At 32.9% G+C, this 57,671-nt stretch carries 53 protein-coding genes and 1 tRNA gene (1 of these 54 running past the window's edge); 21 read left to right on the forward strand and 33 right to left on the reverse strand.

Translation table 11 applies throughout. The annotated features are described in order from the left end of the window. Nucleotides 1–78: 78 nt before the first annotated feature. Together V7P59_RS02295 and proS are read right to left on the reverse strand one after the other, a co-directional pair. Nucleotides 79–150: transfer RNA gene (locus V7P59_RS02295), tRNA-Glu, on the reverse strand. Between the two features lie 117 nt (nucleotides 151–267). Continuing rightward, complete coding sequence (proS, locus tag V7P59_RS02300; RefSeq protein ID WP_333808280.1) at nucleotides 268–1,746, reverse strand: proline--tRNA ligase; 1,479 nt, start codon at nucleotides 1,744–1,746, stop codon at nucleotides 268–270. A gap of 101 nt (nucleotides 1,747–1,847) precedes the next feature. On the opposite strand from proS, the gene V7P59_RS02305 reads away from it, so the two are divergent. From V7P59_RS02305 to V7P59_RS02320, 4 genes are all read left to right on the forward strand, one after another. Further along, a complete protein-coding gene (locus tag V7P59_RS02305; protein WP_333808282.1) occupies nucleotides 1,848–2,786 on the forward strand; it encodes a hypothetical protein in 939 nt (312 codons plus the stop codon). Nucleotides 2,787–2,814: 28 nt separating this feature from the next. After that, nucleotides 2,815–4,362, forward strand: coding sequence for an OmpP1/FadL family transporter (locus V7P59_RS02310; protein WP_333808284.1), 1,548 nt, complete (start codon nucleotides 2,815–2,817; stop codon nucleotides 4,360–4,362). Nucleotides 4,363–4,576: 214 nt separating this feature from the next. After that, a complete protein-coding gene (gene rimO, locus V7P59_RS02315) occupies nucleotides 4,577–5,878 on the forward strand; it encodes a 30S ribosomal protein S12 methylthiotransferase RimO (RefSeq protein ID WP_333808286.1) in 1,302 nt (433 codons plus the stop codon). 137 nt (nucleotides 5,879–6,015) lie between these two features. Beyond that, nucleotides 6,016–6,252 carry a DUF465 domain-containing protein gene (locus V7P59_RS02320; RefSeq protein WP_333808288.1) on the forward strand — a complete coding sequence of 79 codons (237 nt, stop codon included), beginning with the start codon at nucleotides 6,016–6,018 and terminating at the stop codon, nucleotides 6,250–6,252. Nucleotides 6,253–6,299: 47 nt separating this feature from the next. On the opposite strand, the gene V7P59_RS02325 is transcribed toward V7P59_RS02320, so the two are convergent. The 6 genes from V7P59_RS02325 to V7P59_RS02350 all read right to left on the reverse strand — a co-directional run bounded on the left by V7P59_RS02325 (nucleotide 6,300) and on the right by V7P59_RS02350 (nucleotide 14,861). Next, a complete protein-coding gene (locus tag V7P59_RS02325) occupies nucleotides 6,300–7,718 on the reverse strand; it encodes an MBL fold metallo-hydrolase (protein ID WP_333808290.1) in 1,419 nt (472 codons plus the stop codon). A gap of 73 nt (nucleotides 7,719–7,791) precedes the next feature. Continuing rightward, nucleotides 7,792–8,934, reverse strand: a complete 1,143-nt coding sequence (locus V7P59_RS02330; protein WP_333808292.1) for a LysM peptidoglycan-binding domain-containing protein — start codon at nucleotides 8,932–8,934, stop codon at nucleotides 7,792–7,794. Nucleotides 8,935–9,025: 91 nt separating this feature from the next. Further along, nucleotides 9,026–10,567 carry an acyl-CoA carboxylase subunit beta gene (locus V7P59_RS02335; RefSeq protein ID WP_333808294.1) on the reverse strand — a complete coding sequence of 514 codons (1,542 nt, stop codon included), beginning with the start codon at nucleotides 10,565–10,567 and terminating at the stop codon, nucleotides 9,026–9,028. Between the two features lie 74 nt (nucleotides 10,568–10,641). Next, nucleotides 10,642–12,081, reverse strand: coding sequence for an acetyl-CoA carboxylase biotin carboxylase subunit (locus tag V7P59_RS02340; protein WP_333808823.1), 1,440 nt, complete (start codon nucleotides 12,079–12,081; stop codon nucleotides 10,642–10,644). A 10-nt stretch (nucleotides 12,082–12,091) separates the two neighbouring features. Continuing rightward, a complete protein-coding gene (locus tag V7P59_RS02345; protein WP_333808296.1) occupies nucleotides 12,092–12,577 on the reverse strand; it encodes a biotin/lipoyl-containing protein in 486 nt (161 codons plus the stop codon). 91 nt (nucleotides 12,578–12,668) lie between these two features. Further along, nucleotides 12,669–14,861 (reverse strand): B12-binding domain-containing radical SAM protein, encoded by a 2,193-nt coding sequence (locus V7P59_RS02350; protein ID WP_333808297.1) that lies wholly within the window; start codon nucleotides 14,859–14,861, stop codon nucleotides 12,669–12,671. A gap of 108 nt (nucleotides 14,862–14,969) precedes the next feature. Here V7P59_RS02350 and V7P59_RS02355 point away from each other — a divergent pair, with 108 nt between their 5' ends. The 4 genes from V7P59_RS02355 to V7P59_RS02370 all read left to right on the forward strand — a co-directional run bounded on the left by V7P59_RS02355 (nucleotide 14,970) and on the right by V7P59_RS02370 (nucleotide 21,737). Continuing rightward, the gene (locus V7P59_RS02355; protein WP_333808299.1) at nucleotides 14,970–18,608 is read left to right on the forward strand and encodes a T9SS type B sorting domain-containing protein; all 3,639 of its coding nucleotides are present in this window, start codon (nucleotides 14,970–14,972) and stop codon (nucleotides 18,606–18,608) included. A 75-nt stretch (nucleotides 18,609–18,683) separates the two neighbouring features. Then, nucleotides 18,684–20,279, forward strand: a complete 1,596-nt coding sequence (bshC, locus tag V7P59_RS02360) for a bacillithiol biosynthesis cysteine-adding enzyme BshC (RefSeq protein WP_333808301.1) — start codon at nucleotides 18,684–18,686, stop codon at nucleotides 20,277–20,279. A 153-nt stretch (nucleotides 20,280–20,432) separates the two neighbouring features. Further along, a complete protein-coding gene (locus V7P59_RS02365; protein WP_333808304.1) occupies nucleotides 20,433–21,260 on the forward strand; it encodes a formylglycine-generating enzyme family protein in 828 nt (275 codons plus the stop codon). A gap of 57 nt (nucleotides 21,261–21,317) precedes the next feature. Next, on the forward strand, nucleotides 21,318–21,737 hold the full coding sequence (locus tag V7P59_RS02370; protein WP_333808306.1) for a nucleoside-diphosphate kinase: 420 nt from the start codon (nucleotides 21,318–21,320) through the stop codon (nucleotides 21,735–21,737). Nucleotides 21,738–21,818: 81 nt separating this feature from the next. Here the strand turns inward: V7P59_RS02370 and V7P59_RS02375 are convergent, their stop codons facing one another. Beyond that, a complete protein-coding gene (locus V7P59_RS02375; RefSeq protein ID WP_333808308.1) occupies nucleotides 21,819–22,115 on the reverse strand; it encodes a DUF721 domain-containing protein in 297 nt (98 codons plus the stop codon). 1 nt (nucleotide 22,116) lies between these two features. Then, nucleotides 22,117–22,533, reverse strand: coding sequence for a lipocalin family protein (locus tag V7P59_RS02380; protein WP_333808310.1), 417 nt, complete (start codon nucleotides 22,531–22,533; stop codon nucleotides 22,117–22,119). A 200-nt stretch (nucleotides 22,534–22,733) separates the two neighbouring features. On the opposite strand from V7P59_RS02380, the gene V7P59_RS02385 reads away from it, so the two are divergent. Continuing rightward, entirely contained in the window at nucleotides 22,734–23,798 is a 1,065-nt protein-coding gene (locus V7P59_RS02385; protein WP_333808311.1) for a serine hydrolase domain-containing protein, read from the forward strand. A gap of 21 nt (nucleotides 23,799–23,819) precedes the next feature. On the opposite strand, the gene V7P59_RS02390 is transcribed toward V7P59_RS02385, so the two are convergent. From V7P59_RS02390 to V7P59_RS02455, 14 genes are all read right to left on the reverse strand, one after another. Further along, the gene (locus V7P59_RS02390) at nucleotides 23,820–24,002 is read right to left on the reverse strand and encodes a hypothetical protein (RefSeq protein ID WP_333808313.1); all 183 of its coding nucleotides are present in this window, start codon (nucleotides 24,000–24,002) and stop codon (nucleotides 23,820–23,822) included. Nucleotides 24,003–24,013: 11 nt separating this feature from the next. Then, entirely contained in the window at nucleotides 24,014–24,994 is a 981-nt protein-coding gene (ftsY, locus tag V7P59_RS02395) for a signal recognition particle-docking protein FtsY (protein ID WP_333808315.1), read from the reverse strand. Nucleotides 24,995–25,118: 124 nt separating this feature from the next. After that, entirely contained in the window at nucleotides 25,119–25,271 is a 153-nt protein-coding gene (locus V7P59_RS02400) for a DUF4295 domain-containing protein (protein ID WP_023574293.1), read from the reverse strand. A gap of 37 nt (nucleotides 25,272–25,308) precedes the next feature. Further along, nucleotides 25,309–25,491 (reverse strand): 50S ribosomal protein L33, encoded by a 183-nt coding sequence (gene rpmG, locus V7P59_RS02405; RefSeq protein ID WP_008253902.1) that lies wholly within the window; start codon nucleotides 25,489–25,491, stop codon nucleotides 25,309–25,311. A 20-nt stretch (nucleotides 25,492–25,511) separates the two neighbouring features. After that, the gene (gene rpmB / locus V7P59_RS02410; protein ID WP_008253904.1) at nucleotides 25,512–25,754 is read right to left on the reverse strand and encodes a 50S ribosomal protein L28; all 243 of its coding nucleotides are present in this window, start codon (nucleotides 25,752–25,754) and stop codon (nucleotides 25,512–25,514) included. A gap of 79 nt (nucleotides 25,755–25,833) precedes the next feature. Continuing rightward, nucleotides 25,834–27,081: a CinA family nicotinamide mononucleotide deamidase-related protein gene (locus V7P59_RS02415; protein WP_333808410.1), complete on the reverse strand. Its 1,248-nt coding sequence runs from the start codon at nucleotides 27,079–27,081 to the stop codon at nucleotides 25,834–25,836. Between the two features lie 37 nt (nucleotides 27,082–27,118). Next, nucleotides 27,119–27,463 (reverse strand): histidine kinase, encoded by a 345-nt coding sequence (locus V7P59_RS02420; RefSeq protein ID WP_333808412.1) that lies wholly within the window; start codon nucleotides 27,461–27,463, stop codon nucleotides 27,119–27,121. Between the two features lie 2 nt (nucleotides 27,464–27,465). Then, nucleotides 27,466–28,077, reverse strand: a complete 612-nt coding sequence (locus tag V7P59_RS02425; RefSeq protein ID WP_333808413.1) for a fumarylacetoacetate hydrolase family protein — start codon at nucleotides 28,075–28,077, stop codon at nucleotides 27,466–27,468. 40 nt (nucleotides 28,078–28,117) lie between these two features. After that, nucleotides 28,118–28,489, reverse strand: a complete 372-nt coding sequence (locus V7P59_RS02430; protein ID WP_333808415.1) for a four helix bundle protein — start codon at nucleotides 28,487–28,489, stop codon at nucleotides 28,118–28,120. 45 nt (nucleotides 28,490–28,534) lie between these two features. Continuing rightward, the gene (locus tag V7P59_RS02435; protein ID WP_333808416.1) at nucleotides 28,535–29,305 is read right to left on the reverse strand and encodes a 3'-5' exonuclease; all 771 of its coding nucleotides are present in this window, start codon (nucleotides 29,303–29,305) and stop codon (nucleotides 28,535–28,537) included. A gap of 39 nt (nucleotides 29,306–29,344) precedes the next feature. Further along, a complete protein-coding gene (locus V7P59_RS02440; RefSeq protein ID WP_333808418.1) occupies nucleotides 29,345–29,977 on the reverse strand; it encodes a DUF2306 domain-containing protein in 633 nt (210 codons plus the stop codon). Continuing rightward, nucleotides 29,977–30,927 (reverse strand): YARHG domain-containing protein, encoded by a 951-nt coding sequence (locus V7P59_RS02445; protein ID WP_333808420.1) that lies wholly within the window; start codon nucleotides 30,925–30,927, stop codon nucleotides 29,977–29,979. Before V7P59_RS02445 ends, V7P59_RS02440 begins: the two co-directional genes overlap by 1 nt. Nucleotides 30,928–31,004: 77 nt before the next feature. Then, on the reverse strand, nucleotides 31,005–32,339 hold the full coding sequence (locus V7P59_RS02450; protein ID WP_333808422.1) for a dihydrolipoamide acetyltransferase family protein: 1,335 nt from the start codon (nucleotides 32,337–32,339) through the stop codon (nucleotides 31,005–31,007). 84 nt (nucleotides 32,340–32,423) lie between these two features. Further along, nucleotides 32,424–33,542: a glycosyltransferase family 2 protein gene (locus V7P59_RS02455; RefSeq protein ID WP_333808424.1), complete on the reverse strand. Its 1,119-nt coding sequence runs from the start codon at nucleotides 33,540–33,542 to the stop codon at nucleotides 32,424–32,426. Nucleotides 33,543–33,704: 162 nt separating this feature from the next. On the opposite strand from V7P59_RS02455, the gene V7P59_RS02460 reads away from it, so the two are divergent. The 5 genes from V7P59_RS02460 to V7P59_RS02480 all read left to right on the forward strand — a co-directional run bounded on the left by V7P59_RS02460 (nucleotide 33,705) and on the right by V7P59_RS02480 (nucleotide 39,048). Then, the gene (locus V7P59_RS02460; protein ID WP_333808426.1) at nucleotides 33,705–35,564 is read left to right on the forward strand and encodes an ABC-F family ATP-binding cassette domain-containing protein; all 1,860 of its coding nucleotides are present in this window, start codon (nucleotides 33,705–33,707) and stop codon (nucleotides 35,562–35,564) included. Between the two features lie 98 nt (nucleotides 35,565–35,662). Beyond that, nucleotides 35,663–36,484 (forward strand): O-methyltransferase, encoded by an 822-nt coding sequence (locus V7P59_RS02465; protein WP_333808428.1) that lies wholly within the window; start codon nucleotides 35,663–35,665, stop codon nucleotides 36,482–36,484. A 96-nt stretch (nucleotides 36,485–36,580) separates the two neighbouring features. After that, on the forward strand, nucleotides 36,581–37,282 hold the full coding sequence (locus tag V7P59_RS02470; protein WP_333808430.1) for an ABC transporter ATP-binding protein: 702 nt from the start codon (nucleotides 36,581–36,583) through the stop codon (nucleotides 37,280–37,282). Nucleotides 37,283–37,381: 99 nt separating this feature from the next. After that, a complete protein-coding gene (locus V7P59_RS02475) occupies nucleotides 37,382–38,791 on the forward strand; it encodes an MATE family efflux transporter (RefSeq protein WP_333808432.1) in 1,410 nt (469 codons plus the stop codon). Nucleotides 38,792–38,817: 26 nt separating this feature from the next. Continuing rightward, nucleotides 38,818–39,048 (forward strand): hypothetical protein, encoded by a 231-nt coding sequence (locus tag V7P59_RS02480; RefSeq protein WP_231841985.1) that lies wholly within the window; start codon nucleotides 38,818–38,820, stop codon nucleotides 39,046–39,048. Nucleotides 39,049–39,127: 79 nt separating this feature from the next. Here V7P59_RS02480 and meaB read toward each other — a convergent pair whose 3' ends face one another. Continuing rightward, nucleotides 39,128–40,267, reverse strand: coding sequence for a methylmalonyl Co-A mutase-associated GTPase MeaB (gene meaB, locus V7P59_RS02485; RefSeq protein WP_333808437.1), 1,140 nt, complete (start codon nucleotides 40,265–40,267; stop codon nucleotides 39,128–39,130). Between the two features lie 45 nt (nucleotides 40,268–40,312). Here meaB and V7P59_RS02490 point away from each other — a divergent pair, with 45 nt between their 5' ends. Both V7P59_RS02490 and V7P59_RS02495 read left to right on the forward strand, forming a co-directional pair. After that, the gene (locus tag V7P59_RS02490; RefSeq protein WP_333808438.1) at nucleotides 40,313–41,221 is read left to right on the forward strand and encodes an AEC family transporter; all 909 of its coding nucleotides are present in this window, start codon (nucleotides 40,313–40,315) and stop codon (nucleotides 41,219–41,221) included. Nucleotides 41,222–41,455: 234 nt separating this feature from the next. After that, nucleotides 41,456–42,853: an FAD-binding oxidoreductase gene (locus tag V7P59_RS02495; RefSeq protein WP_333808440.1), complete on the forward strand. Its 1,398-nt coding sequence runs from the start codon at nucleotides 41,456–41,458 to the stop codon at nucleotides 42,851–42,853. A gap of 7 nt (nucleotides 42,854–42,860) precedes the next feature. Here V7P59_RS02495 and V7P59_RS02500 read toward each other — a convergent pair whose 3' ends face one another. The 5 genes from V7P59_RS02500 to V7P59_RS02520 all read right to left on the reverse strand — a co-directional run bounded on the left by V7P59_RS02500 (nucleotide 42,861) and on the right by V7P59_RS02520 (nucleotide 48,668). Further along, on the reverse strand, nucleotides 42,861–43,262 hold the full coding sequence (locus tag V7P59_RS02500; RefSeq protein WP_333808441.1) for a hypothetical protein: 402 nt from the start codon (nucleotides 43,260–43,262) through the stop codon (nucleotides 42,861–42,863). A gap of 113 nt (nucleotides 43,263–43,375) precedes the next feature. Then, nucleotides 43,376–46,723: a preprotein translocase subunit SecA gene (secA, locus tag V7P59_RS02505; protein WP_333808442.1), complete on the reverse strand. Its 3,348-nt coding sequence runs from the start codon at nucleotides 46,721–46,723 to the stop codon at nucleotides 43,376–43,378. A gap of 87 nt (nucleotides 46,724–46,810) precedes the next feature. Next, nucleotides 46,811–47,032 carry a DUF2795 domain-containing protein gene (locus V7P59_RS02510; protein WP_002986941.1) on the reverse strand — a complete coding sequence of 74 codons (222 nt, stop codon included), beginning with the start codon at nucleotides 47,030–47,032 and terminating at the stop codon, nucleotides 46,811–46,813. 167 nt (nucleotides 47,033–47,199) lie between these two features. After that, nucleotides 47,200–47,769 (reverse strand): cob(I)yrinic acid a,c-diamide adenosyltransferase, encoded by a 570-nt coding sequence (locus tag V7P59_RS02515; RefSeq protein WP_333808495.1) that lies wholly within the window; start codon nucleotides 47,767–47,769, stop codon nucleotides 47,200–47,202. A gap of 23 nt (nucleotides 47,770–47,792) precedes the next feature. Next, nucleotides 47,793–48,668, reverse strand: coding sequence for a PPK2 family polyphosphate kinase (locus V7P59_RS02520; RefSeq protein ID WP_333808497.1), 876 nt, complete (start codon nucleotides 48,666–48,668; stop codon nucleotides 47,793–47,795). An 82-nt stretch (nucleotides 48,669–48,750) separates the two neighbouring features. Between V7P59_RS02520 and V7P59_RS02525 the strand changes: the two genes are divergently transcribed. The 4 genes from V7P59_RS02525 to V7P59_RS02540 all read left to right on the forward strand — a co-directional run bounded on the left by V7P59_RS02525 (nucleotide 48,751) and on the right by V7P59_RS02540 (nucleotide 51,839). Beyond that, nucleotides 48,751–49,572: a DUF6929 family protein gene (locus V7P59_RS02525; RefSeq protein WP_333808499.1), complete on the forward strand. Its 822-nt coding sequence runs from the start codon at nucleotides 48,751–48,753 to the stop codon at nucleotides 49,570–49,572. 61 nt (nucleotides 49,573–49,633) lie between these two features. Beyond that, nucleotides 49,634–50,194 carry a hypothetical protein gene (locus V7P59_RS02530; protein WP_333808500.1) on the forward strand — a complete coding sequence of 187 codons (561 nt, stop codon included), beginning with the start codon at nucleotides 49,634–49,636 and terminating at the stop codon, nucleotides 50,192–50,194. A 218-nt stretch (nucleotides 50,195–50,412) separates the two neighbouring features. After that, the gene (locus V7P59_RS02535) at nucleotides 50,413–50,946 is read left to right on the forward strand and encodes an RNA polymerase sigma factor (protein WP_333808502.1); all 534 of its coding nucleotides are present in this window, start codon (nucleotides 50,413–50,415) and stop codon (nucleotides 50,944–50,946) included. A gap of 2 nt (nucleotides 50,947–50,948) precedes the next feature. After that, entirely contained in the window at nucleotides 50,949–51,839 is an 891-nt protein-coding gene (locus V7P59_RS02540; protein ID WP_333808504.1) for a hypothetical protein, read from the forward strand. Nucleotides 51,840–51,960: 121 nt separating this feature from the next. On the opposite strand, the gene V7P59_RS02545 is transcribed toward V7P59_RS02540, so the two are convergent. After that, nucleotides 51,961–53,595: an ABC-F family ATP-binding cassette domain-containing protein gene (locus V7P59_RS02545; RefSeq protein ID WP_333808506.1), complete on the reverse strand. Its 1,635-nt coding sequence runs from the start codon at nucleotides 53,593–53,595 to the stop codon at nucleotides 51,961–51,963. A 180-nt stretch (nucleotides 53,596–53,775) separates the two neighbouring features. On the opposite strand from V7P59_RS02545, the gene V7P59_RS02550 reads away from it, so the two are divergent. Next, nucleotides 53,776–55,896, forward strand: a complete 2,121-nt coding sequence (locus tag V7P59_RS02550) for a M3 family metallopeptidase (RefSeq protein WP_333808508.1) — start codon at nucleotides 53,776–53,778, stop codon at nucleotides 55,894–55,896. 33 nt (nucleotides 55,897–55,929) lie between these two features. On the opposite strand, the gene V7P59_RS02555 is transcribed toward V7P59_RS02550, so the two are convergent. Together V7P59_RS02555 and V7P59_RS02560 are read right to left on the reverse strand one after the other, a co-directional pair. Continuing rightward, on the reverse strand, nucleotides 55,930–56,550 hold the full coding sequence (locus V7P59_RS02555; RefSeq protein WP_333808510.1) for a DEAD/DEAH box helicase: 621 nt from the start codon (nucleotides 56,548–56,550) through the stop codon (nucleotides 55,930–55,932). A 108-nt stretch (nucleotides 56,551–56,658) separates the two neighbouring features. Next, a protein-coding gene (locus tag V7P59_RS02560) for a sigma-54-dependent transcriptional regulator (RefSeq protein ID WP_333808512.1) crosses the window boundary here: on the reverse strand, nucleotides 56,659–57,671 show its 3' portion. It continues 151 nt past the right edge of the window; the window shows 1,013 of its 1,164 coding nt (coding positions 152–1,164); the start codon falls outside the window, past its right edge — the gene reads right to left on this strand; its stop codon occupies nucleotides 56,659–56,661.

Consider the following 57,671-nt stretch of genomic DNA (forward strand, 5'->3'; position numbering starts at 1 on the left):
ACCCCTCTTACCAGGATGAAAACCTGGCGTCCTAACCGATAGACGAACGGGCCATTAACCAATTCTTTATTCAATATGTAGCCCGTAGGGGAATCGAACCCCTCTTACCAGGATGAAAACCTGGCGTCCTAACCGATAGACGAACGGGCCATCTCGTACTTTGAGGTATTAAAACATCTCATTTCCGTAATGCGAGTGCAAAGATAAACACATTTTTTATTCCTGCAATAGCATCAATATTTTTTTTTCGCTTTTTTTGCTAATTTTTTAGTAAGCCTTTGCAAATAAGACTCTTCCAATAGAAGGTTTTCCTGTAAAAACACAAGAACCCGCTTCCTCTACTCTATCCAAAGCAATACAACGGATAGTTGCTTTAGTCAATTCTTTTATTTTTTCTTCTGTTTCAGCAGTTCCATCCCAATGTGCCGCTAAGAAACCACCTTTGGTTTCTAAAACTTCTTTAAACTCGTCAAAAGAATTTACCTCAGTAATATGAGAATTTCTATACTCTAAAGCCCTTGCAAATAAATCATTTTGAATAGTTGCTAATAAATTTTGAATATAATTTACTACTTCATCTTTAGCAACTATCTCTTTAGATAAATTATCTCTACGAGCTACTTCATAAGTTCCATTTTCTAAATCATTAGGTCCTATTGCAATACGAACTGGAACCCCTTTTAATTCCCATTCTGCAAACTTGAATCCTGGTTTTTGAGTATCTCTATTATCATATTTAACAGAAATACCTAATTTTCTCAATTCAACAGCCAAAGCATTAACTTGTTCTGAAATGGCATCAAATTGTTCATCTGTTTTATAAATAGGAACAATAACCACTTGTATTGGCGCTAAATTAGGAGGCAAAACCAAACCTTTATCATCAGAATGTGTCATTACTAAAGCTCCCATCAAACGCGTAGAAACTCCCCAAGAAGTACCCCAAACGTATTCTTGCTTACCCTCTTTATTAGCAAATTTCACATCAAAAGCTTTAGCAAAATTTTGACCTAAAAAATGTGAAGTTCCCGCTTGCAATGCTTTTCCATCTTGCATTAAGGCTTCAATACAATAGGTTTCATCTGCACCTGCAAAACGTTCTGTTTCTGTTTTCAACCCTTTAATTACTGGAATTGCCATGAAATTTTGAACAAAATCTGCATAAACATTCATCATTTTCTCAGATTCTTCAATAGCTTCTTGACGCGTCGCGTGGGCTGTATGTCCTTCTTGCCATAAAAACTCAGCTGTTCTTAAAAACAAACGCGTTCTCATTTCCCAACGAACCACATTTGCCCATTGATTGATTAACAAAGGTAAATCTCTATAAGATTGCACCCAACCTTTATAAGTTGACCATATAATAGCCTCTGAAGTTGGACGAACAATTAATTCTTCTTCCAATTTAGCATTTGGATCAACCATTAATTTTCCTGGTTTTTCTTCATCATTTTTTAAACGATAATGCGTAACTATCGCACACTCTTTAGCAAAACCTTCGGCATTTTTCTCTTCTGCTTCAAACATACTTTTTGGAACAAACAAGGGGAAATAAGCATTACTATGTCCAGTTTCTTTAAACATTCTATCTAATTCAGCTTGCATTTTTTCCCAAATTGCATAGCCATATGGCTTAATAACCATACACCCTCTTACTCCTGAATTTTCTGCTAAATCAGCCTTTACGACTAGTTCGTTATACCATTTGGAATAATCTTCCGCTCTTGTTGTTAAGTTCTTGCTCATTATGAATATTTTGGCACAAAAATTGTTTGTATAAATTTTAACTAATTTGTTTGGCAAAAATAGTTAAATTTGAAGTGTCCAACAATAAAAAAATAAGAGTTATGAAAACTTATTACCTGTTTACCAAAAAAAATGCCATATTTTCATTGTTTGGATTAATGGCAATAATCTTAACATCCTGTGGTTCATATCAAAATGCATCATATTATGATGATGGTGTTTACACCACTTCAGAAAGACAAAAAGTTGTAGTATCAAATAATTCACAGAGTGGCAATGTATATTCGCAAAAGTTCAGAAACATGCAAGATGACTATGTTTACTATTCTGACGATAATACAAAAAAAGATAGTGTAATCACTGTTTACAACAATCAATACAGCAACAATAATAATGCTGACTGGGGCAACAATGCAACAGAAGTTACCATTAATTACTATAATAACGGTTGGGGTTGGAACAACTGGTATTCTCCATATTGGGGTATAGGCTGGAATTGGGGCTGGAACTCATGGTATGGCCCTAACTGGGGTTGGGGATGGAATTCTTGGTATGGAGCTGGCTGGGGCTGGGGACTTGGATGGAATTCTTGGTACGGACCTGGATGGGGTTGGAACGGGTGGTATGGTAATGGTTGGGGTTGGAATGGTTACTATGGCAACCATGTTTCCTATAATCATGGCCCAAGAGGTGGTAATGGTTATTATAATAACGGAGGTGGAAGAATGACAAATCGTGTAAACAACAACACTCCTAGACCAACGTTTAGTCCAAGAAATAGTTCTCCAAGATTACAATCAACTAATCCAAGAAATAACAACACACAATCTCCAAGAAATTCTACACCAAGAGAATACAATCCTAGTCCAAGAACTAACACACAATCTCCAAGAACCTCAACACCAAGAGAATACAATCCTTCACCTAGAAATAACAACTATTCTTCACCAAGAAGTTCATCTGGAGGTAGTTTTGGAGGTGGAAGCTTTGGCGGAGGTGGTCGTTCTGGTGGCGGAGGCGGAAGAGGCGGAAGAGGTTAATTCATACTAAAGATTAAAAAAAATTGAAATGAGAAAATTATTTTTATCCATAATTTTTGGTAGTTCTTTATTGGCTACTGCACAAGAAACTACAACTAATGACGCTTTGCGATATGCCGTAAATAATTTAACTGGGACAGCTCGCTTTAGAGCAATGAGTGGTGCATTTGGTGCTGTAGGCGGCGATTTATCATCGATTAATGTAAATCCTGCTGGTTCATTATTTTTTAACAATAACTTTGCAAGTATAACTGGAACCAGCTTTAATGCACACAATAGATCAGATTATTTTAATACAAGAACCAAAGAAAATTTTAGCTCATTAGATTTAAACCAACTTGGAGCTGTTTTGGTTTTTAATGATAACTCAGGAAAAACCGATTGGTCAAAAATTGTTGTAGGATTAAACTATGATAGTACAAATAATTTTGATAATACTATTTTTTCTGCTGGGGTAAACCCTTATAACTCTATTGGAAATTATTTTATTGACAAAGCTCAAGGATTGCCTCTAAACTATATGCAATTACAACCTGGAGAAACTATTTCTCAATTATACTCTTATTTAGGACAAACAAGTGGTTTAGGATTTCCTGCTCAACAAGCTATGCTTGGCTATCAAGCTTATATATTTGAGGCATTTGATGATAATGATCCAGACAATATTGATTATTATACTAATATTCCTCCAGGCGGAAATTATTATCACGAAAACTATGTACAAACTTCAGGTTTTACAGGAAAACTTACAGCTAATATTGCTACCGCATATAAAAATAAATTGTTCTTAGGATTGAATTTAAATGCTCATTTTACCGATTATGTAAAATCGACTTCAGTTTACGAAGGTAATAACAATGATTTATACACTAGTGGTTTAACTGTAACAGACATTCAATTTGACAATGAGTTATATACCTATGGAACGGGATTCTCAATGAACTTAGGAGCTATTTATAAATTTACAGATAGTTTTAGAGCTGGAATTGCTTATGAATCACCAACTTGGTATCATTTAAACGACGAATTATCACAGCGCCTAATAACAAGAACTACTGACGGAACAAGCAACTTTCAAAATTTTGTAAACCCAAACGTTGTAAACATCTATGAAAGCTATAAAATTCAAACACCAAGTAAATGGACGCTAAGTGGTACTTATATTTTTGGAAAAAAAGGCTTAATAAGTGTTGATTATGCCACTAAAGATTACAGTAATATTAAATTTAAGCCTACAAATGATAGTTTTTTTAGGGATTTAAACACTGATATGAGAAATCAATTTAAAGATGCAATGGAATTGAGAATAGGTGGTGAGTATAAAATAAAACAATGGAGTCTTCGTGGAGGATATCGCTTTGAAGAAAGTCCATACAAGGTAGATTTTGCAATGGGAGATTTGACTGGATATTCAGCAGGTTTAGGATATAATTTTGGTGAAAGTAGATTAGACTTAGCTTACGCTAACGATCATAGAAATTATAATTTAGCCCTTGTATCTTCAGGCATGAACGATGCAGCAAGAATTAGAACCACAAACAATAATATAACCATTACTTATTCAGTAAATTTCTAAATAAATAATCAAAAATAATTAAACCACTTCTTCAACCGAAGTGGTTTTTTTATGCCCAAACCATAACACCTAGCCCCGATGGGAGCGACATTCCGTACTAGCGGATATAGCGGACAGCGGGACCAAGCCCCTAAAAAATTCCTAAACGCTGGTGCTTCTACTAATTATTTTATGTAATTTTGCCTTCCGAATGTTCGGAATCAAAATTAAAAACATGAGAACCAAATCGTTAAAGAAAAATAAAATCAATGTAATTACACTTGGATGTTCTAAAAACACTTACGATAGTGAGGTTTTAATGGGACAACTAAAAGCCAACGGAAAAGATGTAGCACACGAAGAAGAAGGCAATATCGTGGTAATTAACACTTGTGGTTTTATTGATAATGCAAAGGAAGAATCGGTAAATACGATTTTGGAATATGTAGATAAAAAAGATCAAGGTATTGTAGACAAAGTATTCGTTACTGGATGTTTATCAGAAAGATACCGTCCAGATTTAGAGAAAGAAATCCCGGACGTTGACCAATATTTTGGAACTACAGAATTACCTCTTTTATTGAAAGCTTTAGGAGCTGATTATAAACACGAATTACTTGGAGAACGTTTAACTACAACTCCAAAAAATTACGCTTATTTAAAAATTGCCGAAGGTTGCGATAGACCTTGTAGTTTTTGTGCAATTCCTCTAATGCGTGGAAAACACGTTTCGCAACCTATTGAAAAATTGGTAAAAGAAGCTGAAGGTTTAGCTAAAAAAGGCGTAAAAGAATTAATCTTAATCGCTCAGGATCTTACCTATTATGGATTAGATTTATACAAAAAACGCAATCTTGCTGAATTACTAGAAAACTTAGTTCAAGTAGAGGGAATTGAATGGATTCGTTTGCATTATGCTTTCCCAAGTGGTTTCCCTATGGATGTTTTAGATGTAATGAAACGCGAACCAAAAATTTGTAATTATATCGATATTCCATTACAACACATTTCAGATGATATTTTGAAATCGATGAAGCGTGGCACAACTAAAGAGAAAACAACTAAATTATTACAAGAATTTAGAGAACGCGTTCCTGGAATAGCTATCAGAACTACTTTAATTGTGGGTTATCCAGGTGAAACTCAAGAAGATTTCGAAATTCTGCGTGAATGGGTTCAAGAAATGAAGTTTGAGCGTTTAGGTTGTTTTACTTATTCGCATGAAGAAAATACAGGTGCTTTTGCTTTAGAAGACGATGTACCACATGAAGTAAAACAAGCTCGTGCTGCTGAAATTATGGATTTACAATCGCAAATTTCTTGGGATTTGAATCAGGAGAAAATTGGTAAAGTTTTTAAATGTGTTATTGATAGAAAAGAAGGTCAATATTTCATCGGAAGAACTGAATTTGACAGTCCTGATGTAGACAATGAAGTTTTAGTGGATGCATCAAAATATTATTTGAAAACGGGTGATTTTGTAAATTTAAAAGTTACTGATGCAACTGAATTTGATTTATACGCTGAGCCTATTTAATTCGTTTCAAATATTAAAAATCATATATGAATCCTTGCAATTATTTTGTGAGGATTTTTTATTTGATATGATAATTGTCATATCAATGCGTTTTTTTTATTACTAACTTTGAGTATAGAAATTTAAAAACCAGCATTATGATAACGAAACATCCTATTTACCAAGATTTTCCTGAATACGCAGACAAGATTAAAGACCTGTATCATAACAATGATGAATTTCAGGTTTTATTACATTCGTATACAGATTTAGACGAGAAAATATACAAAATTGAAACAGACGAAGAGTTAGCAATGGATGATGAATTATCACATCTAAGAAAAGATCGTGTGTTTCTAAAAGATGAAATTTTTAATTTTCTAAAAGATAGTTAGAATTTCACTTGAAACAAAAACCGCTAATTAGCGGTTTTTTTGTTGATTTACAATAGTGTAGTTGGACATACATAGTTTGTTTTAGGTAATTCTGTTGTTTTAGCAATCTCATTAAATCCTCCTGAAACATCCATAAAATTATCAAAGCCTCTTTGTTTTAAAATAGAAGCTGCTATCATACTTCGATAACCTCCTGCACAATAAATAACGAATGGTTTGTCTTTTGGAAAACTATCAAGTTTAGTATTTATTTGATTTAAGGGAATGTTTACAGAATTTAATAAATGTTCTGAATCGAATTCACTTTTTTTACGAACATCAAATAAGGATAACTTTGTTGTTTGAAGTAATGTTTCTAACTGTTCACCAGTAATTCTTTTTAATGAATCGGTTTCTTTGTTCGCTTGTAACCAAGATTTAAAGCCACCTTCCAAATATCCAATCGTATTATCATATCCTACTCTTGAAAGTCGAATCATACATTCTTCTTCTCTACCAGGTTCAGTTACTAATAGAATAGTTTGATTAATATCAGAAATCATTTCTCCTACCCACATCGCAAAACTTCCGTCAATCCCAATATTAATACTATTCGGAATAAACGCCTTTGCAAAATCTGTAGCATTTCTAGTATCTAAAATTAAAGCACCAGAAACATTTGCCAAGTCTTCAAAATCATTAGGATTAAGTGGTCGTTTTGCTTTTTCGATTACCTTATCTAACGACTCATATCCTTTTAAATTCAACAAAACATTTTTTGGAAAATAACCTGGTGGGGTGGTTAATCCAGTAAGTAATTCTTCAACGAATTCATCTTCTGTCATATTAGGACGAAGCGCATAATTGGTTTGTTTTTGATTTCCAAGAGTATCAGTAGTTTCTTTACTCATGTTTTTTCCGCAAGCACTTCCAGCACCGTGATTAGGATAAACAATTAAATCATCTGGAAGCGGCATAATTTTATCACGTAGCGAATGATATAATAAACGAGCTAATTTATCTTGTGTTAAATCAGCAATTACATGTTGGGCTAAATCAGGTCGACCTACATCACCAATAAACAAAGTATCACCTGAGATGATTCCGTGTTGTTTATCGTTTTCATCAATCAGCAAATAAGTAGTACTTTCCATTGTATGTCCTGGAGTATGAAGCGCTTTTATTTTGTAATTTCCAATGGTAAAAATCTGACCATCGGTAGCAATTGTGGCATCGTAATTTGGTTTTGCGGTTGGACCGAAAACAATTTGAGCTCCCGTTTTTGCTTTTAAATCTAAATGACCGCTAACAAAATCGGCATGGAAATGCGTTTCAAAAACATATTTGATTTTGGCATTATCTTTTTTGGCTCTATCTATATAAGGTTGGACTTCTCGTAATGGATCAAAAATGGCTGCCTCTCCATTATTTTCAACGTAATAAGCAGCATGTGCCATACAACCTGTATAAATTTGTTCTACTTTCATGACATAACTATTAGAAGTTACGAATTTACATTCTACTGAATAATAGTAAAATGATAAATATCATGAACTAGAATTAATCTTGAAGCACTCTGTTAATTTGAATAAAACGTTTTTTGTAGTAAGGTTCTTCAGTAGATGAAATTACAACACCTGCTTGTATTGTTGAATGAATAAATTTAATTTCATCACCAATGATTTCGGTAATCATACCTACATGATTAACACTTCCTCTCCCATTGGTAGTAAAGAAAATTAAATCGCCTTTTTGAGCCTGACTTCTGTCAATTTTATACCCTGCACCTACGGCCATAGAACTTGATGAACGTGGCAAAGTCATTTCGATATGCTTAAAAGTTGAATACATTAAACCGGAACAATCAAAGCCTGCGCTTGTAGTTCCGCCGCCTCTATATCGAGTCCCTAGGTATTGAGAAGCTTTTGCAATTAAGAATTCAGCCTTTGACATGTTTTCAGGAGAAAGTTCTTCAATTTCTTTTGGAGCGTTGGCTTTTACATTTTGATGATTAACAAGTTCTACATTACCTTTCTTAACGATTACTTCATATCCAATAGGTAAATTAGCAATAATTTCAGGATTCATCTCTTCTAAATCCTTAACACTTACTTTATATTTTTTAGAAAGCCTATATAATGTTTCTCCTTTACTAACTGTATGAACTTGATTCCCTAATTCATCAAAACACAAATTGTTATCTATATTAACAGTACTTGTATTTACAACAACGTCAGCCTTTTGAGTTGGTACTGTTACAATTGGTTGTGGTTTTGATTTTGCTATTTCCTTTTTAGCCACTACAACTATTTTATCACCTATTTGTATGGATTCAGGTTTGACATCTGGATTTAATTCTTTTAATTTTTCTAATGTAATGTCATACTTTTTGGCAATTTTATAAAGTGATTCTCCAGGCTCAACTGTATGCATTTCAGCATTTGAGGTCTTAAATGAGGAAATATCTTTTTTATCAGTTGATTTAGATTTTTTATTGGGAATAATTAAAACCGTTTTTAATTGTAGTAAATTACCTTTCGATTTCGGGTTTAATTCATAAATATCAGATTCACTTACATCATACTTTTTAGCAATAGAATAAATGGATTCACCTGAAACCACTGTATGCTTGATTGTTTTTTGTGCAACAACATTCCCGCTTATGAAAAAAAGTAAAAAAGTAAAAAAAGTTATAAATCTCATTCAGAATTGTTTTAGATGGATTGTAGGTAATTTGGAGGTTGCAAGATAAAAAAAACTCCCTTTAAAAAGGGAGTTTTAACATTATTTTAAATTACAATGGAATGTTTCCGTGTTTGCGTTTTGGCGTATCAACTACTTTGTTTTCTAACATACTAAACGCTTTTATTAATTTTCTTCTGGTATCTCTTGGTAAAATTACCTCATCGATAAAACCACGTTGGGCTGCAGTATATGGATTAGCAAATAACTCCGCATATTCTGCTTCTTTCTCTGCTAATTTAGCCACTGGATCAGCTGCTTCACTAATTTCTTTCTTAAAGATAATTTCCGATGCTCCTTTTGCTCCCATTACCGCAATTTCGGCACTTGGCCAAGCAAAATTCATATCGGCACCAATATGTTTTGAGTTCATTACGTCATAAGCACCACCATACGCTTTACGAGTAATTACAGTAACTCTTGGCACAGTAGCCTCACTAAAAGCATATAATAATTTTGCTCCGTGAGTAATAATTCCATTCCATTCTTGATCAGTTCCTGGTAAGAAACCTGGCACATCTTCTAATACTAATAATGGGATATTGAAACAATCACAAAAACGAACAAATCGAGCTGCTTTAATCGAACTGTTTACATCCAAACAACCGGCTAAAACCATTGGTTGGTTGGCTACAATTCCGATGCTTCTTCCACCTAAACGAGCGAAACCTACGATAATATTATCTGCAAAATCTTTATGAATTTCAAAGAAAGAATCTTCATCGATAATTCCGCTGATTACTTCGTGCATATCGTAAGGCTTATTCGCACTATCTGGAACAATTGTATCCAATTTTTCACGAACTTCATCGTGCAATACAAAAGGCAATTTTGGAGTAGTTTCTCTGTTGTTTTGTGGAATATAACTTAATAAACGTTTGATATCTTCCAAACATTCTATACCATTTGGAGATGTAATATGACAAACTCCTGATTTTGATGCATGAGTTGCTGCTCCACCCAATTCTTCTGAAGTTACTTCTTCATTGGTTACTGTTTTTACAACGTTTGGTCCGGTTACGAACATATAACTGTTGTTTTCCACCATCATGGTAAAATCAGTCATTGCTGGAGAATAAACCGCTCCACCAGCACATGGTCCCATAATCGCTGAAATTTGAGGAATTACTCCAGAAGCTTGAACATTTCTGTAGAAAATATCCGCATAACCACCTAAAGAACGAACCCCTTCTTGAATACGAGCACCTCCAGAATCGTTTAATCCAATCATTGGGGCACCATTCTTAATTGCCATATCCATTACTTTACAGATTTTTTCAGCATGAGTTTCTGATAACGAACCTCCAAAAACCGTAAAATCCTGTGCAAAAACATACACCAATCTTCCGTTGATGGTACCATAACCTGTTACTACTCCATCTCCATAGATGACTTCTTTGTCCATACCGAAATCTGTAGTACGGTGAGTCACCAACATTCCTATTTCTTCAAACGAACCTTCGTCTAATAAATATTCAACACGTTCTCTAGCTGTTAATCGCTTTTTTGCATGAAGTGCTGCAATTCGTTTTTCGCCTCCACCTAATTTGGCTAAAGCAATTTTATCGTTTAATATTTTGATTTTATCTTCCATTTTACTTTTGGTTTCAAGTTTAAGGTTTCAAGTTGAGAACTTGTCTTGATTCTTAATACTTTTATCTTAATACTCTAATTTGGTAATTTTAATACTTTTTGATCTTCCACGTATTGTTGAAATGCAATCATAGCTGCAATTTCGGCTTCAGTATCTAATTTTGATTTTAGTTTTTCCGCATCATAATACGCTTTCACAAATCCAGTATCAAAATCACCTGAACGGAATGCTTCGTGTTCCATAACAAATTTTCCAAAGGGTAATGTTGTAGCAACACCTTCAACCAAATAATTATCAATCGCTTTAATCATTAATTCAATAGATTCTTCACGCGTTTCACCATAAGTGATTAATTTGGAAAGCATTGGATCGTAATAAATTGGCACATCCATACCTTCTTCGATACCATTATCTACTCGAATTCCTTCTCCAACAGGTAATTGGTATTTAACTAAAGTACCAACATTAGGTAAGAAATCATTCATTGGATCTTCGGCATATACACGAAGTTCCATAGCATGACCTTTGATTTGTAAGTCTTCTTGTTTCATTGGTAAAGCTTCCCCACGAGCTACACGAATTTGTAATTCTACCAAATCCAATCCAGAAATTAACTCCGAAACCGGATGTTCTACTTGCAAACGTGTATTCATTTCTAAAAAGTAGAAATTATGATCGCCATCCATTAAAAATTCAACTGTTCCTGCTCCTAAATAATCACAAGCTTTTGCCACTTTTACAGCAGCTTCACCCATTTCTTTACGTTTTTCAGGAGTCAAAATTGCTGATGGTGCTTCTTCTACTACTTTTTGATGACGACGTTGGATACTACATTCTCTTTCGAAAACATAGACAATATTTCCATGACTATCTGCCATTACTTGAATTTCGATGTGACGTGGTTTGGTTACATATTTTTCAATGAAAACCGAACCATCTCCAAACGCATTCGTTGCTTCCGAAATGGCTCTATCCATTTGAGAAACAAAATCTTCTGCTTTTTCAACCACACGCATTCCTTTTCCTCCACCACCAGCAGACGCTTTAATTAAGATTGGAAAGCCAATATCTGTCGCAATTTTCTTTGCAGCTTCGATATCGATAATAGCATCTTCTGTTCCTGGAACCATTGGAATTCCGTATGCTTTAACAGCGTCTTTTGCTGCCAATTTACTTCCCATCATTTCAATTGCTTTTGATTTTGGCCCGATGAAAATGATGTTATTTTTTTCACATGCTTCTGCGAAAGATGAATTTTCACTTAAAAATCCGTATCCCGGATGAACTGCATCAACTCCTAATTCTTTACAAACTTCGATGATTTTGTCACCACGTAAATAGGATTGACTGGACGCTGCTTCTCCAATTAAAACGGCTTCATCAGCATATTTAACGTGTAAAGCATTTCGATCAGCAGACGAATAAACGGCTACCGTTTTGATTCCCATTTTTTTCGCAGTTTTCATTACTCTAATAGCAATTTCACCACGATTTGCAACTAATATTTTCTTAATTTCTTTCATCTTATTCGAATTCAATTAACAATTGTCCTTTATCTACGGCATTACCTTTTTCAACTGCGATAGATTTGATTACTCCATCTCTTGGTGAAAGGAAACAGTTTTCCATTTTCATGGCTTCCAAAATCAATAAAGGATCATTTTCTTTTACTTCTTGACCAACCGAAACGTTAATTTCTAGAATCAAACCTGGCATTGGTGCTTTGATAGCGTTTACCAGTTTTGTTCTACCACGCTCAATTCCCATACTTTTGATTAATTCATCTAAAGCATCGGAAATAGCTACTTCATAAGTATTGTTATTAACTTTAACTGTATATTTTTTGGAAATAAAATCGGCCGAAATAATTTCAGCTTTGTAAGGTTTGTTGTCTTTTAGTACGTGAAACTTTGTTGCTTCCAACTTAATGGCATCTAATTTCTGAAGGTCATTTTCAGTAACTTCAAACGAAGTAGAATTGTTTACTAAAAGTTTATAATTTGTGCTCATGTGAGATTTTTTTAGTGGACGTAAACTTACGAAAAGAAAACGTTTTCGTAAATGATAATTTTATAATTTTTGTAAAAATACTATAGCTGTTTTATAACGTTAATAATCCGAACTCTCGTAATGTATTTATTGGTTTTGAGTACCAAAACAATTCAAAATCTTCAAACTGTTTTTCAAAATCAGATTTTAATTGCGAAAAAGTGATTTTATTTTCAGAAGTAACAGCAATTTTCTCTAAAGTTTCAATTAACCATTTTCCTTCTTCAGCATTTACTGAAATATCAAACGATTGGGTTTTAGTGTGAAACGATATTTTCATCATTTCCCATGAATTTCCTTTCTTAGATTTGGTAAAGGTTTCGATTTGGGGTTTTCCTCCTATCCAAACAATTTTAGCATTAGGTTTTGTATTGAAATTTTGTTCGTTTTGAAGGCAATTAAATATGTAATCTGATGGGATTTTAGTTTTAGGAATTTTGAAATCGAACCAATCTTGCAAATCGTAATCGAAACAGATGCCGTGCATGTAATTGAATAGCGATTTTTTTAATCCGTAACTGAATTTATCGTGATTGATTCCCGTTTTGTCTTTGAAATTAATGTCGTTATTAGCAAATGTAATTTCATTTTGTTCCGGAATTACGCCAAATTCTTCAGGAAACATACCAACAGGAGAATGCGCTGTCATAGCAAATTGATGCCAAAAACCACTTTGTAAAACACCCAATTCAAACAATTGACGCACCATTTCCAAACTATCCACCGTTTCTTGAATAGTTTGTGTTGGGTAGCCATACATCAAATAGGCATGAACCATAATGCCTGATTCCGTGAAATTTCGGGTAACTTGAGCTACTTGTTCAACCGTAACTCCTTTTTTTATAAGTTCTAAAAGTCGGTCAGAAGCCACTTCTAATCCGCCAGAAACCGCAATACAACCCGATTCTTTTAATAACAAACACAAATCAGCCGTAAAACTTTTCTCAAAACGAATGTTGGTCCACCAAGTTACTACTAATTTTCGTTTGATGATTTCCAAAGCAACTTCCCGCATTAAAGCTGGTGGCGCTGCTTCATCTACAAAATGGAATCCGCTTTCGCCTGTTTGAGCGATCAATTCTTCCATTCGGCCGACCAAAATTTTTGCGGCAATTGGTTCGTACAACTTGATGTAATCTAGAGAAATATCGCAAAAAGTACATTTTCCCCAATAACAGCCATGAGCCATAGTAAGTTTATTCCAACGACCATCACTCCATAAACTGTGCATTGGATTAGCTACTTCAATTACAGAGATGTATTTATCTAATAGTAAATCCGAGTAATCAGGAGTTCCTACTTCACTTTGTTTGTAATCGTGACGAGTGGTGTTGTTTTTGTAAACTACTTGATTATTTTCTAATAAAAATGTGCGTTTTAGAGGCATCTCTTCCGAAATTTCGGAATCACTCGATCTGACAAAATCGTACAACAATTCAACAGGTAATTCACCATCATCTAACGTAATAAAATTGAAAAACTCAAAAACGCGTTTGTCTTTTAATTCGCGAAGTTCTGTATTAGGAAAACCTCCGCCCATTGCTATTTTTATATTTGGAAAATTAGCTTTTATAAACTGAGCACAACGAAAAGCGCTGTAGAGATTTCCTGGAAATGGAACTGAAATTAAAACGAGCTTTGGTTGCACTTCTTCAATTCGCTCTTTCAGAATTCTAATGGTAATATCGTCAATAAAAGTTAATTCATTTTGTAAATGATTGTATAATTCATCAAAAGAATTAGCACTTCTTCCTAAACGTTCTGCGTAGCGACTAAATCCAAAATTTTCATCGACACATTCTACGATAAAATCAGATAAATCTTCCAAGTATAAAGTGGCTAAATGTTTGGCTTTATCTTGCATTCCCATCGAACCAAAGGCAAATTCCATATCGTCTAATTGGTCAAAACGAGAAGCTTCGGGTAAAAAATTCCCTGAACAAATTTGTCGCGCCAAAGATGGGTTTTTTCCTTGAAGAAAAGCGATTACGGTATCGATGGTTTTGATGTAATCGTCTTTGAGGGAATAAATTCTTTGGGTGTTGGGTGATGGGTGCTGGGTTATGGTTGAAAAAATATGTGTTAGTCCTTTTTTGGAAAACATTTCTAAAATCACTTCGATTCCTAAATCCATTTGGAATGCCGAAATGTTTTTGGTATTTAGAAAACCTTTCAAATAAGCCGTTGCTGGATACGGTGTATTCAGTTGGGTAAAAGGTGGTGTGATTAAGAGAATGTTTTTCAAAATTTTAAAAGTAAAATTATTGTTAACAAAGTTAGAAAGAGTTTAAATTACATTTTGGTAAAAAAAGTTTTCATAATTTTTATATTTTTGTAAAAAAAATTCTACTAAATGAAAAATGTTTTTTTTATTATTATTGTCTCCCTCTTTTCTATTACTTGTTTAGCACAAAATTCCGAATTAAATACTGAAAATTCAAATATTGTTGTAATAAACGGTCGCCCTTTTGAAAATACTCCGGAATTCAATCTTAATGATTCAATTCAAAGAAAATTATTTATTGGAAAAATTGAAGCTGATAAAAATTTAAATTCTTCGAGATTTATTCCTTTTTCAAGACTACAAAGTGCTGTCTTTTTGTGTAATAATGGTGGTTTTGAAGAGTTTGAAAATTTTAACAGCACATATTTTTTAAAAAACTATAGTTACGGTACGGGTAATCCTACTAATCCTATGCAATGCAAAGACGTTAATGTTCAGGCTAACCAAGGGATTATACAATACAACCCAAATCAATCTAATTTAATGGCCACAACGGTTCCATCAAATTATTATGATCAATACATAGGCAATATTAATGGATTTGATCAATATGTTTTAAAAGTAAACCACAAAAATTCCTACATTACCTCTGGAGTTGTTCAAACAAAACGATTTAAAACAAATAATGAAACAGAGGTTAAATTCAATTTTAAAGCTGTTTTACAAAGTATAACAGGTTCAAGTCATGAAAATGAACAACCTTATTTTAAAGCAAGAATTATTAAAAACAATATTGTAGTAAGTGAATTTTGTTTAACCGGTGATCCTACAAATTGTATTTTTACAGAATCTGAAACACTTGAAGCTGGAAGTATTGTTCTATATACACAAAACTGGCAATCTGGAATATTAGATATCTCATCAATACCCAACAACGAAGAATTTATAATTGAATTTACTGCTTCACGCTGTGGTTTAAGTGGTCATTTTGGCTATGCCTATGTTGATGATTTATGTTTGTTACATTCTAACGAAAATTTACAAGGAAGTATAGAAATCAATCCTTTATTTGAAATTTGTCCTACTTTCCCTTTATCTATTTGTGGAACTTTTACAATTCCAAATTCTGGAGGAATAAATGCAAGCGTTCAATCCATTCAAATTAAAATTTTAAATGAAAACAACCAACAAGTTTATACTTCTGCAACTCCTTCTCAATTAGATTTGAACAATAGAACTTTTTGTTTTACTCTAAACTCAAATGATTTACCGAATACCACAAACGGTAATTATAATGTTATGGCTTTAATAAACTATGGCGTTATTCAAGGCAGTAATACATGTGCAGGAACAAATTTTACAAACGCAGTTGATTCTGATGCAAATGCGGGTTGGGATATATCATTTTTAAATTGCTCACCCGATTGTGATTATAGACCACAAACGACCAATTTAATTAAATGTGATACCAATGGCGACGGTAAAGATTTTTTTGATCTAACAGAATGTGAAAATTTAATTATAACAACTCCTTCCAATTATACTTTTAGCTATTTTCAAAATCAAAATGATGCCTATAGTAATACAAATCCAATACTAAATTTTCAAAATTTCGAAAGTTATACAAGTAGCATATTTGTAAGAGTTACTAAAGATGCTACATGTTATAAAATAATACCTATTCAACTTACAGTTAAAAATCCGTATGCTACAATTTCTGGCATACTGAATGTTTGTAGTGGCAGTACTACGTTAACTGCATCATTAGGTGCTAGTTATTTATGGTCTACAGGAGAAACCACTCGAGATATCATTGTTAATAATACTGGTACATATTCAGTTACGGTAACTGATAGTTATGATTGTTCTTCAACAAATAGTGTAACTATATTACCAAATCAAGTTGCTGTTTTACCCACAATTGTAGTGCAACAACCTTCTTGTTTTGTAGCTTATGGTAGTATTACTGTTACATCACCTGCATCAGAATTTAGTTTTGATGGAGGAACAACTTGGTCTACTTCAAATATTGCTAGTAATTTAGCTGTAGGAACTTATCAAGTTAAAATCAGAACAATTATGGGGTGTGAATCTTACAATTCGCCCATTACTATAAGACCTTTATTAAATAGTACTCCTAGCGCTACTTATACTAACCCAACCTATTGTGGTGATTTTGGAACAATTACCGTTCAAACTTCAGCAACTGAATACAGTTTTGATGATGGACTAACATGGACTTCAAATAATGTAATGACGAATTTACCTATTGGACTTTATTCCGTTAGAGTAAAAGATGCTGCTGGTTGTATTTCAAATCCAAGAAACATTTCTATTGAAGGTGTGTTTTTGACCAACTTAAATTATACTTTAATAGAACCTTATTGTTCTAATTTAGGAAGTATTACAATTACAACACCAGCTTCTGAATATAGTTTTGATGGTGGAAACACTTGGCAAACTTCAAACACATTAAATAATGTTACAGCATCTACTTACATTTTACAAATCAAAAACAATTTAGGTTGCACATCTGATTTTACCTATGTATATGTTAGAAACTTTGAAACAATTCGTCCAAGCTATACCATTGACCCTGCAGGTTGTAATAAATATGCGACTCTTACTATTACAACTATTGGTGATGAATACAGTTTTGATGGAGGAATTACTTGGAGTACTTCTAATACTAAAACAAATTTAAATGGAGGAAACACTTTAACCCTAATAGTAAGAAGAGGAAGCTGTTATTCATTATCACAAATGGTAACCATCAGTTCTTATTTTATTCCATTACCAAATGTTCAAAATTACAGTACGCTTATTTGTGATAATGGAAATAATGGAAATGAGTTAGTAAATTTAAGCTTATATGAGTCTAATTTTATTAGCAATCCTGCTAACCATAGTTTTTATTACTACAACTCTCAAAATGGTGCTGAAAATCAAATTTCATCTGAACAAATTTTAAATTTTACAAGCTTCAATTTAAATCAAATTAATAAAATAATCTATGTTGTAGTAAAAGACAATAATGGATGTGCTAATATTTGTTCATTAGATTTAACGCTAATTCCAACTCCAATTATTTCCTTAAATCAAATCAATTATTTATGTGAAAACTTCACTGTAACTTTAACAGAAAGTGGTTATTTTGATAGTTATTTATGGTCAACAGGAGAAACAACTCCATCTATAACAGTTGCTCAACCAGGAAATTATAGTTTAACTGTAACAGAAATTCATGGAACTGTTGTTTGTAGTACAACAAAAACCGTTTCAGTTATTTTATCAAATCCGGCAACTATAGGATTATTCAATACAGTTGACTGGACTGAACAAAACAATATTATTACAGTTAACGTAACTGGATTAGGAGATTATGAGTATTCCTTAAACGGAATTGAATACCAAGACAGTAATGTTTTTACTAATTTAGCCAACGGAGAATATGAAATTTTTGTAAGAGACAAACATGGATGTGGTATAAGTACTGATAACATTTATTTGCTTATGTATCCTAGATATTTCACTCCAAATAGTGATGGCAATAATGATTTTTGGAAAATTAAATTTTCAGAGAACGAACCCAATTTAACAATTACAATTTTTGATAGACATGGCAAATTCATAACCAAGTTTGGTCCAGATGACTTAGGCTGGGATGGAACTCACCAAGGCAAATCACTTCCTTCAACCGACTATTGGTTTGTAGTAAAAAGAGAAAACGGAAAAGAATATAGAGGACATTTTACTTTAAAACGATAATTGCTAAGCGTATGTTAAAACAAACATACGCTTTATTTTTTTTATAGTATTTTAGCAAAAAAATTAATTACCAAAATGCCAAACGACTGTGTAACTTATCAAAATTCTGGATATTTTTCAAAACTTATCGTAGATTATTTAGACCAAAAGGCTGAATTAAAAACGTTATACAATCGGTTTCCAACAATAGAAAACTTTCAACTTCAAATTGAAGAAAAAAATAAAAATTTTCCAATAGAAAACCGCAAAGTCTTAGCCCAAGTATTACAAAATCAATATCAAACAATTGAAATTTCAGAAATTACTTCTGCTAATATTGAACTTTTAAAAAAATCGAATACATTCACTATAACAACTGGTCATCAGTTGAATTTATTTACTGGACCTTTATATTTTATTTATAAAATTATTTCGGTCATTAACTTAACGAAAGAACTAAAAAACACATATCCACAGTATAATTTTGTACCCGTTTATTGGATGGCAACCGAAGATCATGATTTTGACGAAATCAATTTCTTTTCTTTTAAAAATAAAAAAATCCAATGGAAAAAAGAAAGTAAAGGACCCGTTGGAAGATTAAACACAGCTGGATTAGAAGCAGTTTTTGAGCAATTTTCAAATGAGTTAGGCTTAGGCAATAACGCAAATTATCTACGTGAATTATTTGAAAAATCTTATTTAAAATATGATAATTTAGCAGATGCTACTCGATGTTTAGCTAATGATTTATTCAAAAAAGAAGGTTTAGTGATTATTGATGGAGACGATTCGGAGCTTAAAAAATTATTTATCCCTTATGCTAAAAATGAATTGTCGTATCAAACATCATTTAAAAAAGTAAATGAAACAATTCCATTATTAGAAAAATACAATATTCAGGTAAATCCTAGAGAAATTAATTTGTTTTACATACAAGATAATTTAAGAGAACGAATTATTCTTGAAAATGGAAATTACAAAATCAACAATACATCTTTATCATTTTCTGAAAGTGAAATTTTAACTGAATTAGAAAATAATCCAAAGAATTTTAGTCCAAATGTTATTTTACGTCCGTTATATCAGGAAGTAATTCTACCCAATCTTTGCTATATTGGGGGCGGTGGAGAATTAGCTTACTGGTTAGAATTAAAATCAAACTTTGAAGCAAATCAAATAACATTTCCAATTTTACTACTTAGAAACTCTGTTTTAATTGCTACAAAAAAGCAAGTCGAAAAAATGGAGAAATTGAAATTAAAATGGGCTGATGTTTTTAAAACCCAACAAACTTTGGTTCAAGAAAAAACAAAAGCTCTGTCAGAACTTACTATTGATTTTAAAGAACAAAAAGAGTTTTTAATAAATCAATTTAAAACCTTGTATGATATAGCAAATCAAACCGACAAATCTTTTATTGGAGCAGTAAAAGCACAAGAAGCAAAACAATTAAAAGGTCTTGACAACTTAGAAAAAAAACTTCTAAAAGCTGAAAAAAGAATTCATGCTGAAAAATTAGAGCGCATTATTCAACTTCAAAACGAATTATTTCCAAATCAAACTTTGCAAGAAAGAAAATTAAATTTCGCAGATTTCTATAACGAAATTAACAATTTAGAAGCTTTTTTCTTACTATTAAGTACTCATTTACAACCATTAACACAAAATTTCACTACAGTAATTTTATAAAAATATCGATAAAAAACATTTTTAATCGATAAAAAGCATTATATTTATTATTTTAACATTAAATTTAGCTAAAATTATATTTTTATAACATTTCTTCATCACAATGTTATAAAAATGTTATATTTGCACACCCCTACATTAATAAATATATATATGAAAAAAATTACTTTTTATTCAACATTATTAATTACCCTTTTATCATTTTTTGCATTTAAAAACAATCTTATTGACACTGATTTAATCAAAATTCAAGGCGGAACTTTTAAAATGGGTTCCAAAGATTCTGATGGATTAGCAGATGTTGATGAGCAAAAAGAACATAGCGTTAACTTAAACACCTTTGAAATCAGCAAATTTGAAGTAACCGTTTGGGAATGGAAACAATTCATCAAAGCCAATAAAATGAAAATGCCTGAAAAACCATCTTGGGGATGGCAAGATAACTACCCTATTAATGGTGTAACATGGAACGAGGCAATAGCTTATTGTAATTGGCTTAGTATTAAAGAAAAACTTCAACCTGCTTATACAAAAAAAGGACCTAATTTCATTTGTAATTTTAAAGCAAACGGATACAGATTACCTACAGAAGCTGAATGGGAATTTGCCGCTAAAGGTGGTAGTCTAACAAAATCATTCAAATATAGCGGAAGTAACACCTTAGATGATGTAGCATGGCACAAAGGGAACAGCAAAGGCACACCTCATACTGTAGGAACAAAATTACCAAACGAATTAGGAATTTATGACATGAGCGGAAACGTTTGGGAATGGTGTTGGGATTGGTATAACAAAGATTTCTATAAATTAGAAAAAGGAGATAACCCAATAGGACCTGAAATGGGTGAGAGAAGAACGGTTAGAGGGGGCTCATGGGATAGCCAACCAAACTATGTAAGACCTGCAAATCGTATTTCAACAGAACCAAATAAAACACATGAATTTTATGGTTTTAGAGTAGCAAGAACAATAATAAAATAATATAAAACTATATTGCAGAACCTAATTAAAATAGTACCTTTGCAAAAAATTTAAAAAATGGCAACAAACAGAACTTTTACAATGATTAAACCAGATGCTGTTGAAAACGGACACATTGGTGGAATCTTAAATATGATTACTGAAGGTGGTTTCAGAATTGTAGCAATGAAATTAACACAATTAACTGTAGCTGATGCGCAAAAATTTTATGCAGTACACAGCGAAAGACCATTTTTTGGTGAATTAGTTGAATTCATGACAAGAGGTCCAATTGTAGCTGCTATCTTAGAAAAAGAAAATGCAGTTGAAGACTTCAGAACCTTAATTGGTGCTACAAATCCAGCTGAAGCAGCTGAAGGAACTATCCGTAAAAAATATGCAACTTCAATTGGAGAAAATGCAGTTCACGGATCTGATTCAGATGAAAATGCAGCTATTGAAAGTGCTTTCCACTTTGCAGGAAGAGAACAGTTTTAGTATTCAGTGTTTAGTCTCAATAGACAGTAATGTCTATTTTTTATAAAATATGTATCCCGATTTAATTAAATCGGGATTTTTTTATCTTAAAACTAAATGAGTCACTAAATCTTTCCGAAGTTCCTCATTAATCATTTTAATTATTTTATCTTTTCCGTAACTTAATTCCTCACGCAAAACAGCAGAAGATAATGCTACATACAAAGTAGAACCTTTTAATTGTATTTCAGTAGTATAATTATTAACGCCATTTCCCATTAAATTCTTCCAAGCATCACGAACGTTAACAATATCCATACCTGCTTCCAACTTATTTTGAGAAATAAATTGTTTCAACACATCACCAATCGGACTTTCCTCGTTAAATCGCTTTGTCATTTTATTTAATTGAAAACTTCATAGGTCTTTTATAATAATACGCTATTTCCTGTTGGTTTTTAACCACTAATTTATCCTTAGTTAATTCGATAATTTCTTCTTCCCATGAAGCATAAGTTGTTTTATATTGAAGTTTTGCTTCTCCTTCTTTTAAAACCACAACAACATCTTCTTGAACATCATTTGTTAAATAAGTTCCATCCAATTGTGGAACTACTTTTTTCCTAAAACCTTTATTTTGTTCAACTTTAAAGAAATCAATCGTTTCATTTACTTTATACTCTTTCTTTTCACCATCAGGAAGTTCAACCTTCTCAATTTCCCAATAACCATTCAAATTAGAAATATCGGTATCAGTTATTTTCTGCTTACACGAAAGGACAGTGCTTAAAACAATTAAAAAAAGAAGTTTCTTCATAATGTAAATACCAAATTAGAGTATAAAATTACGATTAAAAATCATTTGAATTAAACTATTCAGTAATTTTATTGTCTAATTGATGTTAACCATATGAAATTAAATATGAAATCGCCATTAACAACAAGTTTGTGTAAGCAAACACCAATGATTAAAAAGGCGATACCATATGTTACCACTAAAAAATAAAATTTAAACATATGAAAAAAATTATCCCTCTATTTGTATTTATATCTTTACTAAACTGTAGTTCAGACGACTCTTCTACGAACAATAGTGTTGAAACTATGTATTTTCCACCTGTTGGGTCTTCAACATGGGAAACAAAAACTCCAGCTTCTTTAGGTTGGAATCAATCACAGGTGCAACCTTTACTAGATTATTTAGCACTTAAAAATACAAAAGGGTTTATCATTCTCCATAATGGAAAAATCGTAATGGAGCATTATTTTAACGGTCATTCAGCAAATGATACTTGGCAATGGAATAGTGCTGGAAAAACACTTACCGCTAGCACTATAGGAATAGCACAACAAGAAAATCTATTAAACATAAACACTAAAGTTTCACAATATCTAGGAGCCGGATGGACAAGCGAACCTTTGAATAAGGAAAACTTGATTACATCTCGACATTTATTAACTATGACTTCAGGAATTAATGATGAAAGCGACTTAGTAATTATACCCAATTTAACCTATTTAGCAGATGCTGGAACAAGATGGTCATATCATAATGTTTTCCAAAAACTAATGGATGTTGTAGCTGCTTCTAGCGGTCAAACATTTGAGAATTATTTTAATGTTAAATTAAAAAACAAAATTGGCATGGATGGTTTTTGGAATAACGGAATTATCTATAAAATTTATCACAGTAATACGAGAAGCATGGCTAGATTTGGTTTGTTAGCCCTAAATAAAGGAAAATGGGATAATGAGCAAATCATTAATCAAAGTTATTTTAATGAAAGCATTACAACATCGCAAAGCTTAAATCCATCGTATGGTTATTTGTGGTGGTTAAACGGCAAATCAAATTTTATGCTTCCTGGAAGTCAAACTGTATTTACAGGCTCAATAGTTCCAAATGCCCCTGCAGAAATGTACGCTGCTATGGGAGCAGCAGATCAAAGAATATATGTTGTTCCCAGTAGAAAATTAGTTATTGTAAGAATGGGAGAAGCTTCTAACCCTGCCAATCCAAGTTTTGCAGTTTCAGGATTTGACAATGATTTATGGGAAAAAATAAATGCTGTTATTAACTAACAGCATTTATTGTATAAATATTTATTTCTTAACTTTCTTTTTACCGCTAGTAAATTTAATTAGCAGGTACATAAAAATTGCAAATGATGCCAATCTAAGTGTAATAAAAATATAATCATAACCTTCAAAAGGTATTGCAACTAAAGCCATAACAACAGCAACTAAAAATAATTGTACTGTTTTATATTTTAAAAGTTCTTTCACTGTAGTAAATCTTATTTAAAAAACGAATCTACAAACTCGTATTTATTAAACACTTGTAAATCTTCAATTCCTTCTCCTACTCCAATATACTTCACTGGAATCTGAAATTGGTCTGAAATTCCTATTACAACTCCACCTTTTGCAGTTCCGTCTAATTTTGTTACCGCTAAACAAGAAACTTCAGTGGCTGCTGTAAATTGTTTGGCTTGTTCAAAAGCATTTTGGCCAGTAGAACCATCCAAAACCAAAAGTACATCATTTGGTGTGTTTTCCACCACTTTTTGCATTACTTTTTTCACTTTTGAAAGTTCATTCATCAAACCAACTTTATTATGCAAACGACCAGCTGTGTCAATAATAACTACATCGGCATTTTGAGCTACCGCACTTTGCAAAGTATCAAAAGCAACAGAAGCTGGATCGCTTCCCATTTGTTGCTTTACGATAGGAACTCCTACTCTATCTGCCCAAATTTGTAATTGATCAATTGCTGCAGCTCTAAAAGTATCAGCAGCTCCTAAAACCACTTTATAACCCGATTTCTTAAATTGATATGCTAACTTACCTATAGTAGTTGTTTTACCTACACCATTTACTCCTACCACCATAATTACGTATGGTTTAATATTAGTAGGAATTTCAAACTGCGTTGCTTCACCTGAATTCGTTTCTGATAACAAGCTAGCAATTTCTTCTCTTAGGATACCATTTAATTCATCTGTTCCAAGATACTTATCTCTTGAAACACGTTCTTCAATACGCTCGATAATTTTTAAAGTAGTATTAACCCCTACATCAGAAGAAACTAAAATTTCTTCTAAATTATCTAAAACCTCATCATCAACTTTCGATTTTCCAGCCACAGCTTTAGTAAGCTTAGAAAAAAACGATGTTTTTGTTTTCTCTAAACCTTTATCTAAAGTTTGTTTTGCTTCTTCACTAAGAACTTGTTCTTTCTTGTCAGAAGAAAATATTTTTTTAAAAAAACTCATACTAAAATTAGGGTTTAAGTTTTTACAGTAATCAACTTTCTATAAAATTGATTTATCAGACAAATGTAAAAATAAAAAAGCTACTTTCAAACGAAAGTAGCTTATCTATATAATGTAAAATGAATTATTTCTTTTTCAAGAATTCATCAACTTCTTCTGGAGACATAACTGCTTCAACGAAAGTATAAGCACCAGTTTTTGGAGACTTAACCATTTTAATAGCTTTAGTTAATCTTTTAGAAGCTGTTTGTAAAGTTGCTACGGTTTTCTTTGCCATGACTTATAATATTATTTAAAGTTTTAAAAACTTCTAATTACTTAATTTCTTTGTGAACAGTTACTCTTTTTAAGATTGGATTAAATTTTTTAATCTCTAATCTATCTGGAGTATTTTTTTTATTTTTTGTAGTGATGTAACGAGATGTTCCAGGAACTCCTGAAGTTTTGTGCTCTGTACATTCTAAAATAACTTGGATTCTATTACCTTTCTTTGCCATTTTGATCTATGTTTTAAGGATTATACAGATTTAACAAATCCGTTAGCTTTTGCATTTTTCAATACAGCAGCAATTCCATTTTTATTAATCGTTTTTAAAGCAGCAGTTGAAATTTTCAACGTTACCCATCTATCTTCTTCAGGAATATAAAAACGTTTCTTAACTAAGTTAACAGAGAATTTTCTCTTTGTTTTATTCATAGCGTGAGAAACATTGTTTCCTACCATCGCTCTTTTACCTGTAAGTTCACAAACTCTTGACATTATTTCTAATCTTTATTTCGTTATCTAAAATCAGGGTGCAAAGAAACAAAATCCATTTCATATACACAACTATCTTTTACTATTTTTTTAAAATTTCTTTATAAATGAGTTCCAATGCTTTACTCACCGCTCTATCAATAACCTTTTCACGGGGTTGACCAAAGTTAAATTCTTCTGCAAAAACGTCATTAGGCGTTGCTATTCCAATGAAAACAGTTCCTATTTCAGCAGTTTCATCTCCTTTTGAAGGGCCAGCATTTCCAGTTGTAGCAATTGCATAATCTGAATTCATTACTTTTTGAGCTGATTTAGCCATTGCAACAGCCACTTCAGCACTCACCACACCATGATTTTTTATCAAATTTTCATCGATTCCTAAAACATCTATTTTTGTTTGAGTAGCATAGCTCACTACACTACCTTTAAAATAGCTTGAAGCTCCCGGAATTGATGATAAAGTTGAGGCAATTTTACCTCCTGTACAACTTTCTGCCGTTGCAATAGTTAGTTTTTTATCAGTAAATAATTTCCCTAAAACAACTTCAATAGGTTCGTCTTCGTTATAACCCACAATAATTTCATGAATCAACAAATCAAGCTTCTCAACCTGTTGTTTAATTTCTTCTTTCAACAAAGCTTCATCACTTCCTCTTGCTGTTAATCGCAAACGAACTTTTCCTGGACTAGGCAAATAAGCTAATTTGATAAAATTTGGTAAATTATTTTCCCATTCTTCAATTTGTTCCGCAATCATACTTTCACCACGACCATAAGTCATAATGGTTTGATGCACAATATAAGGTCGCTCAAACTTTTGAACTAAATTTGGAAGCACCTCATTATCTATCAAATACTTCATTTCATATGGAACACCTGGCAACGAAATAAAAACCGTGTTTTCTTTCTCCATCCACATACCTGGCGCCGTTCCTGCTTGATTAAAAAGTACTTTAGCTTTAGTTGGAACTAATGCTTGATCTCTATTCATCTGTGTGATTGGACGCTTGTAAAAACCTTCAATTATCGTTTTTACATGTAACAAAACATCTTCGTTTTCAATTAATTCATCTTCAAAATAATCACAAAAAGTTTTCTTTGTAATATCGTCTTTTGTTGGACCTAATCCACCTGTAACAACAACAACTTCAACTTTATTTTGAAGCGATTGAAATGTATCTAAAATGTGTTGTTTATCATCAGAAATCGACAACATTTCATGAGTTGCAATTCCAATTTTATCAAGTGCTTTGGCAATGTAAGAGGAATTCGTATCCACAATTTGACCAATAAGAATCTCATCGCCAATGGTAACTATAGCAGCTTTCATTTTAAATATTTAATAAATTTGGGGAATTTTCAAAAAACTACAGCTTAAAATCTTTTTTGATTTCTTTAACTGCCAATTCAATTCTAGCTTTTAATGATTTAAAAACTTCTTTAATTTCTTTTCTTTTACCTTCGGCTTTTGCCCAAGTCATAATTTGGATATTTTCCTCATAAGCCAAATCCATACCTAATAAATCTAAAGTAGGCTTTATTTTATGACAAGATGCGTAAGTTCTAGTATAATCTTTCTCTTCTATAGCAGTCTTTATGGATTTTATTTCAGCTGGAACTTCCTCTAAAAATAAGGTAACAATCTGCAATGCAAACTCAATATCATTTTCTGAAATTTCATAAACTTTAGCTAAATTATATTGTAAAGCCATAATTACCTAATTTGAATTTTAAACATTGACTTACCTTCTATAAAACCTTCTAAAACATCCCCTTCTGTTACTTTTGCAACACCTTTTGGAGTTCCTGTAAAGATAATATCTCCAATTTTTAAAGTAAAATATTGTGAAACATAAGCGATTAGCTCATCTATTTTCCACAACATCAAACTAGTATTACCTTCTTGAACGGTAGTTCCATTTGATTTTAACTCAAAGTTAATATTTTCTAACGAAGAATAATTTTTTTTCGATATAAAGTTACCAATTACCGCTGAATGGTCAAATGCTTTCGCTTTTTCCCATGGCAAACCCTTCTCTTTCAACTTACTTTGCACATCTCGAGCGGTAAAATCGATTCCCAATCCAATTTCTTCATAATATTTATGAGCAAATTTAGCATCAATGTGTTTTCCTACTTTACAAATTTTGACCAAAATTTCCACTTCGTGATGGATATCATTACTGAATGCTGGAATTACAAACGGGTTTTTATTAGGTAAAATAGCAGAATCAGGTTTCATGAAGATAACCGGTTCTGTTGGTCTTTCATTATTTAATTCCGAAATATGGTCAGCGTAATTACGCCCTATGCAAATTATCTTCATGCTTATCTAAGTTTACAGTCCCAGTCGCAGTTTACAGTTACTAATTTAGATTACATCCAAATTTATCAGGATTATTAATCATATAGTTAATCAACTTACCAATTTCTTTGGATTTCAAAATTAAATCTTGATGCACTTCAGTAGCAACATATTTACACTCGAAAGCAAAGTCTAACCAAACAGTAGTTTCAGAATTTTCTCCATCACAATCGGTTAATTTACTTATAAAATGATTTACATATCTTCTTTTTCTATAAGCCTCAGCCATATTTGCACAAACACTTCTTGACGACCTTCTAATTTGATCTGTCAAGGCATATTTCTCTTCTTTAGGAAAAGAATCTGTCAAATTTTTAATTTCCATTGCTAACGAAAACGCTTTCTGATAAGCCAATAAATCTTTAAAATCCATATGATATCATTTTTTAGACTGAAAACTGTGACTGCGACTGAGAACTTACTTCGTGTTTAACTTTCTCAATTTAATTCCTGTCAATACCTTTTTAGTATATAATGGAAATTCAGCATTTTGAATCCAACCGAAATAACCGGGTTCTTTATCAAAAACTTCTTCCACTAGAGCTCCTTTATGTTTTCCAAAGGTAAAAATTTCTTTTCCTTCGTTGTTCAAAGCAATAAATCCTGCAAAATCAACTGCTTTTTTTCTTGTAGTAAACTCTGCTAACGATTTGATATCATTTTCTAAATTCTCGTAACGATCTAATTGTGCTTTTAAGATTTCATAAGTCGCCATCGTATCGGCTTCGGCACTATGTGCGTTTTCTAAGCTTTGTCCGCAATAGAATTTGTAAGCTGCACTTAAAGTACGTTCTTCCATTTTGTGAAAAATCGTTTGTACATCAACAGACACACGGTTTTTCATATCAAAATCAACTTCAGCACGCAATAATTCTTCTGCTAAAAGCGGAATATCAAATCGGTCCGAATTAAACCCAGCTAAATCGGAATCTTTTATCATATTGTGGATTTGAGAAGCTAATTCTTTGAATGTTGGCTCATTCGCTACTTTTTCATTGGTAATTCCATGTACCGCCGTAGTTTGAGGCGGAATTGGAATAGTAGGATTTACCAACCAAGTTTTACTTTCTTTATTTCCGTTTGGATATACTTTAAATATTGAGATTTCTACGATTCTGTCTCTTGCTACGTCAATTCCTGTAGTTTCAAGGTCGAAAAAGCAGATTGGGCGTGTTAATTTTAATTCCATAGCGATTATATATATGGCAAAGATAAATGAAGATTTTTTTTATTTACTATTTCTTAAGAATTTATAGTAAATAATTAATTCGGCAACCAACAAATTAAATATCCAACCAGACCAAGCAGCGATTCGATAGGCATCCATTGGCAAAGGTTCGAAAAAGAAAACCAATAGATATTTGAACAATCGAAGGGAAATTGCAGATAATGTCAATGCAAAACTTCGGATGGCAAATTTTTGATGTTTGATTATTTGTTTTTTCAAAATGAAATAGAAAGACAAAAACGTAAATAATATCCAAAAAGTAGACAATAGTAAAAATGAAACTTGGGCTAATAAACCACCATTTGCATAATATGACATAACCAATCCACTAGGCCCTGAAAGCAACAATAGAATTCCAACATAAAATCCTCCTGAAATTCGATGAAGTTTTATATGCTTTTTTTGAATGTAGTTCGAAAACTGAATTGCTCCAAAAACCATTAAAAAGATACTCGTATACACATGTGTAAAAAAAGCAATTTTGTAATGATTTAGAACGATTACTTCTTGTTTAATTCGCAAAAAAGCAACATCTGTATGGTACGGAATATATTGAAGGGTTATTAATAAGAGTAGATATGAAAAATAAATATATCCAATCCACAAAAAATATTTTGAATATTTAATCCACATTACCTTCCAAAAGTATCATAGTATTCTTCTGCATTTTGCTCATATCGAAGTAGTAAATCGATGTTTTTCTTTTCGATTTCTGTTAGTTCATCTTTAACATCTCCAAAAACGGGCATATACCAATCAAATTGTTCAAAATACATTCGTAATTGCTTATCCCGAAAAGCAAAACCGTGACGAGCAAAAATGGAATTTCTTAGAATAAAAATATCAGCTTTAGTTAAATTAGAAACAAAATCAGAAGTCAGCTCTTCGTTTGAAGCGTTCTTTTCAAAAAGTTTTTGAGTTGTAGAAAAATATTCTTTATCCTCATAAACTTCAACTTCATCATCAATTGTATCCGTAACAGTTATATTTTTAAATTTATCTGTGTTACGAAAAGTACTATATAATGTTGCTTCTTTATTGTAAATAAATAACTTCTTTTTTAAATCAAAAATTCGAGATGAAATTTTCACTTCTTCTGGATGATATGCAATCCAATTACCTTTCATTACAGAATCTGTCTTTTTAATTTGGATAGAAAAATTCCCATCAGTTCTTTCTCTTTTAAACTCATCGACATTAATTTCAAAATTGGAATCGTTTTCAACTAACAAACCCTTGAAAGGACTAATATTACCAGCAGAAATAGAATGTCCAAAAATAGAATCACCTTTAATTTCATCTATCGAAAATGTAATTTTCCTATACAAATAGTTCACAGAATCATTATCATTATCATAAATTGAATCTAAGGCAGAATCTGTTATATTTGCTCTAAAACCACCTACCCAATAACCTAATAAATCTTCTTTGCTATTTACAACCAAGCTATTACTAACTTTTGGAACAGTGAATTGAATTTCCTCAAAGCTTTGTTCAGCAACAAATTTCTTTTCATTTTTAATTGCCTCTTTACAAGAAATAGTTAGAAATACAATACAAATTAATGGATACAAAAATTTCATAAAATGGATTTAATTAATCAAAAATAACAAAAAACCCGACACTTTTCAGTATCGGGTTGATTTATAATTTATTTGATTTAAATATCTCTATTGATATCCCAAGCTTCTAAGTAATCTGCCACGCGTTTTACGAAACTTCCTCCTAATGCTCCATCAACTACTCTGTGATCATAAGAGTGCGATAAGAACATTTTTTGACGAATTCCAATGAAATCACCTTCTGGAGTTTCAATAACTGCTGGCACTTTTCTAATCGCTCCTAAAGCTAAAATACCTACTTGCGGTTGGTTGATAATTGGCGTTCCGAAAACAGAACCAAAAGTTCCTACATTCGTAACAGTGTAAGTTCCACCTTGTGTATCGTCTGGTTTCAATTTTCCAGCTTTTGCACGGTTTCCTAAATCGTTAACTGCTTTTGCCATTCCAACTAAGTTCAATTGGTCAGCATTTTTAATTACAGGAACAATTAAATTTCCGTTTGGTAACGCAGCCGCCATTCCTAAGTTGATATTTTTACGTTTAATGATAAACTCACCATCAACTGAAATATTCATTCCTGGGAAATCTTTTAATGCTTTTGCTACTGCTTCCATGAAAATTGGCGTGAAAGTTAACTTCTCGCCTTCTCTCTTTTCGAAAGCATTTTTAACTTTATCTCTCCATTTTACAATGTTAGTAACGTCAACTTCAATGAACGACTGAACGTGAGCCGAAGTTTGAACCGATTCTACCATGTATTTCGAAATCAACTTACGCATTCTGTCCATTTCCACAATTTCATCACCACCGTTAACAGAAACTGGAACAGCTTGCGCTGCTGGTTGAGAAGTTATAGCTGGAGCTTCTGCTTTTGGAGCATTTGCTACTGGTTGAGCAACAGGCTGACTTCCTCTATTTTTGATATAATTTAATAAATCTTCTTTATTTACACGACCATCTTTTCCAGAACCTTTAATAGATTCTAATTCTGCTAATGAAATTCCTTCTTCTTTTGCAATGTTTTTAACTAAAGGCGAAAAGAATTTATCTGATCCCGAATAGTCGGGAGAAAAATCAGCTGGAGCTGCAGTTTCTTTTGCTCCCGAAGCTTCGGGATTCACTGCTTTTGCAACTTCTGCAACAGCAACTGGCGCTTCTGCTTTAACTTCTGGAGTTGCTGCAACGGCATCACCTTCCGTTTCGATAATAGCGATCGTTTGTCCCACTTGAACTACATCATCGGTATTAAATAAAATTTCAACAAGTGTTCCTGCAACTTCTGAAGGTACTTCACTATCTACTTTATCAGTAGCGATTTCAAGTACTGCTTCGTCCATTTCAATTTTATCACCAACTTTTTTTAACCAGTTAGTAACTGTTGCTTCTGCAACACTTTCACCCATTTTAGGTAATTTCAATTCAAACTTTGCCATATCTTTAAACTAAAGTTGTGTTTTTGTATTTGGTTTGCAAAAATACTAATTTTTCATTCGTTTTTTAAAGAATTACATAATTTTTTACAACAAAATTATTTGTCCTCTATCGTTTGAATTATTGCTTCCAATTAAGTAATTCGAACTCGAAATATAATTCTTAAAACTTAGATTTTTACTCTTATTTAACTGCATAAAAGTAATAATTTCAGCAAAACTAAAAGTAGTCGTATCAAATATTATTTCAATGTTTTTTTGTTGCTGATTTACAAATTGATTAAAATCAGACAAATAAGTTGTTTTTTGAGGAAGACTTAATCTTAAATTTCCTTTTGAAAAAATGACGTATTCCTCAATAATTCGAACTTCATTCTTTTGTTGATTCTTCTTCAAAAGACTAAAAACAAAACTTCCTACTTGCATCATCACATCAAAAACCCATGATTTTTTGAAATGTTTTTTATAAAAAAATTGCATCGCTTCACGAAAACGTTTCATATACGTTCCATCACGAACAGTACTTTCTCCTTTATAATGAATCACCGAAGTTTCGTGAAAATAATAATTCGATTTCCCTAATTTCAAAACCAAATAACTCAAATCAATATCATCCGAATACATAAAGCAATTTTCATCAAAACCGCCAACTTCGAGATACAATTCGCGCTTCATTACCATAAAAGCTCCTACCAAAATATCCACTTTACCAGATTCGTTTTCCGATAAATGTTGGGCGTAATATTTCCCGAAATAATTCGAAACTTTATACAACCCAAAAATCTTAGTAAAAGCTACCCAAGGTGTTGGAACGCCACGTTTGCTTTCTGGAAGAAAATTACCAGCACCGTCGATTAGTTTACAACCGATAATGCCAGTGTTCAGTTGCCAGATATTAGTGTTCAGTATTTTTGAAAAAGTATCTTCTGCAACAACCGTATCGGGATTCAAAATACAAATGTATTCACCTTTGGCTTGAGCAACTCCGATGTTATTTCCTTTTGGGAAACCTAAATTAGCTGTATTTTCAATAAGTTTGATGTGTGGAAATTTGGTTTTCATCATTTCGCAACTATCATCAGACGAAGCGTTATCAATGACAATAATTTCGCCGTCAATGTCTGCCAATGCTTTTTGAACACTAAGAACACATTGCTCTAAAAAATAGCGCACATTGTAATTGAGAATGATGACGGATAGTTGCATGAATTTAATTTTCAATATTCAATTAGCCAATATGCCAATTGATTGACAAGTCAAAGTTGCAATATTTATTTATGAAATACAAAAATACGAATTTGAAATAATAAAGCTATTTTTGCAAAACGATTGGCACATTGCCATATTGTCTAATTGACAAATTAAAAAATGAATTACCTTTCAGTCGAAAATATTTCCAAATCCTATGGCGAACGCGTGTTGTTTGACAACGTTTCGTTTGGAATTAATAAAGATCAAAAAATAGCATTTATCGCTAAAAACGGTTCGGGAAAAACCACAATTATGAACATGATTAATGGTTTGGATGAGCCTAATACAGGTCAAGTTATCATTCGAAAAGACATTAACATGGCATTTTTGTCGCAAAACAATAATTTGCAAGACGAATTAACGATTGAAGAAAATATTTTTGCTTCGGATAATGAAATTCTGAAAGTAATTGAGCGCTACGAGAAAGCATTAGAAAATCCGAATGACGAAGAAGCCTATCAAAGAGCTTTTGACGACATGGACCGACATAACGCTTGGGATTTTGAAACCCAATTCAAGCAAATTTTGTACAAACTGAAGTTGGAAGACTTGAAAATGAAAGTCAAAAACATGTCGGGTGGACAAAAAAAGCGTCTTTCGTTAGCGATTATTTTGATTAGCAAACCTGATTTATTGATTTTAGACGAGCCAACCAATCACTTGGACTTAGAGATGATTGAATGGTTAGAAGATTATTTTGCAAAAGAAAACATCACGTTATTTATGGTAACGCACGACCGTTTCTTTTTGGAGCGTGTTTGTAACGAAATCATCGAATTAGATAACGGAAAAATCTACCAATACAAAGGGAATTATTCCTATTATTTAGCCAAAAAAGAAGAACGTTTGGCTTCTGAAAATGCAACAATTGACAAAGCGCAAAACTTATTCGTAAAGGAATTGGCATGGATGCGACGTCAACCAAAAGCTAGAACCACCAAATCTAAATCGCGTCAAGATGATTTTTATAAAATCAAAGCAGTTGCCGAAAGTCGAAGAAAAGAAAATGTAGTGGAGCTTGAAATTAACATGGAGCGCATGGGAAGCAAGATTATCGAAATGGTAAAAGTGAATAAAAAATTCCCAGATAGAACCATTTTAAATGACTTTTCCTATTCTTTTCAACGTGGCGAACGCATTGGAATTATTGGTAAAAACGGAACAGGAAAATCGACTTTCTTGAACATTTTAACCCAAACCATGCAACCTGATTCGGGTAAAGTGATTATTGGTGATACGATTAAAATTGGTTATTACACCCAAAGCGGAATCAATCCAAAACCGGGACAAAAAGTAATTGATATCATCAAAGAATATGGCGAATATATTCCGTTGACGAAAGGGAAAATTATTTCGGCTTCGCAATTATTGGAACGCTTTTTATTTGATGCCAAAAAACAATACGATTTCGTAGAAAAATTAAGTGGTGGCGAATTGAAACGTTTGTATTTATGTACGGTTTTAATTCAAAATCCGAATTTCTTGATTTTGGATGAGCCAACAAATGATTTAGATATTGTGACTTTGAATGTATTGGAAAGTTTCCTTTTAGATTATCCAGGCTGTTTGTTAGTGGTGAGTCACGATAGATATTTTATGGATAAAATTGTGGATCACTTATTCGTTTTTAGAGGCGAAGGTGAGATTGAAGATTTTCCTGGAAATTATTCTGATTTTAGAGCGTATGAAGATTCTATTGAACCTGAAAAAGACGACAGCCCAAAAGAGAAAGTCAATTGGAAAGAAAAACAAACCGCTTCAACTGGTTTGAGTTTCAATGAACAGAAAGAATTCAATAAAATTGAAAGAGAAATCAAAGATTTAGAAATTCAAAAGAAGGCTATCGAACAAGAATTCGCCGACGGAAAAGTTTCGGACGATAAGATTGAAGCAAAAGCAAACGAATTGCAAAAAATCATTCAGTCTTTAGAAGAAAAAGAAGAACGTTGGTTTGAATTATCGAGTAAAATGGAGTAAAATTTCACAATGTAACACTAAGTTTTACACAAAGTTTCACTAAGTTTTTTTTCTTATAAATTCTTTGTGTTACTTTGTGCCAAACTTCGAGAAACTTCGTGTTACAACAAATAAAATCATACCTAAAATTCCTTTTCCATTCCAAAAATGAACATGGAGTGCACTCACCATTTGTGTTTGATTTGGTTACGAAATGCTTTTATGACAACACAAAATATCCAGAGTACCAACAATTAAAATCCTACCGAAAATCGCTTTTAGAAAATAAAAACACGATTGAAGTAACCGATTTTGGTGCTGGTTCACGAGTTTTTAAATCGAATGTTAGAGAAATTTCAAAAATCGCACAAACCGCCGGAATTACGTCAAAAAATGCGGAATTACTTTTTAGAATCGTTCGTTATTTTCAACCTACAACTATTTTAGAAATTGGAACTTCGTTGGGATTAGCGACATCAGCACTTTCATTGGGAAATGAAAAAGCGAAAATTATTACCCTGGAAGGTTGTCCAAACACAATGAAAGCAGCGAAATTCCAATTAAAAAATTCCAAATTCCAAAATATTGAATTTATTAACACCGAATTTTCAAGCTATTTTAAAACCCATCACCCATCACCCATCACCCATCACCTAATCTATTTCGATGGCAACCATTCCAAAAAAGCAACTTTAGATTATTTTGAAGCCTTACTTCCAACCATTTCAAATGATTCCGTTTGGATTTTTGATGACATTCATTGGTCTGCCGAAATGGAAGAAGCTTGGGAAATCATAAAAAACCATCCAAAAGTTACCGTTACGATCGACACCTTTCAATGGGGAATCGTATTCTTTAGAGCCGAACAACAAAAGGAACATTTCATCATCAATCCGAGTAAAACCATAAGTTCTCACTTGTTTGAAAGAATTCGTTTTTAATTGTAACAAAATCCTTTCTTTTTCTACTTATTAATGTAATTTATCAACAATGTTGTCATCTCGAGCGAAGTCGAGAGGCTAAATTCAAATTTCATTATGGCAAATCCGTTAATCAAAATAACCAATATAAAAAGAGATTTTCCTTTAGGAAACGAAATCGTGTATGTGTTAAAAGGTATCGATTTAGAAATCAATAAAGGGGAATATGTAGCATTGATGGGACCTTCGGGTTCTGGGAAATCCACTTTGATGAATATTTTAGGTTGTTTAGACACGCCAACTTCTGGAACTTATGTTTTGAACGGAAAACACGTAAGCGAAATGCAAGATGATGAATTAGCAGGAATTCGTAATAAAGAAATTGGATTCGTTTTTCAAACGTTCAACTTAATGCCAAGAACAACGGCTTTGGATAACGTGGCTTTACCAATGGTTTATGCAGGTCATTCTAAATCGGAACGTGTTGAAAGAGCTACCGAAGTATTGACACAAGTGGGACTTCAAGACCGTATGGATCACAAACCGAATCAGTTATCGGGTGGTCAACGTCAGCGTGTGGCGGTTGCTAGAGCTTTGGTTAACAAACCTTCTATCATTTTAGCCGATGAGCCAACCGGAAACTTAGACAGTAAAACTTCTGTGGAAATCATGAATTTATTCAACGAAATTCACGCCAACGGAAACACCGTAATCTTGGTAACACACGAAGAAGATATTGCCGCTTACGCACACAGAATCATTCGTTTACGAGACGGACTTATTGAGAGTGATTCACAAAATCCGAATATTAAAAAGTAAATAAATCCAAATATTTTTAAACCTGTCTCGATTTTGAATCCTGACAGGTTTTTTCTTGAAATCCTTTTCAAATTATTACCTTTGCTCAAAATTGCCAAAATGACTTTTTCCGACTACTCTAAAGAATTTTCACAAAACCTAAAGCTCGCCTACCCTATTATTTTAGGAATGTTAGGTCATACCATTGTGGGAATTGTAGACAATATTATGGTTGGAAAATTAGGTCCAACCGAATTAGCGGCTGTATCATTGGGAAACAGTTTTGTATTCATTGCCATGTCATTAGGAATTGGATTTTCAACAGCCATTACACCTTTAGTAGCAGAATCTGATGGAAAGAATGACGTGGCTGGCGGTCGTTCGGCTTTTCATCATGGGTTGTATTTGTGTACAATTTTAGGTGTGGCTTTGTTTACCTTAATTTTCTTTTCGAAACCACTTATTGCTTACATGGGCCAACCCGAAGCTGTGGTAGAAATGGCAAAACCGTATTTAGATATAGTAGGTTTTTCGTTAATTCCGTTAATTATGTATCAAGCCTACAAACAATTTGCAGACGGTTTGAGCGAAACAAAGTATTCGATGTGGGCAACGATAATTGGAAATATTACAAACGTTACTTTAAACTATTTTTTAATTTATGGAATTTGGATTTTTCCTCAATTAGGAATTGTTGGTGCTGCTATTGGAACTATCGCTTCTCGTTTTGTGATGTTAGGTTTTATGCACTACATGATGAATTTAAAACCAAAATTTCATCCGTATTTTAAAGGTTTTAGCTTGAAAGAAATCAAGAAAGAAGTCAACCAAAAAATCATTAAAATTGGAATGCCTTCTGCCATGCAAATGTTCTTTGAAGTCGCTTTGTTTACAGGAGCCATCTGGTTGTGTGGAATGATTGGAACTACAAGTCAGGCGGCGAATCAAATTGCGTTGAGTTTAGCTTCGTTAACCTTTATGTTTGCGATGGGATTGAGCGTTACGGCAATGATTCGTATTGGAAATCAAAAAGGATTAGAAGATTATGTTACTTTACGAAAAGTTGCAATTTCCATCTTCTTATTAACAATAATAATTGAAGTCGTTTTCGCACTTTTATTTGTTGTGTTACATACTTCACTACCTTATATTTTTGTTGATATAAATGATGCAGAAAACCTAACGAAAAACTTAGAAGTAATCGCAATTTCAGCTAACTTACTCTTAGTGGCGGCTGTTTTTCAAATTTCCGATGGCTTACAAGTGGTGGTTTTAGGAGCGCTTCGTGGTTTACAAGATGCGAAAATTCCAATGTACATTACATTTGTTGCATATTGGGTAATTGGTTTTCCAATATCCATTTACTTAGGATTAGAAACCGAATTAAAAGCTGTTGGTGTGTGGATTGGACTTTTAGCTGGATTAACCGCTGCTGCTTTATTTTTGTATATTCGCTTTAATTATCTAACGAAAAAACTAGTTCAAGGGCAAACCAATCCCGAAGCTTCGGGACAAGTTCAATTACAATAACAAGAAGAAATTAAAATCATAAAAACATGAACTTACCAAAATTTGTTATCGGAGATAATACCGATTTTCCAGAAGATATTTTCGTAATCCATTTAGAATATCCAAGATTCGTAATCAATTTAAAAGATGACGAAGTGGAATTTTTAGAAGATATCGAAGAAGAAGATGAAAAGGAATTGGAATCCGAAATGGAACATTTAATTACCATTGCTGGAGAATTCTACGATAGAGAAATGGAGCGTTACGAGCAAGAATAGTGTTCTGTCCCGATAGCTATCGGGAGTAAAAAGTGTTCAGATTTAGAATAAAAGCTAATTACTAATCACTTTTCACTAATTACTCTTTATTAAAATACTTTTCCAATAAATTCATAGCCGCTGCAAAAGGTGAAATTTCATTGTTTTGCACGGCTTTTTTATTTTTTTCTAGTAGTTGTATGATATTCGGATGATTGTAGAAATGATTTTTTAATTGTTCATTTATTGTTTCCATCATCCAAAATTGGTTTTGGTTTTGGCGTTTTTCTTCGAAATAATGATTCGATTTTACCAATTCGAAATACTCCGAAATAATTTCCCAAATACCATCAATTCCTGTTTTTTCATAAGCACTACAAGTAGTCACTTTCGGAATCCAACCCGAAGATTTGGCTGGAAATAAATGTAACGCTCTATTGAATTCGGTTTTCGCTAATTTGGCTTTCGCAACATTATCGCCATCGGCTTTATTGATAACAATGGTATCTGCCATTTCCATGATACCACGCTTGATGCCTTGTAACTCATCACCAGCACCTGAAATTTTCAGCAACAAAAAGAAATCGACCATACTGTGAACGGCAGTTTCGCTTTGCCCTACTCCAACGGTTTCAATAATAATCGTATCAAATCCACAAGCTTCACAAAGAATAATAGTTTCACGCGTTTTTCTGGCAACGCCTCCTAACGTATCACCAGAAGCACTTGGTCGGATATAAGCATTTTCATCTTTAACCAATTCTTCCATACGGGTTTTATCACCCAAAATACTTCCGTGACTGATAGACGAACTCGGGTCTACCGCTAAAACAGCTACTTTCTTTCCGATTGAAGTTAAATATTTTCCAAAAGCTTCAATAAACGTACTTTTTCCAACACCAGGAACACCAGTAATTCCAATACGAACCGAATTATTAGCATGTGACAAACAACCTTTTATCACTTCATTCGCTTTGGCTAAATGCTCAGGATTTGTACTTTCAACCAAAGTAATGGCGCGACTCAAAGCGGTTTTATCTCCTTTTAAAATTCCAGCAATTAATTCCTCTGCAGAAGGTTGTTTTCTACGGAATTGTTGAATTTGATGTGCGACAACCGTACTCAAGGTTTCGGGTTGTTCCACGCCGTGAATTTCTGAAAGTGCCGATTTTTTATTTGGTGTTTTCAAAAGGAATTTTGCTTTGTGTAAAAATACAAAAAATGTAGGAATATAAAACATCGAAATCTCAAGGTTTAATTACCTTTGTATTCTTGATTACGATAAATGGAAAACATCATTCTATTATTTTTGTGTTTACTTTTAGGAGTTGTACTTCAAAAAGTACCGCAATTTCCTAAAAACGCCTATCAAAGTTTGAATCAATACGTAATTTACGTTTCGCTTCCGGCTTTGGCATTGTATTATATTCCGAAAATTACGATCTCATTGGCTTTGCTTTATCCATTGGGAATTGCATGGTTAGGTTTCGGATTATCATTTGTATTTTTCTATACTTTGGGAACGTATTTCAAATGGTCGAAAAAGTTAATTGGCTGTTTGATTTTGACAGGTGGATTGAGCAATACTTCCTTTGTAGGCTTTCCCATTATCGAAGCTTTATATGGTGCTGAAGGATTGAAAACTGCCATTATAGTAGACCAACCGGGTTCATTCGTAGTCGTAACCACTTTAGGGATTTTAGTTGCAGCTAGTTTCTCTCGAGGCAATTTAAGTACTTCTGAAATCTTGTTGAAAATCATCAAATTTCCCCCTTTTATTGCTTTTACAATTGCGCTTTGTTGCACACTGTTTTCTTTAGAATTTCCAGAAGCATTTCAAAACTCGTTTTTAAGAATTGGAAACACAGTAACACCAGTTGCTTTGGTAGCTGTTGGATTGCAATTAAAAATTGATACTCGAAGCAAACATTGGCGTTTTCTAACTTTAGGCTTACTTTTCAAATTGATATTAATGCCCGCTTTTTTCTTCATGTTATACAAAATCGTATTGAACGGAAAAGGTTTAGAAATCGATGTTTCTATCATGGAATCTGCCATGGCGCCGATGATTACGGGAGCTATTTTAGCTTCTAACTATGGATTAAAACCAAAATTAAGTAGCATGATGATTGGGATTGGAATTCCGTTGTCGTTACTTACAGTAGCTTTTTGGTATTGGATTTTGAGTTTATAGCACAAAGTTACACTAAGTTCTGCACGAAGTTACACTATGAATTTTTAAACATATAAGTCATATAAGTTTAAGTTGAATTAATTGTGCACTCAAGTTCATAAAAGAGATGCTTGCAGCATGACAAGATTGTGGTTAAAAAACTGTGCAAATCCGTCCAATCTGTGTTATCTGCGTTCCAAAATAAAATAGTAAAATATTATCCAATTTTTTATCTTTACACTTCAATTTTACACTATGAATCCTGAAATATTACTTGCACTTGAAAACATTGTAGGTTCGGCTTATATTTTTACTGATGAAGCAACTCGTAAAACCTATGGCCACGATGAAACGGAAGATTTGAGTTTTCCGCCACATGTGGTGGTAAAGCCTGCCAATACGGAAGAAGTGGCGCAAATTTTAAAAGTTTCCAATACCTATAAAATTCCAACTACGCCGATTGGTGCGCGAACAGGTTTGAGTGGTGGTGCTTTATCGATTTATGGTGGCATTGCGATTTCAATGGAACGCTTTAATAAAGTCATTGAAATTGATGAGAAAAACCTTCAAGTTACTACCGAACCTGGAGTAATTACGCAAGTGTTAAGAGAAGCTGTTGCTGAAAAAGGCTTATTTTATCCTGTTGATCCAAGTAGTATGGGAAGTTGTTTTATAGGTGGCAATATCGCAGAAAATTCGGGTGGTGCGAGAGCTTTGAAATATGGTGTTACTAAAGATTATGTCTTAAATTTAGAAGTCGTTTTACCAACAGGCGATATCATTTGGACAGGTGCTAATACCTTGAAAAATTCGACTGGTTACAATTTAACGCAATTGATGGTGGGTAGTGAAGGAACTTTGGGAATCGTGACTAAAATTGTATTGAAATTATTACCTCAAAATAAACATAACGTTCTACTTTTAGTTCCGTTTTATATAGCAGAGCAAGCTTGTGAAGCGGTTTCAGCGATTTTTAGAGCCGGAATTGTGCCAAGTGCATTAGAGTTCATGGAACGCGATGCTATTGATTGGACATTGAAATTTGTCGATGGTTTGAATGTGGAAGTAAAAGATAACGTTCAAGCACATTTGTTGATTGAAGTAGATGGGAATTATCCAGAAATTTTGATGCAAGAAGCCGAACAAATTTTGGCAGTCGTTGAACAATTTGAAATCGACGAAGTATTGTTTGCCGATACTGAAGAACAAAAAAATGCCCTTTGGAAAATGCGTCGCTCTGTAGCAGAAGCGGTGAAAGCGAATTCGATTTATAAAGAAGAAGACACCGTAGTACCAAGATATGAATTACCAAAATTATTAAAAGGAATTAAAGAAATTGGTGCGAAATATGGTTTCCAATCCGTGTGTTATGGCCATGCTGGCGATGGTAATTTACATGTAAACATTATCAAAGGTAACATGACCGATGACAATTGGAAAACCGAAGTTCCAAAAGGGATTCGTGAAATTTTTGAATTGACTGTTGGTTTAAAAGGAACACTTTCTGGTGAACACGGCATTGGTTTAGTACAAAAAAACTACATGGATATTGCGTTTTCAAAAGTACATTTGGAATTAATGGAACGCATCAAAGCCATTTTTGACCCCAATAATGTGTTGAATCCTGGCAAGATTTTTCCTGATGGTGAGTAAGTAAAAATTACCTCCCCAAAAACTCCACCAAATTCGCATCTGCATTTTTAAACGTTGGTGGTTGTTCTATGATACTGGCGTTTCTTTTTTTGTTGATTTTCATAGTAATATCGGCATCCGTAGTAAACAATAAAACCGACATAAATGGATTAGCAATGTAGGGTGTTAACTCAGCTTCCATTTCCTTCATTTTGATGATTTTTTCTACTTCTTGTAAGCCTTCATTGTAAATTTTAAATGTAACTGAGAGCTTCAAAACGCCATCTTGTACAATAGTTCTCACGTAAATATTTTGCAATTCGGGTTTTCCGATAGTTTTGGCTAAAGTGAGTTTTGCGAAAGTTCCGTTGGTGATACTTTCGTTTACATGATTGAAAAATTCGGTATATACAATAGTGTTTTCGTTCATGACTTGAAATTGGATTTACTTTTCAAAGATAACTACTTTAATTTATTTAGTGGTAAAAAAAATCCCCAACTACTTTTCGTAATTGAGGATTAGTTTATTTCTGTAATTATAGATTATTCGTTAACCAAAACCCATTCACCAGAAGCTAACATGCTTTCTGCTTTTTTGTATTTCATGGTTTCGCTTTTTCCACTCATTACATGTTTGATAGTAACGGTATCATTACGATTGATTTTTGGCATTTCTCGTGTAATTGTCTCGGTAACTTGAGGTCTTTGACTTGCCATTTCTCCTGCTCTTTTAGCTTCTGAAGCTGGCGCATCTAAATCCTCTTTAGTTTCTGTGTATTTCTCTTTACGTGTTTCTTGTCTTGCTTCTTGAATGTTTTCATTACGATGTGGTAAATCGCCTTTAAACAAGAACGAAATCACTTCTTTATTCACATCGTCAATCATTTTCTTAAACAAGTTGAACGCTTCGAATTTGTAAATCAACAATGGATCTTTTTGCTCGTGAACCGCCAACTGAACTGATTGTTTCAATTCGTCCATTTTACGTAAGTGTTTTTTCCAAGCTTCATCTACAATTGCTAATGTGATGTTTTTCTCGAAATCTGCAACCAATGAACGTCCTTCGGTTGTATATGCTTTTTCTAAATCAGTAACTACGTTTAACGATTTGATTCCGTCCGTGAAAGGAACAATAATTCTTTGGTATTGACCATTGTTATTTTCATAAACATTTTTGATAATTGGATACGCTTCACGAGCATCTCTGGCAATTTTTTCTTCGTAATGAGCTAAAACCGCTTTGTACACTTTTCCAGTGATTTCTCTAACTGATAATTTTGAGAATTCAGCTGGTGTAACTGGCGAACTAATTGAAAAATAACGAATTAATTCAAACTCGAAGTTTTTGAAATCTTCTGCTAATTTGTTTTGCTCCACTACTAATTCGCAAGTATCGTACATCATGTTTGCGATATCCACTTTCAAACGTTCGCCGTGTAAAGCGTGACGTCTTCTTTTGTATACTACTTCTCTTTGTGCATTCATTACGTCGTCATATTCTAACAAACGTTTACGAACACCAAAGTTATTTTCTTCTACTTTTTTCTGTGCTCTTTCAATAGATTTTGTCATCATCGAATGTTGAATTACTTCTCCTTCTTTCAGACCAATTCTATCCATCACTTTCGCAACTCTTTCCGAACCGAACAAACGCATTAAGTTATCTTCCAAAGAAACATAGAACTGTGAGCTACCCACATCTCCTTGACGACCCGCACGACCTCTTAACTGACGGTCAACGCGACGCGAATCGTGACGTTCTGTTCCGATAATAGCTAAACCACCTGCTTTTTTAACTTCGTCAGATAATTTAATATCGGTACCACGACCCGCCATATTCGTTGCAATTGTAACTACTCCAGGTTTTCCTGCTTCTGCTACAATTTCAGCCTCACTTTTATGCATTTTAGCATTCAATACGTTGTGTTGAATACCTCTTAATTTCAACATTCGGCTTAATAATTCCGAAATCTCTACTGAAGTTGTTCCAATCAACACAGGACGTCCTGCATTTGATAATTGTACTACATCTTCGATTACGGCGTTGAATTTCTCACGAACCGTTCTATAAATTAAATCATCTTTATCTTTACGAGCAATTGGACGGTTCGTTGGAATTTCTACTACGTCTAATTTGTAGATTTCCCAGAACTCTCCTGCTTCGGTTGAAGCTGTTCCCGTCATACCTCCCAACTTATTATACATACGGAAATAATTCTGTAAAGTAATAGTTGCGAAAGTTTGCGTTGCTGCTTCGATTTTTACATTTTCTTTAGCTTCGATTGCTTGGTGTAAACCATCCGAGTAACGACGACCATCCATGATACGTCCTGTTTGCTCGTCTACAATCATTACTTTATTGTCCATGATAACGTATTCCGTATCTTTTTCGAATAACGTATACGCTTTTAATAATTGCGTTAACGTGTGAATACGCTCTGATTTTACAGAGAAATCACGGAATAATTCTTCTTTTTTCTCAGCTGCTTCTTCTGGAGATAAATTCTCTCTTTCGATTTGGGCAATTCCTGTTCCAATATCTGGTAAAACGAAGAATTGAGAATCCGTATCTGTTGATAAAAACTGAATTCCGTTATCCGTTAATTCAACTTGGTTATTTTTTTCTTCGATAACAAAGTACAATGCCTCATCAATTTTTGGCATTTCTCTGTTGTTATCTTGCATGTAATAATTCTCTGTTTTTTGAAGTAATTGTTTAACTCCTTCTTCCGATAAGAATTTGATTAATGCTTTACTTTTTGGTAATGCTCTGTGCGAGCGTAATAAATAAAAACCAGCGTCTTTTGAATTTCCTTCTTTGAATAAACGTTTTGCTTCCGTTAAACAATCTGTAGCTAATTTACGTTGTAACGTAACTAAGTTTTCAACTTTTGGTTTTAATTCCAAGAATTCATGACGATCTCCTTGCGGAACTGGCCCAGAAATAATCAATGGCGTTCTAGCGTCATCAATTAAAACCGAGTCAACCTCATCGACAATAGCATAATTATGTTTGCGTTGTACCAAATCTTCTGGAGCGTGCGCCATATTATCACGAAGGTAATCGAAACCAAATTCGTTATTCGTTCCGTAGGTAATATCGGCGTTATATGCTTTTCTTCTTTCTGGAGAATTAGGTTGGTGATTATCGATACAATCTACCGTTAATCCATGGAATTCAAATAATGGTGCTTTCCAAGTACTATCACGTTTTGCTAAGTAATCATTCACAGTTACTAGGTGAACTCCGTTACCTGTTAACGCATTTAAATATAATGGAAGTGTTGCCACTAATGTTTTACCTTCTCCTGTTTGCATTTCGGCAATTTTACCTTGATGCAACACCACACCACCGATCAATTGAACGTCGTAGTGAATCATATCCCAAGTAATCGCTTTACCAGCAGCATCCCAAGAGTTAGCCCAAGTAGCGTTATCACCTTCTATTGTAATGTAAGGTTTTGATGCGGATAATTCTCTATCTTTTGGAGTTGCGGTTACCGTAATCGTGGTATTGTCTTTGAAACGACGAGCGGTTTCTTTCACTACTGCAAACGCTTCTGGAAGAATTTCGTTTAATACTTTCTCAGAAATTTCATAAGCTTCTTTCTCTATTTTATCGATTTCAGCGTAGATATCTTCACGCGCATCGATATCTTGAGTTTGCTCAGCATCTTGTTTTAAAGAAGCAATTTTAGCGTCTTTTTCAGCGCGAGCATTTTGAATTTTAGCTTTGAATTCGGCTGTTTTAGCACGTAATTCATCATGTGATAAGGCTTGTAATGCGCCTTCAAATGATTTAATTTTGGTAATTATAGGTTGAATCGCTTTTACATCTTTCTCCGATTTATCACCCACAAAAGCCTTCAATATGGAATTTATGATACTCATAATTTATTTATTTCAATATAGTTTGCAAATATAACCAAAAAAAAAGCCTCAGTAAAGAGACTTTTTTCTGTTGTGTTTATTTATTTTTTAATATTCGTCCTCATTCCAAAGATAATCTTCGTCCGTAGGATAATCAGGCCAAATCTCTTCCATTGATTCATAGATTTCACCTTCGTCTTCAATAGACTGTAAGTTTTCCACTACTTCTAATGGAGCTCCAGTTCTAATAGCGTAGTCGATAAGTTCGTCTTTGGTAGCTGGCCATGGTGCATCGCTCAAATAGGATGCTAATTCTAAAGTCCAATACATCTTTTTATCGATTTAAGTTTATGCAAAAATAAATTTATTACTTAAAAAGTCAAGTTTTTTTTTACTTTTTTTATTAAAATTTAAGAACGTTTTTTTTGAGTATTCAAAACATGACTTTTCATCACTATTTTCAAGAATACTGAACACTAAAAACTGATTGTGAAAAACTATTTTCTAGGAATCCATTTTACTTCATCAGCGTTCAAGTCATGGGACAACTTTCGTGCCAATACAAAAAGGTAGTCAGAAAGTCGGTTTAAGTACTTAATTACAAGTTCATCTGTTGGTTCTATGTCATTCAAATGCACGGCTAAACGCTCGGCTCTACGGCATACACAGCGTGCTATATGACAATATGACACCGTTGTATGACCTCCTGGCAACACAAAATGCGTCATGGGCGGTAAAGCCTCTTCCATGGTATCGATTTCGTTTTCCAAAAATTCGATATCCGACTCTACAATTCCAAGGTTTTGCAAGCGTGGTTGACCGTTTTTTAAGGTTTCTTTTTCAGGTGGCGTGGCTAAAATAGCTCCAACAGTAAATAATCTATCTTGAACTTCAATTAGGACATTTTTGTATAAAACATTAATATCTTGGTCGCGAATTAATCCGATATGCGAATTTAATTCATCAACTGTTCCATAACTTTCGATTCGGATATGATGTTTTGGCACACGAGTTCCTCCAAATAATGCTGTGGTTCCAGTATCGCCAGTTTTTGTATATACTTTCATTATGTTTATTTATTAATAATAATTTATTTTTTCAATTGTTCTCGATAGACTTCGATATTTGCTTTAACTTTTGGATCTAAGTCAGGTTCCGTAATGTCGGTTAACTTTTGCATTTCTTCCCAAATGGTTTTGGCAACAATATATCGTGCCACACCTTTATCGTCAGCTGGAATAATATACCAAGGCGCAAAATCGGTTGATGTTTTATTGATGGCTTCTTCGTAATATTTCATGTAATCGTCCCAACGGTCACGTTCTTTCAAATCTCCAGTACTGAATTTCCAATTGTCTTCTGGATTTTCAAGTCGTTTTAAAAGACGTTCTCTTTGTTCTTCTTTACTCATGTGAAAGTAAAACTTCAAAATTTTAGTGCCATTTTGTGAAATGTGTTTTTCAAAATTTACGATTTGTTCCATTCGGTTTTCCCAAAATTGAGGGGTAATATCTTCCACTTTTTCAATTCCAGGTAAGTTTTCGAATAAAATATATTCGGGATGCACTCGTGTTACCAATACATTTTCATAATGGGTACGATTGAAAACGGCGAATTTTCCTTTTTCGGGTAAAGCCAAATAATGACGCCATAAATAATCATGTTCTAATTCGGTGGAATTTGGCGTTTTAAAACTGTGCACCACTACTCCACGCGGATTAAACTCTTTGAAAACCTCACGAATTAAACTATCTTTTCCGCTCGTATCCATTCCTTGTAAACAAATCAAAAACGCATAACGATTATGAGCATACATAGCGTCTTGTCTTTTAGAAAGTTTCTGCTGGATTTTATCTAAAGCTAATTCTTCTTGTTCTTTCTCGGTATCAATAGGAAGTTTGGTTAGAAAATCATCTAACTTAATTTTTCCTTTTACTTTAAAATCTTCAATATTGATATTTTCCATCATTGTTGGTTTTAAATCTCTGTAAAAATAGTACTTTTAGAGGCTAATTTGCGCTAAAAATTGTTAACTCTTTTGTAAAAATATGGAAAATTTAAAACTTACTAATTTCTTCACTATAAAAGGTATTTCGGCTACATCGGGTTTGGTGTATGCTCAAAATGTTTTATTTTTTATTTCAGATTCCAGTAATTTTTTATACCAATACGACATCGATAAAAAACTTTTACTGAAATTCCCATTAGTAAAAGACGCCAAAGAAAACATCGAAAAAGAAAACAAACCTGATTTAGAAAGCATCACCCAATATGGAAATCAACTGATTATGTTAGGTTCTGGTTCAACTTCTAAACGCAATACAATGTTTACTTTAGATTTAGGTTCGGATGCATTGCAAACACAAGATTTATCAACTCTATATCAAAAATTAAAAGATGTTGGTTCGTTTTCGGATGACCAATTGAATATTGAAGGTGCTATTTATGCCCATCAAACCATGTTGTTGTTTCAAAGAGGCAATTCAAAAAATAGTCGAAATGGTATTTTTATTATTCCAAATAACCAAGAAGACGGCATTCGATTTATACCAATTTCACTCCCAACATTAGATGACATTGAAACCACTTTTACAGATGCGATTTTAGTTAACGATAAAATTTATTTCTTGGCTTGCGCTGAAAACACCGAATCTACTTATGAAGATGGCGAAGTTTTAGGTACAATTTTAGGCATTATGCATGCACCAACATTTGAAATTATAGATATTCATTTATTAACAGAAGATAAAAAATTTGAAGGTATCACGCTTTATAAAGAGTCAGAAAATGAAATTGAATTTTTATTATGCGATGACAATGATACAGAGACTTTAGAAGCTGAAATTTATAAGTTAACATTGAAGAAATAATTTTTTTAATTCCATTCCAACTTTTTCGATTAAAATGCTATCCAAGTAATAAAAAGAGTAAATGAAAAAACTATTAGCTGTAATTATCATTTTTCAATTTCAATTTATAATTGGTCAAAACCTAGTGAAATTTGATTCAATTATCTTCAATTATAACTACACATCATCAGCCTTAAGAAAAAACATATCTGAAACCGAAACTTTAAAAATTATTAAGGTTGACAACTCATTTAATCTTTCAAATAAAAAAATTGATTCTTTGCTTATTAAGCAATTGTGGAATGAATTAAATAAAAATAACAACAATTTTACATATGACTATTTTTCATCAAAAAAATTAAATGTAAAAAAGAGTAAAATAAAAAAGCATATAAATTTTTATAGTCCAATACTGACGACTAAAAATAAAAAGATTACTCAAAAATTAAAAGAACAGTTAATTATTGATATTAAAAAGTTTAAAGAATTTTCAGATTTTATTGAATCTGAAAAACCTAAAAAAGAATTACTTTATGGTAGTTTAGATGGTAGTAAAAATATTTCAATTCATTTTTTTATGATGGTAAAAGTTCGCTTTTTAAATTTGAAACTTTTCATAATTGTGGTCAGCCTTTTTACCTAGGAGAAAAACTAATTGAAAATAAAATGGTTAATTTAGACATTAATCAGTTAATCATAAATATTCTTCCTAATAAATCAAAATTTCGGAAAGAGTTCAATTATAATAATATTATTCATAAGTATATAGATTGGTATATTTTAAAAGAATTTGAAAAAATTTAATTTTCTTCCCAACCTTTTACCAACTTTTCTGCTCTATATAAAAAAGCAAGTTTACCAATGGATGTAAAACACATACAAGGCTGCCGAAAACAACACCGCGAAGCGCAACGCATGGTGTATGAAATTATGGCGCCAAAACTCTATCGTTTGTGCAAACGGTATTTAAAAAAGGAGGAAGAAATTGAAGAAGTATTGGCCGATGCTTTTTTTACCATATTTACAAAAATCGAACAACTAAAAGAGGATTTAGCTTTTGAAGCTTGGGCCCGAAAAATAACGGTAAATAATTGCCTTTTACAAATTAAAAAGAACATCAACTTTAATTTGTATTTGGAAGATGTAAGCTACAATTCGCAACCCTTAGCTGATGAAGTCACTGATTTAGAAGAAGAAGATTTGCTCAATTTACTCCAGTATATTCCTGATGGATGTCAAACGATTTTTAATTTGTTTGTAATTGAAGGTTATTCACACAAAGAAATTGCAGAGCAACTAGGCATAAGTGAAGGAACATCGAAATCACAATTGAATGTGGCGAAAAGTAAATTAAAAGAATTGGTAAGAACTTTTTATTATCAAAAAGCAAAATAGTCATGGGAACAGAAGAAAAATTATATAAAAAAATACAACAAGCCGCCGAAAACGCCGAGCAAAAAGACTTTCCAAGTATGGAGAAGATTTGGGCTCGCGTGGAAGACAAGCTTGAAACACAAACACTTCAAAAAGAAAAACATTTGTGGAAAAAATTAGCAGTTGCGGCATCAATATTTTTAGTAGGAACGTTAATGTTTTTCTTATTGCAAAAAAAAGAAAATGTCATTATTCCTGAAAATACAGTTACTACGATTGATTCATCAAAAAATACGATTCCAACACCAGAATCGGCTAATGGATTTGTAAATACCACTCCCGAAATTAAAAAAGAAGCGGAGCAAATTTTACAACAACAAATCGTAATTCAGAATAACATTGTAATTAACGATACAATTAATTACAAATCGAAAAAAGAAGTGATGATTCCGACTCCAATTGCCATGGAAGAAGTTCAAGTAATGGCAAAAACGAGTTTCATTCCAACATATAACAATAACACTTTGAATTCGGCATCAGCAAATGATTCGGGCTATTTAGCAAAAGGAAAACGTTATGATTTAGCTAATTCAGTAAATCTATTAAAGGAAAAAGATAAAAAAGTAGCTAATGATGATTTAGTGGTGATTGATGGTGAAGCTAATAAAAAATCATTAGCTGAAATCAATCCTGATGAAGTTGTTTCAGTTATAAAACTTAAAGAGCCAGTCTATTTTATAAACGGAGAGGAATATTCAGAAGAATCACTATTTGGTGAGAATCCTACTAGTCCTTATGCCCCATTGAGCAAACAAAAAATTGAAAAAATTGAAGTGATCCAACCTGCTGATGCTATAAAAATTTATGGTAAAAAAGGAGAAAAAGGTGTAGTGATTATTTCGATTAAGAAATAATTTATACAAAATGAACTTTAGACATAAGAAAGCAATGACAAAAAGAAATAAAGCCGAATGTTTGAGGTTTTGAAAATGAAAAATGATAAACATAAAAAAAGCTCCAATTGGAGCTTTCATTTTATTTTTCAATCTCTTTCAACGATTCCATTTTCTTATGCGCTAAGAAGCCTTTGATATCTTCAAAATGTTCTTTTACGCGTTTGTGTCCAAATTCGAATACTTTTTCGGCCAAACCATCAAGGAAATCACGGTCGTGTGATACTAAAATTAACGTTCCGTCAAAATCACGTAATGCATCTTTAATGATGTCTTTTGTTTTCATATCTAGGTGATTTGTTGGCTCATCCAGAATTAAAACGTTCACAGGTTCTAACAACAATTTAATCATTGCCAAACGTGTTTTTTCTCCTCCAGAAAGTACTTTTACTTTCTTTTGAATATCGTCGCCTTTGAACATAAAAGCGCCCAACATATCTTTGATTTTGGTACGAATATCACCAACCGCAATTCTATCGATTGTATCGAAAACAGTTAACTCTCCATCTAATAAAGCGGCTTGATTTTGAGCAAAATACCCAATTTGAGCATTATGACCAATTTCAACTTTTCCACCATCGTAATCAATTTCACCCATAATTGCTTTAATCATAGTTGATTTTCCTTCTCCATTTTTTCCTACGAAAGCCACTTTTTGTCCTCTTTCAATAACTAAATTAGCGTTGTTAAAAACTACATGATCACCATATTTTTTAGTTAATTCATTAACCACTACTGGATATTGACCTGAACGTGGTGAGGGTGGAAATTTTAATTTTAAAGCTGATGTATCTACTTCGTCTACTTCAACAAGAACTAATTTTTCTAACATTCGAACACGTGATTGTACTTGCTCTGTTTTTGAATACGTTCCTTTAAATCGCTCAATAAAAGCTTGATTTTCAGCAATAAATTTTTGTTGTTCATCATAAGCTTTTTGTTGGTGAATTCTTCTATCTTGACGTAAAACTAAATAATCCGAATATTTCGCTTTGTAATCATAAATTCTTCCCATCGTTACTTCAATCGTACGATTGGTAATATTATCTACAAACGCTCTATCGTGAGAAATGACCATTACCGCTTTAGCCTGATTCATTAAGAATTCTTCTAACCATTGAATACTTTCCATGTCTAAGTGATTCGTTGGCTCATCTAAAAGAATTAAATCGGGTTTTTTCAATAAGATTTTGGCTAACTCAATACGCATTCTCCAACCTCCAGAAAACTCAGATGTTAAGCGAGTGAAATCCTCTCTTTCAAAACCTAACCCTTTTAAAACTTTTTCAACTTCCGCTTCGTAATTCACTTCTTCAATAGAATAAAATTTTTCAGATAGTTCAGAAACACGCTCAATCAACTTCATATAATCATCACTTTCATAATCGGTACGAACGGTTAATTGCTCATTGATATCATCAATTTCCTTTTTCATATTTAAAACTTCAGAAAAGGCTTTCGAAGTTTCTTCCATTACCGTACAATTATCTGTAGTTAATAAATGCTGAGGCAAATAAGCAATAACAGCATCACTTGGTGCCGAAATTCCGCCTCTTGTAGGCTTATTAACTCCTGCCACAATCTTTAATAAAGTTGATTTTCCTGCTCCATTTTTGCCCATTAAGGCAATTTTATCATTTTCATTAATAGCAAAAGTAATATCACTAAAAAGAGTAGTTCCGCCAAATTCTACGGCAACATCGTTAACTGTAATCATAATATATGTTAAAAAGTTTAAGGTTTAAAAGGTTAAAAAAGTTTCCTTAAATTTTTGAAGGTGCAAAGATAGATTTTAAAATTTGATTTTCGAATGCGACGATTACATTTCATAAAATATCGTTAAGTTTTAGTCGTAGGAATAGAAATCTCTTATTTTTACGTTTTAAATTTCACGAAAATGAAAATCAAAACAATACTTTTATTTTCAGCACTAACTAGTGCTGTAACGGTTAATTCACAAGACAAAAACAAAACCACTATGAATCCGTTTTTTGAAACGTACACCACACCTTATCAAGTTCCACCTTTTCATTTAATTAAAAATGAGCATTTTAAACCTGCCATTTTAGAAGGAATAAAAAAACAAGAAGCCGAAATCAATGCTATAGTATCAAATAAACAAAAGCCAACGTTTGACAATACGGTTTTAGCTATGGAAAATTCGGGAAAATTGCTTTCAAAAGTAAGTACGGTTTTTTACAATCTAAATAGTGCGAATACAAACGAAGAAATTCAAGCAATTGCAAAAGAATTAGCGCCAAAATTATCGTCACATAACGACAATATTTATTTAAATGATGCTTTATTCAAAAGAGTAAAAACCATTTGGGATAACCAAAAGAACTTCAAATTAAATAAAGAACAAGCTAAGATTTTAGAGAATTTATATAAAAATTTTGTTAGAAGCGGTGCCAACTTAACAGAAGAAAACAAAAAACGATTAAGAGAAATTAACTCTGAAATGGCGGTAGCAACTTTGAAATACGGACAAAATATTTTGGCTGAAACCAATTCGTATGAATTAGTAATTTCTGATGCAAAAGACTTAGCAGGATTACCAAGTGAACTTATTGAAACCGCTGCTGCTGATGCAAAAACGAAAGGCAAAGCTGGAAAATGGGTGTTTACTTTGTCAAATTCGAGTGTAATGCCATTTTTACAATACAGTTCAAACAGAAACTTACGTAAGGAAATTTGGAATGCTTACCAAATGCGAGCAAACAACAATAACGATAAAGATAATAAAGCACTAGCCATTAAAATTGCAAATTTAAGAGCAGAAAAAGCGCGCCTTTTAGGATACGATACCCATGCTGATTATGTGTTAGAAAAATCGATGGCAAAAAATCCTGAAACTGCAACTAAATTATTGATGGATTTATGGACTCCGGCTTTAAACATGGCAACTAAAGAAGCTGCCGACATTAAAGAAATGATGTTAAAAGAAGGAATCAAAGACGATGTGCAACCTTACGATTGGAGATATTACGCTGAAAAAATCAGAAAAGAGCGTTTTGATTTAGACGAACAAGAAATGAAACCCTATTTCAGTTTAGAAAAAACAAGAGAAGGAGTTTTTACCGTTTGTAAAAATTTATATGGTTTACAATTTAAAGAGTTAAACAACGTACCAAAATACCACGAAGATGTAACCGTTTGGGAAGTTAAAGAAGCTAACGGAAATCACGTTGGAATTTTATACATGGATTTTCACCCAAGAGCTTCAAAAAGAGGTGGTGCTTGGATGACTTCCTACCGTACTCAAAAAATGGAGAATGGAAAACGTATTGCTCCAGTAGTTTCAATCGTTTGTAATTTCACCAAACCAACAGAAAACGCTCCAGCTTTATTAACTTTTGATGAAGTAAGTACATTTTTCCATGAATTTGGTCACGCTTTACACGGATTATTATCAAATGTAACTTATGAAAGTTTAGCAGGAACAAGCGTTCCAAGAGATTTTGTTGAATTACCATCCCAAATTATGGAAAACTGGGCTGCCGAACTAGAAGTAATGAAAATGTATGCGAAACACTACAAAACAGGAGAAGTAATTCCAGATGCGTTGATTGAAAAAATGCAAAAAGCCGGAACTTTTGATCAAGGTTTTGTTACTACAGAATATTTAGCGGCTTCTCTTTTAGATATGCAATATCATACTCAAAAAGGCAACATTACGGTTGATGCTGAAACTTTTGAGAAAGAAGCTATGAACAAAATTAACTTACCAAGTACCATAATTCCAAGATATAGAAGTACCTATTTCAATCATATTTTTGCAGGTGGTTATTCAGCAGGCTACTACAGTTATATTTGGTCTGGTGTTTTAGATACCGATGCGTTTGAAGTATTCAAAATAAACGGATTATTCAACCAAGATTACGCAAAATCATTCCGAAAAAATGTATTAGAAAAAGGAGGAACTGAAGATCCAATGGAACTTTACAAAAGTTTCCGAGGTGCTGAACCAAGCACTGAACCACTTCTTAGAAAAAGAGGTTTAGACCAAGTAAAATAATAACAAAAAAGCCTGAATTACTTCAGGCTTTTTTTATTCGTTATCGTCCATTTCAAAAAATAAAGGTTCAATCATTATTCTGTCGGCTAAAACTTCCACTCTTTCGGTAATTTGAGAACAGAAGAATAAACGTTGGGTTTTCTCCGCACTCATAGAAAGTCTTTGGATAATAGCATCTTCTCGTTTACGCAACATTTCATCCACATCATCTACCACAAACATTTTAATAGTCGTCATATTAAATCCTGCTGATGAAAACATTTCATTGATACGGATAGGCGTTCCAATTAAAACATCCATACCCAAAGAAATTTGGTTTTTATCGTAATCGATATCGCCTTTTTCATGCACTCCAAAAACTCTTAAATTGTTATATCGATTGAATTTCTTGAACGTTTCAACAGCTTCTAATACTTTTTCTTTGTCTTGAACTAGAACTAAAGCGCGTGTACTTTCACCAACTGGCTTTTCCATTTTCTGAATCACATTCATCAAAATAGTAGTTGTTTTACCAGAACCATTAGGCGCTTGAATAACGGCATCAACACCACTCTTGATGGTTGAAAAAGTCTCTTGTTGCAACTCATTAGCTTCGATAAAATCGTTTTCAATAAGTGCTTTCTGAAGGTTGGGATTTATTTTTTTTAACTGCATTATTTTGGTTTCGGGTTTCGGGTTTTGGGTTAAGAGTTTCTTGTTTCGACAAATAAATAATTATTTCAAAACCTCAAACTCGTAACTTTAAACTCGCAACATTAAATATTATTTACTCGCAAACAGTTTTACATCTTGTTCGGAAATTTCATTTCCGCCTAAAATAATTAAACGTTCAACTACATTTCGTAATTCACGGATATTTCCTGTCCAATCGTATTCTTGTAATAATTTGATGGCTGATTTTGAAAAAGATTTTGGAGAAGTTCCTTGTTCCGAAGCAATCTTAGCAGCAAAATGCTCTATCAACTCTGGAATATCTTCTCTCCTATCATTTAAAGCTGGAACTTTAATCAAAATTACCGCTAATCTGTGATACAAATCTTCTCTGAATCGTCCTTCTTCGATTTCTTTTTTCAAGTCTTTATTCGTAGCTGCCACAACACGAACATTCACTTTTATATCTTTATCAGCACCAACACGTTGAATCAAATTTTCTTGTAACGCGCGTAAAACTTTAGCTTGAGCTGATAAACTCATATCGCCAATTTCATCTAAGAAAATAGTTCCGCCATCAGCTGCTTCAAATTTTCCTGCTCTATCTTTCACAGCCGAAGTAAAAGCACCCTTTACGTGACCAAATAATTCGCTTTCAATTAATTCCGATGGAATAGCTGCGCAGTTTACCTCGATAATAGGAGCAGATGAACGTTCGCTTCTTTCGTGTAATTGATGTGCTACTAATTCTTTTCCAGTTCCGTTTGGACCTGTGATTAAAACTCGGGCATCAGTTGGAGCTACTTTTTCAATCATCGTTTTGATGTGATTGATAGCTTCGCTGTTTCCTATCATTTCGTAGTTTTTAGAAACTTTCTTTTTCAAGATTTTGTTCTCTACTACTAATTGTTTTTTGTCTAATGCATTTCGAACCGTATTCAATAAACGGTTCAAATCGGGCGGTTTTGAAATGTAATCAAAAGCTCCTAAACGCATCGTATTTATAGCTGTTTCCAAATCGCCATGACCTGAAATCATCACCATTGGAATTTCGGGTTTTATTTTTTTAACGGCTTCTAATACTTCTACACCGTCCATTTTTGGCATTTTAATATCACAAAGAA

The organism is Flavobacterium sp., from assembly GCF_036782315.1.
GTDB lineage: Bacteria > Bacteroidota > Bacteroidia > Flavobacteriales > Flavobacteriaceae > Flavobacterium.

Bases quoted from the DNA above. Each gene is read 5' to 3' on its own strand.
- V7P59_RS02415 (WP_333808410.1), bottom strand. From the start codon at position 27,081: ATGAAAGCTGCTATAGTTACCATTGGCGATGAGATTCTTATTGGTCAA.
- V7P59_RS02380 (WP_333808310.1), bottom strand. From the start codon at position 22,533: ATGAAGAAACTTCTTTTTTTAATTGTTTTAAGCACTGTCCTTTCGTGT.
- V7P59_RS02445 (WP_333808420.1), bottom strand. From the start codon at position 30,927: ATGAAATTTTTGTATCCATTAATTTGTATTGTATTTCTAACTATTTCT.
- meaB (WP_333808437.1), bottom strand. From the start codon at position 40,267: ATGTTTTATATTCCTACATTTTTTGTATTTTTACACAAAGCAAAATTC.
- V7P59_RS02525 (WP_333808499.1), top strand. From the start codon at position 48,751: ATGGAAAATTTAAAACTTACTAATTTCTTCACTATAAAAGGTATTTCG.
- proS (WP_333808280.1), bottom strand. From the start codon at position 1,746: ATGAGCAAGAACTTAACAACAAGAGCGGAAGATTATTCCAAATGGTAT.
- V7P59_RS02430 (WP_333808415.1), bottom strand. From the start codon at position 28,489: ATGGATTTTAAAGATTTATTGGCTTATCAGAAAGCGTTTTCGTTAGCA.
- V7P59_RS02365 (WP_333808304.1), top strand. From the start codon at position 20,433: ATGAAAAAAATTACTTTTTATTCAACATTATTAATTACCCTTTTATCA.
- V7P59_RS02305 (WP_333808282.1), top strand. From the start codon at position 1,848: ATGAAAACTTATTACCTGTTTACCAAAAAAAATGCCATATTTTCATTG.
- V7P59_RS02490 (WP_333808438.1), top strand. From the start codon at position 40,313: ATGGAAAACATCATTCTATTATTTTTGTGTTTACTTTTAGGAGTTGTA.
- V7P59_RS02370 (WP_333808306.1), top strand. From the start codon at position 21,318: ATGGCAACAAACAGAACTTTTACAATGATTAAACCAGATGCTGTTGAA.
- V7P59_RS02355 (WP_333808299.1), top strand. From the start codon at position 14,970: ATGAAAAATGTTTTTTTTATTATTATTGTCTCCCTCTTTTCTATTACT.
- V7P59_RS02480 (WP_231841985.1), top strand. From the start codon at position 38,818: ATGAACTTACCAAAATTTGTTATCGGAGATAATACCGATTTTCCAGAA.
- ftsY (WP_333808315.1), bottom strand. From the start codon at position 24,994: ATGAGTTTTTTTAAAAAAATATTTTCTTCTGACAAGAAAGAACAAGTT.
- V7P59_RS02375 (WP_333808308.1), bottom strand. From the start codon at position 22,115: ATGACAAAGCGATTTAACGAGGAAAGTCCGATTGGTGATGTGTTGAAA.
- rpmG (WP_008253902.1), bottom strand. From the start codon at position 25,491: ATGGCAAAGAAAGGTAATAGAATCCAAGTTATTTTAGAATGTACAGAG.
- V7P59_RS02385 (WP_333808311.1), top strand. From the start codon at position 22,734: ATGAAAAAAATTATCCCTCTATTTGTATTTATATCTTTACTAAACTGT.
- V7P59_RS02515 (WP_333808495.1), bottom strand. From the start codon at position 47,769: ATGAAAGTATATACAAAAACTGGCGATACTGGAACCACAGCATTATTT.
- V7P59_RS02470 (WP_333808430.1), top strand. From the start codon at position 36,581: ATGGCAAATCCGTTAATCAAAATAACCAATATAAAAAGAGATTTTCCT.
- V7P59_RS02530 (WP_333808500.1), top strand. From the start codon at position 49,634: ATGAAAAAACTATTAGCTGTAATTATCATTTTTCAATTTCAATTTATA.
- rimO (WP_333808286.1), top strand. From the start codon at position 4,577: ATGAGAACCAAATCGTTAAAGAAAAATAAAATCAATGTAATTACACTT.
- V7P59_RS02535 (WP_333808502.1), top strand. From the start codon at position 50,413: ATGGATGTAAAACACATACAAGGCTGCCGAAAACAACACCGCGAAGCG.
- V7P59_RS02545 (WP_333808506.1), bottom strand. From the start codon at position 53,595: ATGATTACAGTTAACGATGTTGCCGTAGAATTTGGCGGAACTACTCTT.
- V7P59_RS02325 (WP_333808290.1), bottom strand. From the start codon at position 7,718: ATGAAAGTAGAACAAATTTATACAGGTTGTATGGCACATGCTGCTTAT.
- V7P59_RS02330 (WP_333808292.1), bottom strand. From the start codon at position 8,934: ATGAGATTTATAACTTTTTTTACTTTTTTACTTTTTTTCATAAGCGGG.
- V7P59_RS02520 (WP_333808497.1), bottom strand. From the start codon at position 48,668: ATGGAAAATATCAATATTGAAGATTTTAAAGTAAAAGGAAAAATTAAG.
- V7P59_RS02475 (WP_333808432.1), top strand. From the start codon at position 37,382: ATGACTTTTTCCGACTACTCTAAAGAATTTTCACAAAACCTAAAGCTC.
- V7P59_RS02450 (WP_333808422.1), bottom strand. From the start codon at position 32,339: ATGGCAAAGTTTGAATTGAAATTACCTAAAATGGGTGAAAGTGTTGCA.
- secA (WP_333808442.1), bottom strand. From the start codon at position 46,723: ATGAGTATCATAAATTCCATATTGAAGGCTTTTGTGGGTGATAAATCG.
- V7P59_RS02440 (WP_333808418.1), bottom strand. From the start codon at position 29,977: ATGTGGATTAAATATTCAAAATATTTTTTGTGGATTGGATATATTTAT.
- rpmB (WP_008253904.1), bottom strand. From the start codon at position 25,754: ATGTCAAGAGTTTGTGAACTTACAGGTAAAAGAGCGATGGTAGGAAAC.
- V7P59_RS02420 (WP_333808412.1), bottom strand. From the start codon at position 27,463: ATGGCTTTACAATATAATTTAGCTAAAGTTTATGAAATTTCAGAAAAT.
- V7P59_RS02460 (WP_333808426.1), top strand. From the start codon at position 33,705: ATGAATTACCTTTCAGTCGAAAATATTTCCAAATCCTATGGCGAACGC.
- V7P59_RS02555 (WP_333808510.1), bottom strand. From the start codon at position 56,550: ATGCAGTTAAAAAAAATAAATCCCAACCTTCAGAAAGCACTTATTGAA.
- V7P59_RS02435 (WP_333808416.1), bottom strand. From the start codon at position 29,305: ATGGAATTAAAATTAACACGCCCAATCTGCTTTTTCGACCTTGAAACT.
- V7P59_RS02425 (WP_333808413.1), bottom strand. From the start codon at position 28,077: ATGAAGATAATTTGCATAGGGCGTAATTACGCTGACCATATTTCGGAA.
- V7P59_RS02320 (WP_333808288.1), top strand. From the start codon at position 6,016: ATGATAACGAAACATCCTATTTACCAAGATTTTCCTGAATACGCAGAC.
- V7P59_RS02345 (WP_333808296.1), bottom strand. From the start codon at position 12,577: ATGAGCACAAATTATAAACTTTTAGTAAACAATTCTACTTCGTTTGAA.
- V7P59_RS02335 (WP_333808294.1), bottom strand. From the start codon at position 10,567: ATGGAAGATAAAATCAAAATATTAAACGATAAAATTGCTTTAGCCAAA.
- V7P59_RS02500 (WP_333808441.1), bottom strand. From the start codon at position 43,262: ATGAACGAAAACACTATTGTATATACCGAATTTTTCAATCATGTAAAC.
- V7P59_RS02400 (WP_023574293.1), bottom strand. From the start codon at position 25,271: ATGGCAAAGAAAACCGTAGCAACTTTACAAACAGCTTCTAAAAGATTA.
- V7P59_RS02510 (WP_002986941.1), bottom strand. From the start codon at position 47,032: ATGTATTGGACTTTAGAATTAGCATCCTATTTGAGCGATGCACCATGG.
- V7P59_RS02550 (WP_333808508.1), top strand. From the start codon at position 53,776: ATGAAAATCAAAACAATACTTTTATTTTCAGCACTAACTAGTGCTGTA.
- V7P59_RS02495 (WP_333808440.1), top strand. From the start codon at position 41,456: ATGAATCCTGAAATATTACTTGCACTTGAAAACATTGTAGGTTCGGCT.
- V7P59_RS02310 (WP_333808284.1), top strand. From the start codon at position 2,815: ATGAGAAAATTATTTTTATCCATAATTTTTGGTAGTTCTTTATTGGCT.
- bshC (WP_333808301.1), top strand. From the start codon at position 18,684: ATGCCAAACGACTGTGTAACTTATCAAAATTCTGGATATTTTTCAAAA.
- V7P59_RS02455 (WP_333808424.1), bottom strand. From the start codon at position 33,542: ATGCAACTATCCGTCATCATTCTCAATTACAATGTGCGCTATTTTTTA.
- V7P59_RS02540 (WP_333808504.1), top strand. From the start codon at position 50,949: ATGGGAACAGAAGAAAAATTATATAAAAAAATACAACAAGCCGCCGAA.